52 protein-coding genes (2 of these 52 only partly in view) are annotated in these 56,361 nt (G+C 61.0%); 25 read left to right on the forward strand and 27 right to left on the reverse strand.

The window, feature by feature from the left end; all coding sequences use genetic code 11:
- The 6 genes from ABNT42_RS15060 to ABNT42_RS15085 form a co-directional block, all read right to left on the reverse strand.
- Positions 1 to 706, reverse strand: partial view of a metal ABC transporter permease gene (locus tag ABNT42_RS15060; RefSeq protein ID WP_348698283.1) — the 5' portion only. It extends 77 nt beyond the left edge of the window; only the first 706 of its 783 coding nucleotides appear in the window; the start codon lies at positions 704 to 706; its stop codon lies beyond the left edge, outside the window.
- Positions 706 to 1,614, reverse strand: coding sequence for a zinc ABC transporter substrate-binding protein (locus ABNT42_RS15065; protein WP_348698285.1), 909 nt, complete (start codon positions 1,612 to 1,614; stop codon positions 706 to 708). Before ABNT42_RS15065 ends, ABNT42_RS15060 begins: the two co-directional genes overlap by 1 nt.
- A 9-nt stretch (positions 1,615 to 1,623) precedes the next feature.
- Positions 1,624 to 3,105 (reverse strand): TonB-dependent receptor, encoded by a 1,482-nt coding sequence (locus tag ABNT42_RS15070; protein ID WP_348698287.1) that lies wholly within the window; start codon positions 3,103 to 3,105, stop codon positions 1,624 to 1,626.
- A 70-nt stretch (positions 3,106 to 3,175) separates the two neighbouring features.
- Positions 3,176 to 3,535, reverse strand: a complete 360-nt coding sequence (locus tag ABNT42_RS15075) for a hypothetical protein (protein ID WP_348698288.1) — start codon at positions 3,533 to 3,535, stop codon at positions 3,176 to 3,178.
- A gap of 80 nt (positions 3,536 to 3,615) precedes the next feature.
- On the reverse strand, positions 3,616 to 4,245 hold the full coding sequence (locus tag ABNT42_RS15080; RefSeq protein WP_348698290.1) for a 3'-5' exonuclease: 630 nt from the start codon (positions 4,243 to 4,245) through the stop codon (positions 3,616 to 3,618).
- 8 nt (positions 4,246 to 4,253) lie between these two features.
- Complete coding sequence (locus ABNT42_RS15085; RefSeq protein WP_348698291.1) at positions 4,254 to 5,504, reverse strand: Hsp70 family protein; 1,251 nt, start codon at positions 5,502 to 5,504, stop codon at positions 4,254 to 4,256.
- 221 nt (positions 5,505 to 5,725) lie between these two features.
- Between ABNT42_RS15085 and ABNT42_RS15090 the strand changes: the two genes are divergently transcribed.
- The 5 genes from ABNT42_RS15090 (at position 5,726) to ABNT42_RS15110 (ending at position 13,018) form a co-directional block, all read left to right on the forward strand.
- Positions 5,726 to 6,847, forward strand: a complete 1,122-nt coding sequence (locus ABNT42_RS15090) for a LacI family DNA-binding transcriptional regulator (protein ID WP_348698293.1) — start codon at positions 5,726 to 5,728, stop codon at positions 6,845 to 6,847.
- Positions 6,848 to 6,850: 3 nt separating this feature from the next.
- Positions 6,851 to 9,022, forward strand: coding sequence for an ATP-dependent helicase (locus ABNT42_RS15095; protein WP_348698294.1), 2,172 nt, complete (start codon positions 6,851 to 6,853; stop codon positions 9,020 to 9,022).
- 129 nt (positions 9,023 to 9,151) lie between these two features.
- Positions 9,152 to 9,685, forward strand: a complete 534-nt coding sequence (gene pal / locus ABNT42_RS15100; RefSeq protein WP_348698296.1) for a peptidoglycan-associated lipoprotein Pal — start codon at positions 9,152 to 9,154, stop codon at positions 9,683 to 9,685.
- 622 nt (positions 9,686 to 10,307) lie between these two features.
- Positions 10,308 to 10,661 (forward strand): DUF2946 family protein, encoded by a 354-nt coding sequence (locus tag ABNT42_RS15105; protein ID WP_348698299.1) that lies wholly within the window; start codon positions 10,308 to 10,310, stop codon positions 10,659 to 10,661.
- Positions 10,662 to 10,729: 68 nt separating this feature from the next.
- Positions 10,730 to 13,018 (forward strand): TonB-dependent receptor, encoded by a 2,289-nt coding sequence (locus ABNT42_RS15110; protein ID WP_348698301.1) that lies wholly within the window; start codon positions 10,730 to 10,732, stop codon positions 13,016 to 13,018.
- Positions 13,019 to 13,068: 50 nt separating this feature from the next.
- Here the strand turns inward: ABNT42_RS15110 and ABNT42_RS15115 are convergent, their stop codons facing one another.
- Positions 13,069 to 15,027: an EAL domain-containing protein gene (locus ABNT42_RS15115; protein ID WP_348698303.1), complete on the reverse strand. Its 1,959-nt coding sequence runs from the start codon at positions 15,025 to 15,027 to the stop codon at positions 13,069 to 13,071.
- Between the two features lie 297 nt (positions 15,028 to 15,324).
- On the opposite strand from ABNT42_RS15115, the gene ABNT42_RS15120 reads away from it, so the two are divergent.
- From ABNT42_RS15120 to ABNT42_RS15135, 4 genes are all read left to right on the forward strand, one after another.
- Complete coding sequence (locus ABNT42_RS15120) at positions 15,325 to 16,059, forward strand: helix-turn-helix domain-containing protein (protein ID WP_348698305.1); 735 nt, start codon at positions 15,325 to 15,327, stop codon at positions 16,057 to 16,059.
- On the forward strand, positions 16,056 to 16,721 hold the full coding sequence (locus tag ABNT42_RS15125; protein WP_348698306.1) for a Crp/Fnr family transcriptional regulator: 666 nt from the start codon (positions 16,056 to 16,058) through the stop codon (positions 16,719 to 16,721). Before ABNT42_RS15120 ends, ABNT42_RS15125 begins: the two co-directional genes overlap by 4 nt.
- Before the next feature lie 75 nt (positions 16,722 to 16,796).
- A complete protein-coding gene (locus ABNT42_RS15130; RefSeq protein WP_348698308.1) occupies positions 16,797 to 17,135 on the forward strand; it encodes a PilZ domain-containing protein in 339 nt (112 codons plus the stop codon).
- Between the two features lie 124 nt (positions 17,136 to 17,259).
- Complete coding sequence (locus ABNT42_RS15135) at positions 17,260 to 19,497, forward strand: outer membrane beta-barrel family protein (RefSeq protein WP_348698310.1); 2,238 nt, start codon at positions 17,260 to 17,262, stop codon at positions 19,495 to 19,497.
- 60 nt (positions 19,498 to 19,557) lie between these two features.
- Here ABNT42_RS15135 and ABNT42_RS15140 read toward each other — a convergent pair whose 3' ends face one another.
- The 3 genes from ABNT42_RS15140 to ABNT42_RS15150 all read right to left on the reverse strand — a co-directional run bounded on the left by ABNT42_RS15140 (position 19,558) and on the right by ABNT42_RS15150 (position 22,443).
- Positions 19,558 to 20,658: a branched-chain amino acid ABC transporter substrate-binding protein gene (locus tag ABNT42_RS15140; RefSeq protein WP_348698862.1), complete on the reverse strand. Its 1,101-nt coding sequence runs from the start codon at positions 20,656 to 20,658 to the stop codon at positions 19,558 to 19,560.
- Positions 20,659 to 20,789: 131 nt separating this feature from the next.
- Positions 20,790 to 21,167: a hemerythrin family protein gene (locus tag ABNT42_RS15145; protein WP_348698312.1), complete on the reverse strand. Its 378-nt coding sequence runs from the start codon at positions 21,165 to 21,167 to the stop codon at positions 20,790 to 20,792.
- 76 nt (positions 21,168 to 21,243) lie between these two features.
- Positions 21,244 to 22,443, reverse strand: coding sequence for an NnrS family protein (locus tag ABNT42_RS15150; protein ID WP_348698314.1), 1,200 nt, complete (start codon positions 22,441 to 22,443; stop codon positions 21,244 to 21,246).
- 203 nt (positions 22,444 to 22,646) lie between these two features.
- Here ABNT42_RS15150 and ABNT42_RS15155 point away from each other — a divergent pair, with 203 nt between their 5' ends.
- The gene (locus ABNT42_RS15155) at positions 22,647 to 22,922 is read left to right on the forward strand and encodes a heavy-metal-associated domain-containing protein (protein WP_348698316.1); all 276 of its coding nucleotides are present in this window, start codon (positions 22,647 to 22,649) and stop codon (positions 22,920 to 22,922) included.
- A gap of 95 nt (positions 22,923 to 23,017) precedes the next feature.
- Here the strand turns inward: ABNT42_RS15155 and ABNT42_RS15160 are convergent, their stop codons facing one another.
- From ABNT42_RS15160 to ABNT42_RS15195, 8 genes are all read right to left on the reverse strand, one after another.
- Positions 23,018 to 23,683 carry a response regulator gene (locus tag ABNT42_RS15160; RefSeq protein WP_348698319.1) on the reverse strand — a complete coding sequence of 222 codons (666 nt, stop codon included), beginning with the start codon at positions 23,681 to 23,683 and terminating at the stop codon, positions 23,018 to 23,020.
- A gap of 42 nt (positions 23,684 to 23,725) precedes the next feature.
- Entirely contained in the window at positions 23,726 to 25,666 is a 1,941-nt protein-coding gene (locus ABNT42_RS15165; RefSeq protein ID WP_348698320.1) for a type IV pili methyl-accepting chemotaxis transducer N-terminal domain-containing protein, read from the reverse strand.
- Between the two features lie 91 nt (positions 25,667 to 25,757).
- The gene (gene moaA / locus ABNT42_RS15170) at positions 25,758 to 26,783 is read right to left on the reverse strand and encodes a GTP 3',8-cyclase MoaA (RefSeq protein WP_348698321.1); all 1,026 of its coding nucleotides are present in this window, start codon (positions 26,781 to 26,783) and stop codon (positions 25,758 to 25,760) included.
- 146 nt (positions 26,784 to 26,929) lie between these two features.
- Positions 26,930 to 27,676 (reverse strand): peptidylprolyl isomerase, encoded by a 747-nt coding sequence (locus ABNT42_RS15175; protein ID WP_348698323.1) that lies wholly within the window; start codon positions 27,674 to 27,676, stop codon positions 26,930 to 26,932.
- Between the two features lie 9 nt (positions 27,677 to 27,685).
- Positions 27,686 to 28,369 carry a respiratory nitrate reductase subunit gamma gene (narI, locus tag ABNT42_RS15180; protein WP_348698325.1) on the reverse strand — a complete coding sequence of 228 codons (684 nt, stop codon included), beginning with the start codon at positions 28,367 to 28,369 and terminating at the stop codon, positions 27,686 to 27,688.
- Between the two features lie 11 nt (positions 28,370 to 28,380).
- Complete coding sequence (gene narJ / locus ABNT42_RS15185; protein WP_348698326.1) at positions 28,381 to 29,046, reverse strand: nitrate reductase molybdenum cofactor assembly chaperone; 666 nt, start codon at positions 29,044 to 29,046, stop codon at positions 28,381 to 28,383.
- Positions 29,039 to 30,595 (reverse strand): nitrate reductase subunit beta, encoded by a 1,557-nt coding sequence (gene narH, locus ABNT42_RS15190; protein ID WP_348698328.1) that lies wholly within the window; start codon positions 30,593 to 30,595, stop codon positions 29,039 to 29,041. The genes narJ and narH overlap by 8 nt, the downstream gene beginning before the upstream one ends.
- Before the next feature lie 19 nt (positions 30,596 to 30,614).
- Positions 30,615 to 34,316 carry a nitrate reductase subunit alpha gene (locus tag ABNT42_RS15195; protein WP_348698329.1) on the reverse strand — a complete coding sequence of 1,234 codons (3,702 nt, stop codon included), beginning with the start codon at positions 34,314 to 34,316 and terminating at the stop codon, positions 30,615 to 30,617.
- Between the two features lie 262 nt (positions 34,317 to 34,578).
- Here ABNT42_RS15195 and ABNT42_RS15200 point away from each other — a divergent pair, with 262 nt between their 5' ends.
- From ABNT42_RS15200 to ABNT42_RS15210, 3 genes are all read left to right on the forward strand, one after another.
- The gene (locus ABNT42_RS15200; protein ID WP_348698330.1) at positions 34,579 to 34,965 is read left to right on the forward strand and encodes a hypothetical protein; all 387 of its coding nucleotides are present in this window, start codon (positions 34,579 to 34,581) and stop codon (positions 34,963 to 34,965) included.
- Positions 34,966 to 35,017: 52 nt separating this feature from the next.
- Positions 35,018 to 35,248 carry a DUF3079 domain-containing protein gene (locus tag ABNT42_RS15205; protein ID WP_348698333.1) on the forward strand — a complete coding sequence of 77 codons (231 nt, stop codon included), beginning with the start codon at positions 35,018 to 35,020 and terminating at the stop codon, positions 35,246 to 35,248.
- An 86-nt stretch (positions 35,249 to 35,334) separates the two neighbouring features.
- Positions 35,335 to 35,814 carry a hypothetical protein gene (locus tag ABNT42_RS15210; RefSeq protein WP_348698336.1) on the forward strand — a complete coding sequence of 160 codons (480 nt, stop codon included), beginning with the start codon at positions 35,335 to 35,337 and terminating at the stop codon, positions 35,812 to 35,814.
- Between the two features lie 651 nt (positions 35,815 to 36,465).
- On the opposite strand, the gene ABNT42_RS15215 is transcribed toward ABNT42_RS15210, so the two are convergent.
- From ABNT42_RS15215 to ABNT42_RS15240, 6 genes are all read right to left on the reverse strand, one after another.
- Positions 36,466 to 37,125 carry a carbonic anhydrase gene (locus ABNT42_RS15215; protein ID WP_348698338.1) on the reverse strand — a complete coding sequence of 220 codons (660 nt, stop codon included), beginning with the start codon at positions 37,123 to 37,125 and terminating at the stop codon, positions 36,466 to 36,468.
- Between the two features lie 14 nt (positions 37,126 to 37,139).
- Positions 37,140 to 37,817, reverse strand: coding sequence for a Crp/Fnr family transcriptional regulator (locus ABNT42_RS15220; protein WP_348698340.1), 678 nt, complete (start codon positions 37,815 to 37,817; stop codon positions 37,140 to 37,142).
- Positions 37,818 to 37,828: 11 nt separating this feature from the next.
- The gene (gene hemN / locus ABNT42_RS15225; protein WP_348698342.1) at positions 37,829 to 39,256 is read right to left on the reverse strand and encodes an oxygen-independent coproporphyrinogen III oxidase; all 1,428 of its coding nucleotides are present in this window, start codon (positions 39,254 to 39,256) and stop codon (positions 37,829 to 37,831) included.
- Between the two features lie 12 nt (positions 39,257 to 39,268).
- A complete protein-coding gene (locus tag ABNT42_RS15230; RefSeq protein ID WP_348698345.1) occupies positions 39,269 to 40,654 on the reverse strand; it encodes a NarK family nitrate/nitrite MFS transporter in 1,386 nt (461 codons plus the stop codon).
- Positions 40,655 to 40,684: 30 nt separating this feature from the next.
- Entirely contained in the window at positions 40,685 to 41,932 is a 1,248-nt protein-coding gene (locus ABNT42_RS15235) for a nitrate/nitrite transporter (protein ID WP_348698347.1), read from the reverse strand.
- Positions 41,933 to 42,034: 102 nt separating this feature from the next.
- A complete protein-coding gene (locus tag ABNT42_RS15240) occupies positions 42,035 to 42,499 on the reverse strand; it encodes an Rrf2 family transcriptional regulator (protein ID WP_348698349.1) in 465 nt (154 codons plus the stop codon).
- Positions 42,500 to 42,698: 199 nt separating this feature from the next.
- Here ABNT42_RS15240 and ABNT42_RS15245 point away from each other — a divergent pair, with 199 nt between their 5' ends.
- From ABNT42_RS15245 to ABNT42_RS15280, 8 genes are all read left to right on the forward strand, one after another.
- Positions 42,699 to 44,972, forward strand: coding sequence for a nitric-oxide reductase large subunit (locus tag ABNT42_RS15245; RefSeq protein ID WP_348698351.1), 2,274 nt, complete (start codon positions 42,699 to 42,701; stop codon positions 44,970 to 44,972).
- Positions 44,973 to 45,057: 85 nt separating this feature from the next.
- Complete coding sequence (locus ABNT42_RS15250; RefSeq protein ID WP_348698354.1) at positions 45,058 to 45,324, forward strand: DUF2249 domain-containing protein; 267 nt, start codon at positions 45,058 to 45,060, stop codon at positions 45,322 to 45,324.
- A 120-nt stretch (positions 45,325 to 45,444) separates the two neighbouring features.
- Entirely contained in the window at positions 45,445 to 46,884 is a 1,440-nt protein-coding gene (nirK, locus tag ABNT42_RS15255) for a copper-containing nitrite reductase (protein WP_348698356.1), read from the forward strand.
- A gap of 2 nt (positions 46,885 to 46,886) precedes the next feature.
- Positions 46,887 to 47,696, forward strand: coding sequence for a formylglycine-generating enzyme family protein (locus ABNT42_RS15260; protein WP_348698357.1), 810 nt, complete (start codon positions 46,887 to 46,889; stop codon positions 47,694 to 47,696).
- 11 nt (positions 47,697 to 47,707) lie between these two features.
- Positions 47,708 to 48,364, forward strand: a complete 657-nt coding sequence (locus ABNT42_RS15265; RefSeq protein WP_348698359.1) for an SCO family protein — start codon at positions 47,708 to 47,710, stop codon at positions 48,362 to 48,364.
- A 103-nt stretch (positions 48,365 to 48,467) separates the two neighbouring features.
- Positions 48,468 to 50,480, forward strand: a complete 2,013-nt coding sequence (locus ABNT42_RS15270; RefSeq protein WP_348698361.1) for a ribonucleoside triphosphate reductase — start codon at positions 48,468 to 48,470, stop codon at positions 50,478 to 50,480.
- 31 nt (positions 50,481 to 50,511) lie between these two features.
- Entirely contained in the window at positions 50,512 to 50,697 is a 186-nt protein-coding gene (gene nrdD / locus ABNT42_RS15275) for an anaerobic ribonucleoside-triphosphate reductase (RefSeq protein ID WP_348698362.1), read from the forward strand.
- A gap of 1 nt (position 50,698) precedes the next feature.
- Positions 50,699 to 51,412: an anaerobic ribonucleoside-triphosphate reductase activating protein gene (locus tag ABNT42_RS15280; RefSeq protein ID WP_348698363.1), complete on the forward strand. Its 714-nt coding sequence runs from the start codon at positions 50,699 to 50,701 to the stop codon at positions 51,410 to 51,412.
- Here the strand turns inward: ABNT42_RS15280 and ABNT42_RS15285 are convergent.
- The 3 genes from ABNT42_RS15285 to ABNT42_RS15295 are packed head-to-tail and all read right to left on the reverse strand — an operon-like array spanning position 51,390 to position 53,857.
- Entirely contained in the window at positions 51,390 to 51,905 is a 516-nt protein-coding gene (locus ABNT42_RS15285) for an SCP2 sterol-binding domain-containing protein (RefSeq protein WP_348698365.1), read from the reverse strand. The two genes, ABNT42_RS15280 and ABNT42_RS15285, sit on opposite strands and share 23 nt — an antisense overlap.
- Positions 51,902 to 52,804 carry a U32 family peptidase gene (locus ABNT42_RS15290; protein WP_348698367.1) on the reverse strand — a complete coding sequence of 301 codons (903 nt, stop codon included), beginning with the start codon at positions 52,802 to 52,804 and terminating at the stop codon, positions 51,902 to 51,904. Before ABNT42_RS15290 ends, ABNT42_RS15285 begins: the two co-directional genes overlap by 4 nt.
- Before the next feature lie 15 nt (positions 52,805 to 52,819).
- Positions 52,820 to 53,857: a peptidase U32 family protein gene (locus ABNT42_RS15295; protein WP_348698369.1), complete on the reverse strand. Its 1,038-nt coding sequence runs from the start codon at positions 53,855 to 53,857 to the stop codon at positions 52,820 to 52,822.
- 158 nt (positions 53,858 to 54,015) lie between these two features.
- On the opposite strand from ABNT42_RS15295, the gene ABNT42_RS15300 reads away from it, so the two are divergent.
- The 4 genes from ABNT42_RS15300 to ABNT42_RS15315 all read left to right on the forward strand — a co-directional run.
- Positions 54,016 to 54,498 (forward strand): hemerythrin domain-containing protein, encoded by a 483-nt coding sequence (locus ABNT42_RS15300; protein ID WP_348698371.1) that lies wholly within the window; start codon positions 54,016 to 54,018, stop codon positions 54,496 to 54,498.
- Positions 54,495 to 54,737, forward strand: coding sequence for a DUF2249 domain-containing protein (locus tag ABNT42_RS15305; RefSeq protein ID WP_348698373.1), 243 nt, complete (start codon positions 54,495 to 54,497; stop codon positions 54,735 to 54,737). The genes ABNT42_RS15300 and ABNT42_RS15305 overlap by 4 nt, the downstream gene beginning before the upstream one ends.
- Positions 54,734 to 56,065, forward strand: a complete 1,332-nt coding sequence (locus ABNT42_RS15310) for a permease (RefSeq protein WP_348698374.1) — start codon at positions 54,734 to 54,736, stop codon at positions 56,063 to 56,065. Before ABNT42_RS15305 ends, ABNT42_RS15310 begins: the two co-directional genes overlap by 4 nt.
- A 114-nt stretch (positions 56,066 to 56,179) precedes the next feature.
- Positions 56,180 to 56,361 carry the 5' portion of a hypothetical protein gene (locus ABNT42_RS15315; protein WP_348698375.1) on the forward strand. 88 nt of this gene lie beyond the right edge of the window, so 182 of the gene's 270 nt are visible here — the first part of the coding sequence; its start codon is at positions 56,180 to 56,182; the stop codon falls past the right edge of the window.

The following is a 56,361-nucleotide window of genomic DNA, read 5'->3' on the forward strand; positions in this document are numbered from 1 at the left end:
ACCAGACGATCAGCGCGCCGGACGGCAGATCGTACAGGGTCGATAGCAGCAGCCCGCTGGCATAGCCGGCTGCACCGATCAGGTAGGCCAGCCACAGGCGGCGGGCAGGCGCATAGTGGCGCACCGCCAGCGCCGGCACGATCAGGCTGGTGAACACCAGATACACCCCCACCAGTTGCACCGATGCCGTCACCGCCAGCGCGAACACCAGATAGAAGCCCAGCCGGCTCAGACGTTCGCCCATGTGGTACAGCAGTGTACAGATCAGCAGCGTACCGGCTGCCGGCAGCAGCAGCTGCTCATAGCGCACCCACAGAATCTGGCCCGCCAGCAGATCCTGCAGATGTTCGCCGCCATGGGGATTGTGCGCCACCAGCAAGATGCCCGCGCTGGCGGCCAGTATGAACATCACCCCGATCTGGGCTTCCTGTACATCCGGCCAGCGCCGCTCGGTCCACGTCAGCAGCACGGCGCCCAGCACGGCGGCCGTTGCCGCTGCCGCCTGCACGGCCCAGCTATGGGGATCGAGCTCGGCGACACCGGCAATGATCACTCCCAGCGCCGCGATCTGGGCGATGGCCAGATCGATGAACACGATGCCCCGGCGCAGTACCTGCGCCCCCAGCGGCACATGCGTCAGCAGCACCAGCAAACCGGCCAGCAAGGCCGGCACGATAATCATCAGGTCGAGCGCATCGCTATCCATTATTTATTCGCTTCCAGCAGACGTTGCACCGTGCTGTCGAACAGCCCGAACAGGTCCCTGCTGCGGTCGTCACCGCCTACCGAGAATGGCAGTACTACCACCGGTATGCGCGCATGTTCGCTCAGCCACTGGGAAGCCCGGCCATCCTGATAGCCGGCGCGCAGCACCATGCGGGCCGGCACACGCTGCAACTGGGCCAGCAGGCCGGAAAGATGGGCCGCACTGGGCTCGACACCCGGCTTAGGCTCCAGCGTTCCCACCTGATGCATGCCCAGCCAGTTCATCAGATATTCCATGTTCTTGTGGTGTTCCACCACGGCCACACCCTTCAGGCTGGCCGCCTGCTTTTCCCACTTCTGCACGGCACTCTCCCAGCGCTGCGCGAAATCTTTCTGGCGCGCCTGATAGTAGGCCGCATTGGCCGGATCCAGTTCGGCCAGCCGCTTGCTCAGTGCCACCCCCACCAGTGCGATATTGTGGGGATTCTGCTGAATGTGCGGGTTGCCGGCCGCATGCACATCGCCATCGCTACGGTCTACCCGCGTCGGCACATCGAGACGTGGCACCAGCGTGCCCGCTTCGAAATTGCCGGGCTGCCCCGGCGCTATCTTGCTGTTACCGGACTGCTGTACCAGCACGGGCAGCCAGCCCGCTTCCAGTTCCAGCCCGGTACACACCAGCAACTGGGCGTTGCGGGTGCGGGCAATCAGACTAGGCCGGGCTTCCACCCGGTGCGGATCCTGCAACGCCGTGGTGGCGCTGCTGACTTTGACTTTATCGCCGCCCAGTTCATTCGTCAGGGCTTCCCATTCCGGCTCGCAAGCCAGTACATTCAGTGCTGCGTGGGCCGGCGCCATAACGGCCAGCGCCAGCAGAGCCAGCAGAGCAGCTTTATTCAATCGTTGCATGTTCACTCCTTAGAACGCGTGGGCCGCATGGGTGCCCAGACTCATGATGTATTGAAGGTAGATCTGCGTATCATTGACCCCAGCGCGGCTCTGTTCGCGTGCCAGTTGCAGGCGCAGACGGGAGAACTCCGACGGGCTGTAATCGAGCATCAGACTGCTGCGACGGGGCCGGAAGCTCTGCAGTATCGGCAGCGCGGCGTTATCGGCCAGGGTGTAGCGCAGGCTACCACTGTCCAGGCTGTCATAACGCAGGCCGGCACGCCAGTTCGGCATGAACTGGTAGACACTTTGCAGATACCAGCCCGACTGCACGCTGCGGTAGTCGGTGCTGGCAGCGTCCGGCGTGGCACTGGCGTAATCGAGCACCCCGTCCTCGCTACGGCGGAAATACTCACCCTGCAGTTTGAAATTGGTACTGACGGCGTTGCCTTGCGGCGCCCATTTAAAGATGGCGTCAGCCACCCATAGACGGGCGCGGCCGCTGAAGCTGTGCTCCAGTTCAGCGTCGCTAAAGCTGCGCTGGCTGGCCCCCGTGCGCAGATAGGACAGGCCGGCCCGATAGCTGGCCGATGCGCCCAGATCGTCACCGAGGTGGGCAAATACGGCGTAGGCGCCGGCACCGTTACGGTTGCGCGCATTGCCGGGGAAAGCGTCGCCATTCCCCGCTTCTACACCCAGTTGCACATATTGATCGAGCGGTGCCAGCCAAGTCGCCTGTACCCCGTCAGTCTTGTACTGGCCGCCAAGGAAGGCCTGATAGGCCAGCGGCGCGCCGATAAAGTCCCAGGTGTGGGCGTGCTGGCCGTTCAGATAGCCCAGACCGGACAGCATGCGGCCCGCCTTCAGATTCAGGCCGTTTTCCAGGGCGCGCGTGCGCACATAGGCTTCTTCCACGCTGGCCTCGTTCTCGCCACTCAGGGCAAAGGTCAGCTGCCCGGCAAAGTGGGGATCGATATTGGCCGACAGCGTAAGCTCCGATTCACCCAGATTGAAGCTGCGCTGGCCCGGTCCTGCTTCACCGCCAGCGGGTATGAAGCCCTGCAGCGCATACTGCTGCGGATCGGCACTTAGGTTTTGCCAGGTTCCACCCAAAATCATAGAGATGTTCGGGTTATACAGATTCGATGGCGTCGCCGCCGCCGGTGCCGAAGCCGCAATGGCAGCTGCAGGCGCTGCGACGGGAGTAGCGGCCGGGGCCGCCAGCGCGCTTGGCGGCGCGCTTTGCGGTACAGATTCCGCAGCCACTGCAGGCGCCAGCGCAGCCCGCGTCTGAGCGGCCGCTTCGGCAACCTGCAAACGCGCTTCCAGCGCCTGCAGACGGTTTTCGTAAGCCTGTTTCATCGCACTGATTTCGGCGCGCATCGCTGCCAGTTCGGCAGTGCCAGGGTGGACGGCAGCGCTAGCCTGGGCAGGCGCAGGAGTGGCGGCGTGCGCGTACGGCGCCGCCAGGGCAGCGCTCATCGCGGCCGCCAGCATACGGGTATGTTTCATGTTCAGTCCTGTGTAAGTCGATACAACGAATCCGCCGGACAGCTAGGCTACCAGCGGATGTGACGGTATTTCAGCAGGACAGAACGGGGGGTGCGCGCGAATGGTAGGCTGTGCAAGGCGACAGCGGCAGCAGCGCCAGCGGCGCAACCGCCGCGACGACGGCAACGCCGTCGAGCAGGGGGAAGGAATAGCTATGCGTATCGACCGCCCCTGTGATCTGGGCAACGGCCAGACACTGGGCGCAGCTATGGTCAAAGCCAAGCTTGGTAATACCGTTCAGGTGCGGATCGGACTCGGGCACAAAGGCCGGCGCGGCCGTGGCCGGATCTGGCGTCTGGCTGGCGGCCAGCCCCGTCAGCGCAGTGGCATGCGTGAGCGCGTGCGCGTACCCCATCTGCTGGGAGAACACCAGCAGAAGCGACAACAGCATACGGAAAAGTAAGCGGCGCACTTGCACAAAAGACAATATTAATGACAACAACCAGCGTATTGTAATGCCACTCTTGCTAATTAGCGCAGTTTTTGTCCACTCCGGGCAGAAAGAAACTGCGGCACCTTGGCGGCAGACAGCCCGTTCACGGCCACCAGCAACTCTGGCGCCACCGTCTCCCAGCCATACTGGCGGGCCAGATCGCAGCCTATGCGCAGCAGCACTTGCGCCGCCACTTCGGCATCGGCCTCGGCACGGTGGGCGGCGCTGGCAAAGCGGATCTCCAGCTGGCGCGCCAGATCGCCCAGCCGGTAGCTGGCCATGCCCGGATACACGCGGCGCGCCAGTTTCAGCGAACACAATACAGCCGGATAGGCCGGCACCAGCCCCAGACTGGCCGCTTCGGCCTGCAGGAATTTGTCATCGAACGATGCATTGTGAGCCGCCAGCGTATCGTTGCCGATGAACTCCAGCAATTGCGGCAGTACCTGCTGCACCGGTGGTGCAGCATCCACCATGGCCTGGGTGATGCCGGTGAGCCCCGTAATAAAAGCCGGGATGCGTACCCCGCAATTGACCAGCGAAACAAAGCGCTCTACCACGCGGCCTTCACGCAGGCGCAAAGCCGCCACTTCGGTGATACGGTCGCCGTTGGCCGGCGACAGCCCCGTGGTTTCGAAGTCCAGCATCACCAAGGATGGTCCCAGCATCGTTGCTCCTAACCGAATTTACGGGCGGCATCGAGCGCCAGACCGGCGCCGATGCTGCCAAACAGATCGCCTTCGACGCGGCGCGCCGTCGGCACCAGCGCGGCGATGCGCTCGCGCAGCAGACGCACCCCGCTCGAGCCACCCGTGAAGAATACGGTATCGACCGCGCTGGCGGCCACGCCGGCATCACGCAGCAGCGTCTGCACGGTGCTCTCCACCGAACTGACCAGCTGCTCCGAGGCGGCATCGAACTGGGCGCGGGTGATCTCCAGCGCGACCGGCGGGGACAGGCGATCCAGTTCCAGCAGCGCGCTGGTGGCATCGGACAGGGCGATCTTGCCCTGCTCGACCTGCATCGCCAGCCAGTGACCGGCGCGGTCTTCGATCAGGTTCTGCAAGCGCCCCAGCTTGGCCGGCTCGGCGGCATCGCGCAACAGGTCGGCCAGTTGCAGCGAGGCCTTCTTGGTATAGGCCTGATTAATCGTATGCCATGTCGCCAGATTGAAGTAATAGCTGGATGGCACTTCACTATTGCTGCGCAGCCGGCTACCGTAGCCCAGCAGCGGCATCACACTGGCCAGTGACAGATATTTATCGAAATCGGTACCGCCGATGTGCACCCCGCCGTTGGCCAGAATATCGTCGCGCCGCTCCACCCGCGTGGCCCGCTCGGGCGACAGGCGCAGCAGCGAGAAGTCCGAGGTACCGCCGCCGATGTCGGCAATCAGCACCAGCTCTTCGCGGCTGATCTGCGATTCATAATCGAAGGCGGCGGCGATAGGCTCGAACTGGAAAGCCACCTCTTTGTAGCCGACCGAACGGGCAATCTGCTCCAGCGTATCCTGCGCCAGCTGGTCGTTGGCGGCACTATCGTCGATGAAATGCACGGGACGGCCAAACACGGCCGAACTGAATTCGCGCCCGGCAGCCTGCTCGGCACGGTGTTTGAGCTCGCCAATAAACTGGGCCAGCAAAGTACGGAATGGCAGCGCGCGCCCCGCCACTTCTGTCTGGCCTTCCATCAGCGTGGTACCCAGCAGACTCTTCATGGAGCGCATCAGCCGCCCTTCGTAGCCGGCCAGATAATCGGCCAGCGCCGCGCGGCCATAGCGCACCACCTCATCGTCGGCATTGAAAAATACCACCGACGGCAGCGTCACCTTGCCATCTTCCAGCCCCAGCATCACGGGCTGACCCGGCTGAACCCAGCCGACGGTCGAATTGGAGGTGCCAAAATCGACACCGCATGCAATGGCCATGTGCACCCTTGAACAAAATAGAGGGGCGTAATGTTAGCAGAACTGGCGCCTGCACTTGCAAAAATCTGCTCCTGCGGGGCAAATTCCCTGCACTGCCACAAGGTCAGCACTATTTCTCAATGGAAAGCGATTATTGTTGCCCTTCGGTAATTTATTGGTTATGCTGACCAGTATTGCCGCTTAAGAGCAAACCATCAGTACCAATACCCCAGCAGGAGACAATGAGCCCGCCCAAGCGCACGATAGAAGCCAGTGCCGCCGCCCAGATAGCCGAACTGGCGGCACAGTCACGCCGCGTCACTTCGTATGATGTGGCGCTGGTGGCTGGTGTGTCGCAATCGGCCGTGTCGCGCTGCTTCAAGCCTGGCGCCAGTGTTTCCAAAGCCACGTTTGCGCGGGTAATGAAGGCGGCCGCCCTGCTCGACTATGTACCCAACGCGGCCGCACGCAGCCTGATTACGCGCCGCACCAATATGGTCGCGGTGCTGATTACCAACCGTGCCAATCTGTACTATCCGGAATTGCTGGCCGAACTGAGCCAGCAGCTCACGCCCCATGGCAAACGGGTACTGCTGTTCCCGCTGGCCGGTGAATCGGAAGCGGCGCGGGTACTGGGCGATCTATGGCAGTTCCAGGTCGATGGGGTGATCGCTGCGGCCCATCTGCCCGCTACCGCCGTGGCCGAATTCCGCCGCCACCGCGTACCGCTGGTAGTGTTCAACCGCCTGCTGGACGATCACAGCGTACATACCGTCAGTTGCGACCATCGCGCTGCGGGGCGCATGCTGGCGGCCCGACTGGCCGCCGCCGGCCACCGCAAGTTCGGCATCATCACCGGCAGCACGGATTCGGTCGTGGCCGTCAGCCGGCTGCTGGGCGTCGCCGAACAACTGGCCGAACTGGGACTGCCGCCACCGCAAGTGGTGACGGGCGAATTCGACTATCACAGCGGTGCCGCCGGCCTGAAGACCCTGATCGCCCGCCATGGCGGCACCCCTGACGCCATCATCTGTGCCAACGACGTGATGGCCATCGGCTGTCTCGATTGCGCCCGCCACGAGCTGGGCATCGATGTGCCGGGCCAGCTCTCCGTGGCCGGACTGGATGCCGTCGAGCCGTCCAACTGGCTCAGCTACAACCTCACCACGCTGCGCCAGCCCATGGCGCAGATGGCAGCAGCGGCCGCCCAGCAGGTCTGCCGGCTGATCGAGCGGCCCGAACTGGGCGCGGCACGTCAGTTATTCGATGCCCAGTTCATCGAAGGTGCCACGGCACGCCTGCAGCCGCGCGCGAGCGGCATTAACCAGCCTTTCAGCTTGCCCCAGCCGCTGGCTATAATGTAGCGGATGAACGCCGCCCAACCTCCCCGCACACCCCGCTTTATCCCCCGTGGCCTGCGCCCCACCGCCGAACAGCTGGAAATCCAGCTGGCCCAGCATAAGACCGTGCTGGTCGATGCCAATGCCGGCGCCGCCAAGACCACCACGCTGGCGCTGCGCATAGGCGAGGCACTGGCACGCAATCTGCCACCGGAACAGATACTGGCACTGACCTTTACCGTCGAAGCGCGCGAAGTGCTGGCCACGCGTCTGGGCCAGCTGGGCGTGGCGCCGGCACTGGTACAGCGCCTGCATCTGCTGACGTTCGAGGACTTCGCGCGCTGGCAGCTCGATGCCATCGATACTGACGGCGTACGCAACTGCGACGATGTGCGCCAGCTGAAGGACTATGCACTGCAAGCCATGGACCGCGTCGGCGAGCGCTATGCGGGCCAACTGGACCAGCTGGATCTGCAGACCCACAGCATAGCGCTGGCCCACTTCCTCGAAGTGCAGTGCCAGCTGAAAGCCAGCATGGCACTGCAGCGCGATCTCGAATTCATGGATCTCGACGAGATCGCCACCCTGCTGGACGTGCCCGTTACCGATTATCTGACCACGCTGGAATACGAAACCATCCGTCTCGATGGCGGTGCCGGCGCCGTGTTTCGGGGCCCGCTGGACGCCAGCTACGATCTGGCCTGCAATCTCGATGGCGGCGCCCGTCTGGGCGACAGCCTGCCCGACTACCGGCTGGTCCTGTGCGACGAGCTGCACGACCTCAATGAAGCAGCCTTCCGCATCCTCGAAACCCTGATCAGCCGCCCCACCTGCTTCTTCGTCGGCGCCGGCGACCGCGATCAGGTTATCTATGCCCGTCAGGGCGCACACGACAGCTATCTGCGCGAACGCTTCAGCCAGCGTTTTCCCCGTTTGCAGCGCCTGCCCCTGACCTACAGTTTCCGCCACGGCTCCCATCTGGCCCATGCCATGGCGCGCTTCAAACAGAAACCGGTGGAATCGGCACTGGCGCTGCATACAGAGATCCGTCAAGCCCATTACCGTGACAGCGATGATTGCGCCCAGCTGGTGGTGGCAGCGGTCAAACAGTGGCTGGACGAAGGTCATAATCCCGACCAGTGCGCCATCCTGCTGCGCGAACGGCATCAGTCGATCGCGCTGGAAAACGCCCTGATCGACGCCCACATCGCCTACCGCACGCCAGCCATGGCAGGCTATCTGCAACGCGACGAAATGCTGTTCCTGCGTGGCCTGCTGGCCATAGGCCTGAACGATTTCGCCGCCGTGCAGTCCCCCGCCCTGCGCGCTGCCGTGGTCGATGCCCTGGTGGCCTTCAGCGAAATGCAGTTCCCGCCCAGCCAGCTGGAACACTTCAAGAGCCAGATCGTGCGCGAGCCCAGCCTCTTGGGCGAACTGTATCTGCTGGAAGCACCGCAGCGCGATGGCATGCCCACCAGTTACCGCAATGTCGCCGCCAGCACCACCCGCCGCGCCGTGATCGATGCGCTGGCGTGGCTGTCCACGCAGGAGCGCACCCAGCCTGCGTTCGATGTGCTGCGCGAACTGTGCGAACGGGTGCAACTGGTACGTACGGCGCGCCGCATCTTTGTGCGCCCGTATGCGGCTGAAGTGGTGCAGCGTTCCGTCGACGCTCTGCTGCACATGGCGCAGCGTTCGGGTTTAAATCTGGGCGAATTCTGGCTGGCGCTGCATCAGCGCGAAACGGCCAGCCACCCGCGCCGCACCGCCAGAGCCGTGCTGATCGAATGCGCTGCTCAGGCCAAAGGCAAGGAATTCGGCCATGTGATCCTGCCCTATCTGCAGGCCGACGAATTCCCCCACCCGCAGCAGCCGCGCGCCGATGAAGAAAACCTGTTTTACGTGGCCGCCACCCGCACCCGCGAGCGCCTGACCCTGCTTTCGCCCAAGGCAGCGGAACTGCGCAGTAGTTTTATAGCAAAAATGCAACTATCCGACAGCGCCGTGACGGCCGATGCTGCACTGCTACGCCAGCCCGCTGCCGCTGCGCCGGCTGGCGGACGGATTTACCTCACCGCCAGCTTCCACGAGAAGGATCAGGTCAAGGCCCTGGGAGCCCAGTTCGACATGGCGCGGCGGGCCTGGTATGTGGAAAATGGGCGTGATCTGCGCCCTTTTGCCAGCTGGATAAAAAAATAATGCATAAAATCATGCACCGCGCCAATTTTTCTGAGGGAAACCCTTATATAATGCCGGATGCGGCTGGTGTAAGAGCCTCACACCCCATGCATGTCTAAGAAAACAGTAACCAAAATCAGGAGTATTTCCATGAAAGCACAACAAAAAATCTTGCTGGCTACCTGCGCGCTGGCTGTTCTGAGCGCTTGCAGCACCCCTGCACCTGTAGTGGCACCAGCACCTGCACCAGCTCCAGTAGCTGCTCCAGCACCTGCTCCAGCTCCAGCACCAGTAGCTGCTCCAGTACCAGTTTCCGTGCCAGCTTACCTGGATCCTAACAGCTCGATCTACAAAAACCGTAGCGTGTACTTCGACTTCGACAAGTACAACGTCAAGTCGGAATTCGAAGCTCTGGTTGCTGACCATGGCAAATTCCTGTCGGCCAACCCTAACGTCGCCATCAAAATCGAAGGTAACACCGACGAACGCGGCGGCGCCGAGTACAACCTGGCCCTGGGCCAGAAACGTGCACAAGCTGTTGTGACCGCACTGAAAGTGTACGGCGTTAAAGACGGCCAGATGGAAGCCATCAGCTACGGCAAAGAAAAACCAAAAGCAACCGGTAAAGACGAGGCTTCGTACTCGCAGAACCGTCGTGCTGACATCGTGTACCCAAGCAAGTAATTCTCACTGCTTAGCATGAGTCTGTAACGCCCGGCCAGTCTCTGGCCGGGCGTTTTGTTTTTGTGACGCCGGAAAAGGCAATAAATTATTGCCTAAGTGAAGAGGCGCACATTCAGCCGCAGCCGACCACGGCACAATCACACCATCCAGCCGCCCGTCCTGCTACCTGCCATGGTTCTCCCGCACTCCCCTCCTGCCACCCCGCCTGCCCCGCCTGCCCCCATGGCCGCGCATGTTTCGCCTATGCGCTACGCCCACTATGCGCTGCTGCGCCAGCAAAGAGCGGTACAGCGGGTGCTGCGGGCGGCTAACGGGGAAGAACGGGCCGCTGCTGTCCGCTGGGCGCGCGCATGGCAGCGGCTGGTACAGCAGCTACTAGCGACAGCCAGGGCCTCGCCACCGGCCATGGCCTTGGCCGGCCCGCCAGCACGGCCAACACGGCCAACACGGCCAACACGGCCAACACGGCCAGCATACCGCACAACGCCCGGTCACCAACTGCACTAGCACTGCCGGACTGTCTGCCGACGGGCGCAATAAAGTGGCGTCTAAAATTTAACAAATATCATGGTTTTCCGGATTGGGCTGTCGGCAATCAGCAGGCGCTGGTTATAATTGCTGCATGTTAATTAATGCACATCGCCGAACGCTGTACCTGTGGATTGCCTTACTGGCCATTCTGTTCGGTAATGTCGCCCCCACCGTCAGCCGCGTCATCAATCCGCTGGCGCAGTTTGCCGCCGGCAACATCTGTCTCACGGACAAAGATGGCGAGCGGCCCGCCGGCGATCCGGCCATGCAGGCCTGCGCCTACTGCCTGCCCCATGCCACCAGCGAGGCCACACTGCCGCTGGCCCCTTACAGTCTGGCCGTGATCAGCGGCCACGACCGCTACGACACGCCCGACCTTGCCCCGCCACACTTGCGCCAGTTCGCGCTGCGCAGCAATGCCCGCGCCCCACCCGTTCCTGCCTGATCCGCTGTAAGCATCAGTCCCCTACCGCAGCATAGCGTAGGACTGTCCACACACCCATCAGGAAGAATATGAATACCATCCGCACCCCTCTGGCGCTGGCGCTGCTGGCCGCCTTCAGTCAGCTCGTCATGACTCAACTCGCCATCGCGCAGGACGCACCGTTACGCCAGATCGGCACCGTCATCATCGAAGGCAGCCGCCCGACTTCGCTGCCGACCCAGATACCCACCACCTTCGAAGGCATCAGCCACGCCGACATCGAGCGCTGCATCAATGCCACCGATGCCGAAGATGCGCTGAAATACATGCCCAGCCTGCTGGTGCGCAAACGCTATATCGGCGACTACAATCATGCCGTGCTGTCCACCCGCGCATCCGGCACGGGCAACAGCGCCCGCTCCATGGTGTATGGTGACGGTATCCTGCTGTCCAACTATCTGGGCAATGGCGCCACTTTCGCGCCGCGCTGGGGCATGGTTTCGCCCGAACTGATCGAGCGGGTGGATGTGCTGTACGGTCCGTTTTCCGCGGCTTACGGCGGCAACTCGGTCGGTGCCGTGGTCGACTACGTGACGCGCATGCCTACCCAGCTGGAAGTGCATGCCAAACTGACGGCAACCCATCAGCCATTCAAGCTGTACAGCACAGACGGCGCCTATCAGGGCAAGCTGGGCAGCATTACCGTGGGCAACCGTGCCGGCAACTGGGCCTGGCTGGTCGATTTCAGCCATACCGATAGCGATGGCCAGCCGCTGACCTTCCCCAACAAGGCCATCAGCAATACAGTAGCCGGCAAGAACGCCAGCGTAGTGACGGGCGCCATTGCCAGCACCGACCGTGCCGGCAAGCCATGGCTGCTGCTGGGCACCGCCACCCAGTACCATACCCTGCAGGACCAGTTCAAAGCCAAACTGGCCTATGATTTCAGCCCCACCCTGCGCGCCAGCTACACCTTCGGCCTGTGGCATAACGACTCCAAAGGCCGGCCCGACAGCTATCTGCGCGACAGCAATGGCCAGCCCGTCTACAGCGGCAGTGTCAGCATCGATGGCCGTGCCTACACGCTGGCCAATACCGATTTCAATCTGTCCAACGAAGCGCTGCAGCACATCATGCACGGCCTGTCGCTGAAGTCGCACGGCAAAGGCGAATTCACCTGGGAACTGGCCGCCAGCCTGTATGACTACGACAAGGACCGCCTGCGTGCGCCTACCGCCATGGCCTATCCGGCCGCGCTGAATGGCGGCGCGGGCCGCATGGTCAGTCAGGATGGCACGGGCTGGAATACCCTCAATGCGCGCGGTACATGGCGCCCCGATCACTTCCACGTGGTGGACTTCGGCTACCAGCGCGAAGCCTACAAGCTGGCCAGCATCGAGAACGCGACCGCCGACTGGCTGAACGGCGCAGCCGGCGCGCGCAACTCCGCCTTCAGCGGCCAGACCGAAACCAATAGCCTGTATGCGCAGGATAGCTGGAAGTTCGCCAGCGGCTGGAAAACCGTGCTGGGTATGCGCTATGAACACTGGACGGCGCACGACGGCGCCACCTCCAACGCCAGCAAGACGGCCTACCACGGCGAACGCAGCGAAAACTATCTGTCGCCCAAATTCGCCCTGGCCTATCAGGCTACGCAGGACTGGGTGATCAAGGCTTCGCTGGGGCGCGCCGTGCGCATGCCCACCGTGTCCGAACTGTATCAGGGCGGCGTCAATGCAGCCGGCCAGCTGACCAATAATGATCCCACCCTGAAGGCCGAAAAATCCTACACGGGCGAGCTGACGGCCGACCGCAAGCTGGAAGATGGCTGGCTGCGCCTGACGGCGTTTGGCGAGCGCACCCGTGATTCGCTGTACTCGCAGATCAACGTGCTATCCGGCTCCAGCGTCAGCACCATCCAGAATGTGGACCGCATCCACACCAAAGGGCTGGAACTGTCCTACACGCAGGATAACGTCTGGCGTCAGGGCCTGAATCTGAACGGCAGCCTGACCTGGACCGATTCGCGCATCGTCAGCAACGACAAATTCCCGGCCAGCGTAGGCAAATGGCAGCCGCGTATTCCGGAATGGCGCGCCACCGGCGTGATCAGCTACGACTTCAGCGACAAGCTCTCCGTCAGCTATGCCGCGCGCTATAGCGGCCGGCAGTATTCGACCTTGGATAACAGCGATCCGAACGGCTATGCCTACATGGGTGCCAGCCAGTACTTCACCACCGACCTGCGTGCACGCTACCGCATCGACCAGCGCTGGAGTGCCGCCGTGGGCGTGGATAATCTGAACAACTACCAGTACTGGAACTTCCACCCTTACCCGCAGCGCACCTTCATTGCCGAACTGCGCTTCGATCTGTAAAACGCAAAAGGGCAGGTAGAACACCTGCCCTTTTGCCGCGATAGAGCGAACTAGGCGTGCCGTTCCAGCGACGGATCGGCATGCTGGCGGCGTATCGCATGGGCCGCATGGACCCAGGCGCGGAACTGCGGCTCGGGCACGGCGCGGCTGAATAAAAAGCCCTGATAGCGCATACAGCCCATCTCTTCCAGCTTATCGCGCTGGGCTTCGTACTCCACCCCTTCCGCAATCACATCGAGCTGCAGGCTGGCCGCCATGGCTATGATGGTCTGGACGATGGCCTGATCGCTGGAATCGCTGACCAGATCGCGCACGAAGGACTGGTCGATCTTCAGCTGGTTGAGCGGCAGCCGCTTCAGATACTGCAGCGAGGAGTAGCCGGTGCCGAAATCATCAAGCGAGAAGCGCACGCCCACATCGCGCAGACGGCGCATGCTGACGATGGTTTCTTCTACCATTTCCAGCAGCAGGCCTTCCGTCAGCTCCAGCTTCAGCCGGCACGGCAGAATGCCGTAGTGGGCTACCATGCGCAGCACCTCGTCGCAGAAGTCGGCCTGGCGGAACTGCGATGCGCTGACATTGATCGACAGGATCAGCGGCTCCATCTCGGGATCGGACTGCCACGCGCGCAGTTGCTTGCAGGCCGTCTCCAGCACCCAGTGGCCGATCGGCAGGATCAGCCCCGTCTCTTCAGCCAGTGCAATGAAATCTCCCGGCGGCACCAGACTACCATCCTCCAGCCGCCAGCGCAGCAAACCTTCGGCTGCACGCGCCATACCGCATTCGTCCACCTGCACCTGATAGTGCAGTTCGAACTGCTGGCGCTCGATGGCCTGACGCAGATCGCCTTCCAGCCGCGCGCGGGCGCTGATGCGTTCCTGCATCTGGCGATCAAAGAAGCGCATGCCGTTACGGCCGGCCTGTTTGGCCTGATACATGGCGATATCAGCCTGCATCAGCAGATCATCGGGCAGCGGCGATTCGCCGCAGTGGAACAGCGTGGCGCCGATACTGGGGGTGCTGCGGCAGCGGTGGGTACCCAGCAGATACGGCCGGTTCAGCGAGGCGAGGATTTTCGAACCCAGTGCCTCCGTCTCGCTGGCCGCCGCACGGGGATCGCTACTGAGCCCCTCCACCAGCACGACGAATTCGTCGCCGCCCAGCCGCGCTACTGTATCGCCTTTGCGCAGGCAGCACAGCAGCCGCTCGGCCACCTGCTGCAACAGCTGGTCGCCGACGTTATGGCCCATGGTGTCGTTGAGCGTCTTGAAGTTATCCAGATCGATGAACATCAGCGCGCCGTAGCGGTCATGGCGGGTGCTGCTGGCCACCACCTGACGCAAGCGGTCCAGCAGCAGGCGCCGGTTAGGTAGCTGGGTGAGCGGATCATAGAAGGCCAGACTGCGGATTTCATCATTGGCCGCCTTGCTCAGCGTGATATCCGTCAGCGCAGCCACGTAGTTGCTGATCTTGCCGTGCTGATCGCGCACCGCCGTGATGGTCAGATGTTCGGGATAGATTTCGCCATCCTTGCGGCGGTTCCAGATCTCGCCCTCCCAGCAGCCCTCGCGGGCTATCTGTTGCCACATATGCTGATAGAACTCGGCGCTATGGCGGCCGGAACTCAGTATGCTGGGCGTCTTGCCGACAATTTCGGCAGCGCTATAGCCGGTAATCTGGGTGAACGCCTGATTGACGTGCAGGATGTGTCCATCGGCATCGCTCACCATCATGCCCTGCGCCGCTTCGAAAGCGGTGGCAGCCACCCGCAGCGCAGCTTCGGCCTTGCGCTGCGAAGTGATATCACGGTGGATGGCCAGCGCCGCATTGCCATCGAGCGGCAGCACGGAAACGCTGAAGTGGGCGCCACCATCGGCGCTGCCGTACTCGGTATGGTAGGCCGGCAACTGCCCCGACAGCACGGCTTCGACGCCGGCGCGGTGTGCCTGTTCGGCCGGGTGACGTCCCGCATGCACGGCATTACGCCACGCTGCGTTTGCGTCCAGCATCACGCCGCCCCGGCCGAGCAATGCTATTTGTTCAGGTAATGCATCGAGTGTCGCTCCGGAGAAAACTTCACACAGTTCGTTCTCGGCTTTTGCAACAGTGGCCCGTGCTTGCGCCACGTTAGTCATGGAAATCCTTTTTGGTACTTGATATCAGTGAACGAAGAGTACCGATTTACGACAAAAAAATAATTGATGTAGATCAACCATAGCAAATCTTTTCATTTTTGATCTGCATCAAGGAAAACCCTGACCTGCTTCAATACCATCTCTTCATCGTACCAATAGTAGAAGAGCGACATGGCAAACTCCATCGAACAGAACAACTGCAGCGTCTGCAGCCAACGTACCCAGTGTGTCGGCGCCGCCGCCGGCAGCCAGACCACCAGCCACCGCATCCGCATCGAACGGCACACCAGCCTGTACGAAGCCGGCTCGGCCGTGGGGGATCAGATCTACCACATCCGCTCCGGCAGCTTCAAAGTCGTGCGCGGACCTTCGGCACCGGATGCCGAATCGCACGTGATCGGCTTTGCGCTGGCACCGGACTTTATCGGCCTCGATGCCCTCGACCAGCTCGAGTATTCGAATAGCGTAGTCGCGCTGGAAGACAGCGTGGTCTGCAGCATCAGCTGGAACCGTCATGCCTTCGAAGGCCGCCGCCGCCCCGTCATGCGGGCCCACCTGCATGCCCTGCTGGCGCGTGAAATGCGCCGCGAGCAGCGCGCCGCGCTGATGCTGCGCAATACACAAGCCGAACAGCGTATGGCCGATCTGCTGCTGACCCTGTCCGAGCGTCAGGCGACTTATGGTTACCAGCCGGAAGAATTCCGCCTGCCGATGTCGCGCTGCGATATCGCCAGCTATCTGGGCGTGACAGCCGAATGCGTCAGCCGCTTGCTGCTGCAGTTCAAACAGCGCGCCCTGTTCGAGCTGTGCCGGCGCGACGTCAAACTGCTGGACATGAGCGCCCTGCGCACCATGGCTTTCGGCCACGAGCCGCAGCCTGAACAAGCTATGCTGGCGGCAGCATGATGGACCTCGAACTGGCCCAATGTCAGCTGGGTACTCCGCTGGCCCTTGCGCGCGGCGAGCATCTGTTCCAGATGCATGACGCTGCAAATGGCGAGCTGTACTATGTGCGCAGCGGCCATATCAAGCTGTATCAGCAATGTCCGGACGGGGTCGAACGGATTATCGATTTCGTCCAGCCGGGTGACTGGCTGGGCGTCGATACCATAGGCGAGCCGGAACGCCACGCCTCGGCGCTGGCACTGACCGACTGCGAACTCGATCTGGTGCCCTACCGCCAGCTGGCCGAGCTGATGGACCGCGAACCGTATAGCTGCGATCTGTTCAGCGCCATGCTGAGCCGCGAAATCGAACGCCAGCAGATCGCTGCAGCCACCCTGCGCAGCGCCGGCGCCTGCCAGCGTATTGTGCTGTTCCTGCTCCAGCGGGCCGGCAAGGCGCCAGCCGATCCGGCCGAGGAAAACCACGCTGCACTGCCCATGTCGCGGCAGGAAATCAGCGACTATCTGGGACTAACGCCGGCCACGGTGAGCCGTACCCTGAGCCTGCTCAAGCGTAACGGCTGGATTTCGCTGGGCCAGCGCGGTTTTGTGGTGCAGTCGCGCCCGGCACTGGAACAGCTAGCCGCCGGTATGCCGCTGACGGAAGTGCCGGCCATGGCCTAAGTTGTAAGCTTTGCGCAGTTTCTCGTCGGCACGCCGGGGTTCTGGCATACTGTGGTTTTTAACCCGGCCCAGCCTATGGATCCCCGACGAGAACACGTCAAGCGCCTGCTGCAAGTGGATGCCCATCTGTCCGATATGGATGGGCAGCACAACACTGTTACGCAAATTATTGACATCTCGCGCCATGGGGTATCGTTTCTGAGCGATCACCCCATGCCGATCGGGGAAAATTATGTGCTGCATTTCAGCTTCCCTGCCTGCAGCATTGTCAACCATGTGGCACTCACCGTGCTGCATAGCGCCCATGTGGGCACCCATGGGCGCTATCGCAACGACGCCTATTTCCTCTCCATGCCGGCCGATTGCGCGCTCAAGATTGCCGACTATCTGACTTCGCCACCGGAAGAAGAGTAAGCCAGTGTTGCGCAAGTAAAGTATTGTAAATAACAATTATTCTTGTTTGGAGCAGCGTTATCATTGCTGCACTGACAGCCTGCTGCTGTGCTGTCGCAACCTAGCTCTAGTTAGCCCTCGCTCCATGCAAAAAATTCTACTGAGTGCCTGTCTGGCCAGCCCGCTGGCTGCACTGGCCCAATCCAGCGCCACGCCGGCGCCCGTGCCCGCCCGCCCTGTGGCCGGCAAAACTGCTGATACCCCGGCCGTGATCCAGTCTGTCAATGTGGCCGGCGAGCGCCCCACCAACCGCATCGACCGCCAAGTCTACGATGTGAAATCCGACATCAGTACCAGCAATAGCTCGGCAGCCGACGCGCTCAACAACGTGCCCTCGGTCGCCGTCGATCCGGACGGCACCGTCACCCTGCGCGGCAGCACCAATGTGCAGATACTGGTGGACGGCAAACCTTCGGCCATGCTGCAAGGCGAAAACCGTGGCGCCACGCTAAATGCCATGCAGGCCGACGATATCGAATCCGTGGAAGTCCTCAACAATCCCGGCGCCCAGTTCGGCAACGAAGGCGGCGGTGGCCCGATCCTGAATCTGGTGATGCGGCGCAACCGCAAGGCCGGTGGCTTTGCCAATCTGAATGCCAATGCCGGCGTGCAAGGCCGCTACAACAGCGCCTTCTCCGGCAGCTACAACGAAGGGCCATGGGGCATACAGGGCGGCGCGCATATCCGCCACGATGGCCGCAATTCCACCGCCGACGTCAGCCGCGAGCGGCTCGATAGCAATGGTAACTGGGTGCACAGCAGCCAGCAATCGAACAGCGCGGGCTTGAACGATATGTCGGGCGTGAACACCACCATCAACTACAACCTCAACGCCACCGACACGCTGGCCGCCAGTGCCAACTACAACGCCCGTAGCAATGACCAGCATGGCGTCGATCACTATCTCAACGGCGCGACTGCGCTCCAGCCGCTGACCGATTATGTGCGCACCACCCAGCGCACGGGCGAAGCGCGCAACTTCGGCTGGGGTAGCCGCTACGACCACAAGGGCGAACTGCCGAACGAGTTGCTGAAGCTCGATCTGCGCGTGTCGGCCTCGGAAAACGAGAGCGACAATCAGTACGCCAACACCTACGCCAGTGCTAACCTGCCCAACACCCGCGCTAGCCAGCACAGCAACAATAGCGTGCGCATCGTCGATTTCACGGGCGACTACGAGCGTCCGCTGTGGGGCGGCAGCGCCAAAGCCGGCTTCAAGGTCGCCAGCAATACCAGCGACGCGGAAACCGAATACACCGACATCAATCCCGCCACCTCGGTGGTGACGCTGAATCCGGCGCGCAGCAACCGCTACCAGCTGGAAGAAACTGTGACGGCGCTGTACGGCTCCTACCAGCTGCGCCTGAACGATGACTGGGGCCTGCAGGCCGGCCTGCGCGCCGAGCATACGGCACTGGACATCCACCAGTACACCAGCAATATCGAGGCGACGAATAACTACCTGAACTTCATGCCCAGCCTGTTCGCCACCTACCGGCTGAGCGAGGCATCCACCCTGCGCTTTGCCTATGCGCGGCGGATCCGCCGGCCTAACGCCAACGACCTCAACCCCTACGTGGTGTACCGCGACGAGTTCAATATTTCGTCCGGCAATCCGCTCCTCAAGCCAACCAAGACCGATTCCTTCGAAGTGGGCTATGAAACCCGGCTGTTCGGACTGGAAACCAATCTGCGCAGCTACTACCGGCGCGATACGGATGCCATCGTTGATTACCGCACGCTGCTGGCCAATAACGTACTGCTGACTACGCGCCGCAATGGCGAAGGCAGTCATTCCAGCGGACTGGAATTCACTGTCAGCGGCAAACTGACACCTGAGCTGACCCTCAATACCAGCGGCAACCTGATGCGCATGCAGCAGAGCTCGCTGGACGATCAGGGCCTGCTGAACACCCGCACGGCCAATTCGCTCAGTGGCCGCGTGCGGCTGAACTATGCCGCTAGCGCAGCGACGCAAGTGCAGATGGCCTTGCAGATGCAGGGCAAGATGCTGTCCGGTCAGGGCTACCGCTCGCCCAATTCCACCTTCAATATGAGTGTGCGGCAGATGCTGACGCCACGCCTGAGCATGCTGGCCACGGTGACCGATCTGTTCAACACCAACAAGATGGAAACCGTGGTCGATAGCGCCACGCTGCGTGAAACCAGCACGCGCCGCTTTGACGGGCGCGTGTTCTATCTGGGACTATCCTACCGCTTTGGCGGCCCGAATAAGGACGCCGAATCGCACGAGCCCCGTATGGGCCCGCCACCGGGTGGCCCCGGTGGCCCCGGCTTTGGCGGCCCGCCCCCGCAGGGCTAACTTTGAGGACGAACGCGGGCTTACTTGGGCTCAGTTGAGCTTACCTGAGCTAACTTGGGCTTACTTGACCACGGCGAGCTTGACGCGCTTGCCGTTACGGAAAGTGAAGATGGTCAGTACGCCATCTTTCACATCGCCCCGCTCATCGAAGGTGATATTGCCGGTCACACCTTTGTGGGTGCTCTTGGCCAGCACGGGCAGATACTTGGCCGGATCCGGCGATCCGGCTTTCTGCATGGCTTCCACCATCGTCATCAAAGCATCATAGGCATACGGCGCATAAGTCTGCACTTCGATGCCGAACTTCTTGCGATAAGCCACGCGGAAATCGGCCAGCCCTTTTTCCTGCGCTGGTTCCACGCCACCCGCTTCGGCACAGATCACCTGATCGTCGGCCAGTGCTTCGCCGGCCAGACGCGGCACACCGTCCGAACACATGCCGTCGCCGCCCATGAATCGCAATGGCATGCCCAGCTGCTTCATCTGGCGCAGCATGGGGCCGGACACGGCATCCATGCCGCCGAAGAAAATCATATCGGGCTTGCTGGCTTTCACCGCCGTCAGAATCGCATTGAAATCGGTGGCCTTGTCGGTGGTGAACTGGGTGTTCACGATACTGCTACCAGTGGCCGCGCCATGGCGCTTGACGTTCTTGATGAACTCATCGGCCAGCCCTTTACCATAGGCGGTCCGGTCATCGATCACGGCGATGCGCTGCGCCTTCATGTTCTGCATGGCATAGCGCGCCAGTGCGGCGCCTAGCTGCTCGTCGTTAGCGACGTTGCGGAAGGTGGTGTTGTAGCGCTGACGGGTATACTGGATCGCGCTAGCCGAAGGGGAAATCTGCGGAATGCCCGCATCGTGATAGATGCGCGAAGCGGGAATGGTGGTGCCGGACGTCTCATGCCCGATCACGCCCTGCACTTTGGCATCGACCAGCTTCTGTGCCACGGTGGTGCCCTGCTTGGGATCGGCGGCATCATCTTCCGCCTGCAGCACGATGCGGTACTTCTTGCCGCCAATGACGACGCCCTTGGCATTGAGTTCGTCCACGGCCATGCGTGCACCGTTTTCGTTATCCTTGCCCAGATGGGCGATACCGCCCGAAGTCGCTGCTACATGGCCGATCTTGATGATGTCTTCCGCTTGTGCGGTGGCCATGGCGGCGCAGCCCAGCGCGATAGCCTGGACCAGTTTTTTTGTTATTACTGACATAATGCCCTCATGAGTGAAGGCACAAGAATACCATCCGGCAGGCAATTTTGCAGAACTGCCGGAGGCCAACCCTAAGACTAGACAGCACCCGCCTGCAAAGCCCGCGCCAGCGCCGTATCGGCAGTGGCCAGATGGGCGTGGAACCACGGCAGCACCAGCTTTACCGCTTCCTTGCCGGCGGCAATATCCGTTTCATCGAGCTGGTGCAGACTGGCCAGCACACGCGCGTGCTGTTCGCGATGCTGCTTGATGGCCGGATAATTGATGGTTTCCATCAGCGCCTCTTCATGCCGGAAATCTTCTTCCAGACATTCGATCAGCTGCTGCAGCCCTTCCAGAAAATCAGCATCGGATGCGTCCATCAGCGCATCGATCTGTTCGGCCAGCGCCTGATGCGCCTCATCGAACAGCGGGATGCCCAATGCCATATCCGGCTTCCAACCACGTTCTTCCATGTTACATTCCTCCTCGCACGGCACTATGCCCGCAAGCTTCTGTACATTCTATGACGCAGATCAAAATCCCCACGGATTAACCGGGTTTTCCATCAAGACGCGGTGTCGTCAGGTACGGTAGATACACCACCACATAGCTGGCAAAGCCCAGCGTCCAGCACGATGCTGCCAGCAGCATCACCAGCCCCTGTTCGGTTTCCCAGCCCAGTGCCGTGGCCACGCGCAGGAAGGCGCTCGCCTGTATCAGCACGAAGATCAGCGTCTCGGCCCGCCCTGCCACCAGCGGCCGTCCCGTATGGCCCAGCGTGGTACGCGTCATCATGCCCAGTATCAGGCCCGCCATCGAACCTACCGTCAGCGCATGGAAGCCGGTACTGGCACTGACCAGTTGCCAGCGTGCCAGTGCCAGCAGCACCAGTCCGGCGGCTATCCATGCGTAGGACAGATGCATGATCCACAGTAGCGGACGGGTCAGCGTCGCCATCGCATCCCAGCGCCACAGGCGCAGCAGGATCAGCGCAGCGGCCAGCAGTGCCAGCGGGCCGAACAGCCATGCCGGGAAAGACAACAGCCAGCCGCAGGCCGACAGCACCAGCAGCCCCAGCGAAACTTTATCCAGCCGCGGCTGCACCAGCGGTGCCGAACCGGGCGCGCCGTTACGGGTGAACATGGGAATGATGCGGGTGCCGATGGCGGCCTCGATCACCACGATCAGGAAGATGGCAGCATGGATGGGCGCGGCCGCAGGCAGCCCCTGCCAGCCCAGCGCGATGGCATGGAATACGCCATTGCTGATGGCCAGCAGACCCAGTATGCCGACGAGGAAATAATTGCGCCGGTTATTCGCCTTGCGCATCACTTGCAGCAGCGGCCACGCCGCGGTCGGTATGAAGGGCCAGTCCAGCGCAGCAGCCAGTGCGGGCGGTGCCAGCAGCATGCCCAGCCGTCCGGCCAGCCACAGCGCCACCAGCGCAGCCAGATGGCCACGCACGGGAGTCCAGAAGCCCGTCCAGTTATATGCCGCCGTGTAGAGGAAACCGACCACCACGGCCAGTCCCATGCCATACACCATCTCGTGCATATGCCAGGCAAAGCCGACGTGCAGGCGCAAGCTGGCCAGTTGGGGTATCCAGCCGTAGTACTGCGCCATCCACAGGGGAATGGCCAGCGCGGCAAAAAAAGCAGCGCACAGATAGAAGGGGCGGAAGCCGAGGCGCCAGACCGGATGGCCGGTGTGACGTGCGGCAGGTGGTTCGTCGATGGAGAGCAGACTCATAATGATCAAGTTTTCAGTTTCGGATACGGCTGGCATTGTCGGACTTAATCCGCCAAAACGGTAGCGGGCGCCCCAAGTTCGATAATCCAGATCAAGAAATCACGATTCTTCCCCGTTTTACGGCGCCAGCACGTAGCCAGCACGGCCGCTTTCGCTTAGGCTAATGCCGCAATCAAAAACTTTATGACACAGAAGGACGAATCATGCAAAACACGGTAATCAATATCGATCAGATGGAAGACGAAGGCAGTGCCGATACCATTACGCAAATTCTGCTCAAACTGAGCGGCGTAGAAGAAGTCCGCGTATCCCTGCGCGACTGCCTCGCCAGCGTCCAGTTCGATGAAAACCGCACCTCGCCGCTGCGCATGACGGCCAGCCTGGAAGCTGCCGGCTACCCCAGCTATGTATCGGCTGGCGCTGCCGCTCCGCAAAACCCACGCGCTGGCGGTTGCTGCGGCGGCTGCTGCGGCGGCTAAACGAGCCCCGCACGCAGGCGCACTGGCCGCCTGCCATCTTCCCGACGGGGCGCCAAGGCGCTCCGTTGTTATTTCTAGCCTCGCATCAGACGAGCTCAGCCGCCGCTCTGGCGGCGATGCTCGACAGCGTACACGGCGGCCTGCACCCGGCTGCTGAGTTTGAGTTTCTTCAGCACGTTCTGTACATGGATCTTGACGGTGGATTCGGCCAGCTCCAGCGTGCGTGCGATGCTCTTGTTGCTGCCGCCACGGGCCAGACAATCGAGGATTTCGCGCTCGCGCGGGGTCAGCTTGTCCAGCTCGGAAGCGGCGGCCGGTGCAGCACCGCCTTGCAGCTGGGCTACCAGCTTGGCCGTCATGGCTTCCGCCACCACGGTTTCACCGGCGGCGGCGCGGCGGATCGCACGGGTCAGATATTCGGTATCGATATTCTTCAGCAGATAACCGCTGGCACCGGCACGCAGGGCCGTGCTCAGGTCTTCCGCATCTTCCGACACGGTCAGCATCACCACCGCGCTATCGGGACAGTCCTGCAGCAGCAGCTGCAGCGTTTCCAGCCCCGACATGCCGGGCATATTCAGATCCAGTAGTATCACCTGCGGTTTCAGCTGCTGCGCCCGCTTGATGCCTTCCACACCATCGGCCGCCTCGCCCACTACGGCAAAGTCGGCATGGCGCTGCAGCAGCGAACGTATGCCACTGCGGAACAGGGTGTGATCATCGACCAGTAGCACGCTGATGGGGGTGTCCGGTGTATCCATGCAAAAACCTCTCTCGTTAAATCTCGTCTAAGACGCCAGCCATCAGGCCGCACGCCGCTGCGCTCTGGCCAGATGCAGCGTGACCTGGGTGCCCTGCCCCGGCTGCGACTGCACGTTCAGGTCAGCCGCTATACGGGCCGCCCGCTCGCGCATGATGTGTATGCCCACATGGGAATCGCCCAGCGTTTCCAGTGCGGCCGGCTCGAAGCCGTGGCCGTTGTCACGGATGCTGAGCACGAAGTCGTCGTGGTCTTCCAGCCGCACCCAGACCCGGCTGGCGCCCGCATGCTTGCGCACGTTGGACAGCGCTTCCTGCACGATGAACAGCAATTGCAGTTGCTGTTCGCTGGGGAATGGCGGGCCTTCAGTTTCCGCCACGATATCGACCACGATGCCGCTCTGGCGCCGGAATTTATCTACCACCGCTTCCAGCGAGCTCAACAGATTACCTTCCTGCAGACGGGTGCGGAAATTGTGCAGCAGCTCGCGCACATCCTGATAACTCTCGTCCACCCCCGCGCGCAGTGCGGGGACGATGCTTTCCACTTCTTCCCAGTGGCGTTGCTGCATAGACTGTTCCAGCATCTGCACTTGCAGATTCAGGAAGTTCAAGCCCTGCGCAATACTGTCATGCAGGCCCTGCGCCACCAGATTGCGTTCTTCCGACACGGCCAGCTGGCGCGAGCGGCCTTCCAGCCGCTGGTTTTCGATCGCCGTGCCGAGTAGCTGGCCCAGCGTTTCCAGCAAGGCTGTCTGGGCCGGACTGAACACGGTGGCTTTGCGGAAGTGCAGATTGAAAAAGCCCAGATGCTGCTGCTGGGCGTACAGGTGGAAGATGGAGACGGTGGCAAAGCCTTCCTTGTGGCATTCCAGCTGGTGCCCGCCATCCATCTTGCGCAGATCGTGGATCACTGCCACTTTCTTGACTACGGCATCGCCGCACAGACAGTCGCCCACTTTCAGGCAACGCTCGGTTTCCACCAGCCGCTCGGAAATACCCTGCGAAACCAGCATGTGCAGATTGCCCTGTATCGGGTCGAGGATGCGCACAGTGCCGCCATCGGCACCGAAATACCCGCTGATCCGCTGCAGGAAGCCACGGCACATGGCTTCGGCCGGCTGCGGCTGCTGCAGGAAGGCGGCACTGTCATACAGCAGTGCCAGTTCGCGGTTCTGCTGTTCCAGCGCCTGCGTCTTTATGCTGACCATCTGCTCCAGATTGCCATACACCAGTTGCAGGCGGTCGGCCATCTGGTTAAAGCCGCTGGCCAGCATGCCGAATTCGTCCTTGCGGTCGACCGGCAGACGCACGCCGAAATCCTTCTCGCGCATGCGTTCCAGACCGCCCTGCAGGCGGGTCACGGGGGCCACAATCATATCGAACAGCAGGTAGATGATGCTGACCGTGCCCACCAGTGCCAGCCCCAGCAGTGTCAGCTGGGAAGCGCGCAGCCAGAAGGTACGGTTTTCGCTGTCGCGTTCGATCCGCTGCACCAGCTCGTCCACCCGCGCCACAAAGCGCTCGCTGCGCTGCTGCAAGGCACGCATGCTGGCAGGCGTCGAAGCGGGCTGGCCCAGCCATTCATGGGCTTGCGGTGCCAGTTCCGTGCGCCACTGCTGCAACACGCCATTAAACATATCACGGATCGAGGCGGTAGGCGGCAGGAACAGCGGCCGCTGGGGATCACCACGCTGCAGCAGATGCAGTTTCTCTTCCATGCTCTGCAGTTGAAACAGCAAGTGGTCGCGCGTACGGGGATCGGCGCCCACATCATCGACCTGACCGGCCAGCATGGCCATCCGGTAGCTATCCATGCGCAAGCTACCTGCCACGTTGATGGCCGCAGCGCTGCCTTCCAGCTGCCATGACAGCAGCAGCGTCGAGCCTATCACCAGCAGGGCGACGGCGAGAAAACTCAGCAGCAGGCCGACGATACGGGTCGACAGCTTGTGCCAGTTGGCGAACAGAGTGGGCAGCACCATCAGCTGGCCTGTCCGGATAGAATTGGTGAATAGCGCATGGCGACTCCGGTGATGCAATACGTCATTCAGTATACACGGTGAGGCATTTTTTCTAGCCGCCCGTCTGCGACATGAAACGGATAATTTTCTCCGGCTGGCGACCGAAGTCATGCTGCTCCGGTTTCAGCTCGATGGCAGCACGGATCGCCGCTTCCAGCTCGGCATCGCTGGCACCGCCGCGCAGCAGCGGGCGCAGCGGATACTGCTGCTCCTGTCCCAGACACAGGTAGAGCGTGCCATCAACCGACAGCCGCACCCGGTTGCAGGTGGCGCAGAAGTGCTGCGACATGGGAGTGATATAGCCGATCGCCGCACTGCCATCGGCGGTACTCCAGTAGCGCGCCGGCCCGCCGCCGATTTCCAGCGCCTGCGGACGCAGGTCGAAGCGGCGCGCCAGCCGCTCCTGCACGGGGCCCAGATTCAGATAGGCCGTGTTGCGCCCTGTCTCGCCCATGGGCATTACTTCGATCAGGCGCAGTACGAAATGCTGCTCGATGCAGAAGGCCGCCACAGCATCGATCTCGGCATCGTTGACACCACGCATGGCCACCATATTGATTTTGATGGGCGCCAGCCCGGCCGCCTTGGCCGCCTGCAAGCCGGCCAGCACGGAGGGCAGACAGTCGCGCCCCGTAATGCCTTTCATGCATTCGCGGTCCAGCGTATCGAGGCTGACATTTACGCGGCTGACGCCGGCAGCTACCAGCTCATCGGCATAGCGGGCCAGCCGCGTGCCATTGGTAGACAGCGACAGATCGCGCAGACCGGGCAAGACCGACAGCCGGCCCGCCAGTTGCGTCACGCCGCGCCGCGTCAGCGGTTCACCACCCGTCAGGCGCACGCGCGAGGTGCCGAGGCGGGCGAAAGCAGCCACCACCCGCTCGATCTCGTCAAAACTGAGCCAGTCCGGCGGGTCTTCATAACCTTTGAAGTCGCTCGGCATGCAGTAAGTACAGCGCAGATCGCAGCGGTCGGTGACGGACACGCGCAGATAATCGATGCTGCGGCCGAAGCGGTCGCTCAGGCGCGGGGGCTGCAGGCCAGTGCCTGCGGCGGCGGGGAAAAGTTCGCCTGACATCGGCGCACTCCTGTCTGATTGGGATGCTTCATTTTAACGTCGCAGGCGCGCGCTGAAACTGCCCATGATGACGTAGCCGGCCTAGTCCTTTCAGACTAGGCCGGCCACGGTTTACTACAACAGCGACGGGAGATCGTTACTTGAAATTACTGTACCAGCGGCGATTGGGCCCCTTCCAGCGTAATGCCTTCGATACCGGCACGGCCAACCAGAATATGCAGATACTGGTGCAGCGCGCGCTGCCACGCTTGCCGCTGCAGTTCGTCGCCAATCTGGGCCCGCACGGTGGCAAACGGAATCACCGCGCCAGCCACGCGCCGCTTCACCTGCACAATGTGCAGACCGAAGCGGGTTTCCAATAGCCGGCCGGCCAGTTCACCTTCCTGCAGTCGGAACAGCAGTTCCTCAAACTCGGGCACACAGGCACCCCGCCCCAACTGGCCCAGATTGCCGCCGATGGCGCCGGACGGACAATTGGAATACTGTCCGGCCAGTTCCTCGAAACGCTCGGGCCTTACTTGCAGCTCGGCCAGTATCAGCTCAGCAGTCTGGCGCAGCATGTCGAGCGGTGCCGAAGGCGTGACCTGAAACAGGATGTGGCGTGCTTCCACCAGATCACCGCTGCGGAAACGCTCCGGCTGGCTCATGTAGTAGCGCAAGCAGGCGTCCTCATCGGCCAGCGGCACTTTGACTTCCTGTGCAAACAGGGCTTCGATGCGGTCATCCTCATCGTCCGCCGTGATGCCCAGCGCCGCCGCTTCCTGCAGCAGCACGCGGCGCAATATCACTTCATGCACGGCCGACTGCACAGGATTGCTAGCTTGCTGGTGGTGCACCAGTTCCGCTTCGATCTCGCGATCGTCAACATCCACACCATTGACTGAGATACCCATGATGACTCCTTAGCGTGGACGTACCAGCTGATAGGCGCGGCCCAGATAGGTCACGGCACCGAAACCGCTCCACACGTGCACCAGACGGGTGAACGGGAAGATCACGAATAGCGACATGCCCATGAACAGGTGCAGCTTGAAGATCAGCGGCGCAGTCAGGATCAGGTCGGCAGCATCGCCACGGAAGGTCACCACGTGCTGGGCCCAGCCCATCAGCAGAACCATCATGTGGCCGTCCATGTGACCGGCCGAGACGAAGATCGACGACAGACCCAGCAACAGCGTTGCCAGCAGCCACAGCAGAACCAGCTTGTCTTTCCACGTGCTACGGGCAGCCACACGCTCGTTGCTCAGGCGACGGCCCAGCAACATCAGCAGGCCGATCAGGCACAGCGAGCCCATGGTGCCACCGGCCACCATTGCCACCAGCTGCTTGGTGCCGTGTTCCACGCCCAGCGCATCCCACACCCAGACGGGCGTGAGCAGACCGGCAGCGTGGCCGAAGAACAGGCCCAGCACGCCGATGTGGAACAGCGGGCTGCCCAGCCGCAGCATGCCCGTGTGGAACACCTGACTCGATTCCGACTTCCACGTGTACTGCTCGCGGTCGAAGCGGATCAGACTACCGAGCAGGAAGATCGCCAGCGCGATATACGGATAGATACCGAATAAAAATTGATGCAGATAGTTCATGGCACTCTCCTTCAGTGACGCTGCGGCGCTGCCGCCTTGGGATAGAAATTGACGGGATGCGTACCGTCCATGCGCGGTTTCAGCAGGGGCTCGATACCGTCGGCACCGGGGCCGAAAGTTTCCAGTGCTTCGTCCATGTCGCGCACCGGCGGTTCGCTCAGCTCTTCCGCCACCACATTGGTCAGCGTCTGCAGCAGTTCGAACACACAGGCGTACGGGCTGCCATTGGCGCGCAGCTTGCGGCCGATGTAGGCCAGCACGTGGATCGCGTCGCCCAGCAGGCGCTCGGCTTCCGCTTCATCCTGCAGCGACAGGAATTCGAGGAACAGCGGCACGTAGTCGGGCAGATCGTCACCCACCATCTGCAGGCCATGACGGCTGTATTCAGCCAGCAGGTCCACCATGGCCTGACCGCGGTCACGCGATTCGCCATGAATATGCTCGAACAGGTGCAGCGAATGCGACGGGTTGCGGTCGAACGTCATCACATACTGCTGCTGCAGGTCGATCAGTGCCGTCTCGCCCAGATGGGTGAACAGCGGCGCCAGCGCGCCCTGCCAGTTACGCGGAATCAGTGCTTGCAGCGCCTCGCGCTCCTGCAACAGTTCCGCTTCCGGATACTGCAGCAGGATGGAGAGCAGCTGGAAGCCTTGCGTGGAGGCTTGAGCTTCAGACATCGAGGTTCTCCTTTTTCTTACGCGATTTCGGCATCATCATGAAGATTTCCGAGCCATGCTTGCGTTTGCCGAACAGGCTGGCATCGCTGACACCATCCGAGCAACCGTTGCCGAAGCTGAAGCCGCAGCTACCCTTCTCGTTGAAGCTGTCCTCGGCCATTTCCTTGTGGCTGCTTGGAATCACGAAACGGTCTTCGTAGTTCGCAATCGCCATGATGTGGTACATATCTTCCACCATGGCTGGCTCCAGACCCACCTGTTTCAGCACCTCCAGATCCGGCGTCGGCGCTACATGCTTGCTGCGCATATAGGCACGCATGGCCAGCATGCGGTCGAGTGCCGTCAGCACAGGGCGCTGGTCGCCTGCCGTCAGCAGGTTGGCCAGATACTGCACGGGAATACGCAGGCTGGCGGTATCCGGCAGAATGCCGTTCTTGCCCAGACGGCCAGATTCGGCCGCAGCCTGAATCGGCGACAGTGGCGGGATATACCACACCATCGGCAGCGTACGGTATTCAGGGTGCAGCGGGAAGGCTACTTTCCACTCCACTGCCATCTTGTACACAGGCGAACGCTTGGCCGATTCCAGCCACGAATCAGGAATGCCCTGACGGCGCGCTTCGGCGATCACTTCCGGATCGTGCGGGTTGAGGAACAGACCCAGTTGCGACGGATACAGGTCGCGCGGATCGGCCACGGAAGCCGCTGCTTCGATCTTGTCGGCGTCGTACAGCAGCACGCCGAGGTAGCGGATACGGCCCACGCAGGTTTCCGAGCACACGGTAGGCTGGCCCGCTTCGATACGCGGGTAGCAGAACGTGCACTTCTCGGCCTTGCCGGACGACCAGTTGTAATAGATCTTCTTGTACGGGCAGCCGGAGATGCACATACGCCAGCCGCGGCACTTGTCCTGATCGATCAGCACGATGCCGTCGTCTTCGCGCTTGTACACGGAACCGGACGGGCAAGAAGCCACGCAGGTCGGGTTCAGGCAGTGCTCGCACAGACGTGGCAAGTACATCATGAAGGTGTTTTCGAAAGTACCGTACATCTCCTTCTGCATGCCTTCGAACAGCGCATCCTGGCTACGCTGGGCGAATTCGCCCCCCAGATCGTCTTCCCAGTTCGGGCCCCATTCGATCTTGTCCATCTTCTTGCCGGTAATGACGGAGATAGGACGGGCAGTCGGTGGGGTTTCCGACAGCGGCGCATTCTGCAGGCGTTCGTAGTCGTAGGTGAACGGCTCGTAGTACTCGTCGATCTGTGGCAGGTTCGGATTGGCGAAGATCTGCGACAGAATCTTCAGGCGGCTACCCTGACGCGGCTCGATCTTGCCCGCGTCGGTACGGCGCCAGCCGCCATTCCACTTGTTCTGGTTTTCCCACTGTTTAGGATAACCCACGCCCGGTTTGGTTTCGACGTTGTTAAACCATGCATATTCCACACCGTCACGGCTGGTCCACACGTTTTTGCAGGTTACTGAACAGGTATGGCATCCAATGCACTTGTCCAGATTCAGCACCATGCCGATTTGTGCTCTGATTTTCATGTATCGCTCCGTCTCTTTCTCAGCCGTGGGCCTTTTCATTCAACGGGCCTTCCAGCCAGTCGACTTTGTTCATCTTACGTACCAGCACGAATTCATCGCGGTTGGAACCCACCGTGCCGTAGTAGTTGAAGCCCCACGACAGCTGCGCATAACCACCGATCATGTGAGTAGGCTTGGTCACAGCACGGGTTACCGAGTTGTGGATACCGCCACGTTTGCCCGACATTTCAGCGCCCGGCACGTTGACGATTTTTTCCTGTGCGTGGTACATCAGCGTCATGCCTTCCGGTACGCGCTGGCTGACAATCGCCCGCGCCGTCAGCGTGCCGTTGACGTTGAACACTTCGATCCAGTCGTTGTCGACGATGCCGGCTGCTTGCGCGTCCACTTCCGACAGCCACACGTGCGGACCGCCACGGGACAGCGTCAGCATGCGCAGGTTGTCCGAGTAGGTCGAGTGGATGCCCCACTTCTGGTGCGGCGTGATCCAGTTCAGCGCAATCTCTTTGTTACCGTTCGGCTGCGCACCCAGCATGGACGCCGTGGTCTTGGTGTTGATCGCTGGCTTGTACACGCACAGACCTTCGCCAAAATCACGCATCCAGCGGTGATCCTGGTAGAACTGCTGACGGCCCGTCAGGGTGCGCCAAGGGATCAGTTCATGCACGTTGGTATAGCAGGCGTTGTAGCTGACTTCTTCCGATTCCAGACCGGACCAGGTTGGCGACGAAATAATCTTGCGTGGCTGGGCCTGCACATCGCGGAAGCGGATGCTATCGTGCTCGCGTGGCAGCGCCAGATGGGTGTGGTCGCGGCCCGTGATCTTGGACAGCGCATCCCATGCTTTCACAGCCACGTGGCCATTGGTTTCCGGTGCCAGCGACAGAATCATCTCGGCCGCATCGATGGCGGTATCCAGACGTGGCTGGCCTTTGCCCACCGTGTCAGCCTGCACCGTGCGGTTAATGCCGCGCAGGATTTCCACTTCGTGGCCGGTCTTCCAGCTGATGCCTTTACCACCGTTGCCGAGTTTTTCCAGCAATGGGCCGATCGAGGTGAACTTCTGGTGGATCTTGGTGTAATCGCGTTCCACCACGGTGAAGTTAGGCATGGTTTTGCCCGGAATCGGCTCGCACTCGCCGGCGCGCCAGTCTTTCGGATCGAAAGGCTGACCCAGTTCGCCCGGGGTATCGTGCATCAGCGGGGTCAGTACCAGATCCTGCTGGGTGCCGAGGTAAGGACCGCCGATTTCTTCGAACTTCTTGGCCAGACCTTTGTAGATTTCCCAGTCCGACTTCGATTGCCACAGCGGCTGCACAGCTTCCGACAGCGGGTGGATGAACGGGTGCATGTCCGAGGTGTTCAGGTCATCCTTCTCGTACCACGTCGCGGTCGGCAGCACGATATCGCCATACAGGCAGGTGGTGGACATACGGAAGTCCAGCACCACCAGCAGATCGAGCTTGCCTTCGGCAGCAGGACGCACTTTGACGTCGCGCGGCTTGATGCAGTGCTCTTCATCGCTCATCAGCGCATTCTGGGTACCCAGCAAATACTTCAGGAAGTACTCGTGGCCCTTGCCCGAGCTGCCCAGAATATTCGAGCGCCACACAAACATATTGCGCGGGAAGTTGGCCGGATTGTCCGGATCATCGCAGGAGAATTCCAGCTGCTTGTTCTTGATCTGGCTGACCGCATAAGCTACTGGTGCGACGCCGGCCGCTTCAGCAGCACGCGTGACTTCCAGCGGGTTGGTCTGCAGCTGTGGTGCCGATGGCAGCCAGCCCAGACGTTCGGCCTTGGCGTTGTAGTCCAGCAGCGACATAGGAGCGACGTCGTCACCTGCCGTTGGCGAGGCGATTTCTTCCGTGTGCAGCTTTTCGTGGCGCCACTGGCTGGTGTGGTTGTAGAAGAACGAAGTACCGTTCATCTGGCGCATAGGACGGTTCCAGTCCTGTGCGAAGGCCAGCGGGGTCCATCCCGTTTGCGGACGCAGTTTTTCCTGACCCACGTAGTGGGCCCAGCCGCCGCCCGATTGACCCACGCAACCGCACATCATCAGCATGTTGATGATGCCGCGATAGGTCATGTCCATGTGGTACCAGTGGTTCAGCGCCGCACCGACGATGACCATGCTCTTGCCGCGAGTCTGGTCGGCGTTCTCGGCGAACTGGCGTGCCACGGTGATCACGTCTTCGGCTTTCACGCCGGTGTGCTTGACCTGCCATGCCGGGGTGTAAGGTACGTCTTCTTCATAGCTGGTGGCCACATTGCCGCCACCCAGACCACGGTCGATACCGTAGTTGGCCATGGTCAGATCGAATACGGTCGCCACCAGAGCGGTGCTGCCGTCAGCCAGCGTCAGACGCTTGACGGGGACGTTGCGCATCAGCAGATCGCTGGCGTCCTTGCCGCCGAAGTAGGCGAAGCCCACAGGCACCACTTCATCGGCGCAGTTGATCAGCGACAGTTGCGGATCGACGGGAGCACCGCTGGTGCCCTGCTTCATTTCCAGATTCCACTTGCCCGTTTCGCCCCAGCGGAAGCCGATGGAACCGGCTGGCGCGACGATCTGGCCGCTGGCTTCGTCGATGACCAGGGTCTTCCAGTCCGGATTGTTGGTTTCGTCGAGGTTGTTGGCCAGGTGCGAAGCGCGCAGGAAGTATTCCGGTGCCAGCGTGCCGTTCTGCTCTTTCAGCAGCACCAGCATAGGGAAGTCGGTGTACTGCTTGGCGTACTCTTTGAAGTAGGCCGATTGGCCGGCCGTGTGGTATTCCTTCAGGATCACGTGGCCCATGGCCATGGCCAGTGCCGCATCGGTACCCTGCTTAGGTGCCAGCCAGATATCGCCGAACTTGGCCATTTCGCCGAAGTCGGACGACACGGCCACCGTCTTGGTACCTTTGTAGCGCACTTCGGTGTAGAAGTGGGCGTCCGGGGTACGCGTCATCGGCACGTTGGAGCCCCACACCATCAGGTAGGTGGAGTTGTACCAGTCGGCCGATTCCGGCACGTCGGTCTGTTCGCCCCAGATCTGCGGGCTCGATGGTGGCAGATCGCAATACCAGTCGTAGAAGCTCAGTGCCACGCCGCCGATCAGCGACAGGTAGCGGGTACCGGCTGCGTAGCTGACCATCGACATCGCAGGAATCGGCGAGAAGCCGACGATACGGTCAGGGCCGTACTTCTTGATGGTCAGTGCATTGGCAGCAGCGATGATCTCGTTGGCTTCGTCCCAGTTGGCGCGCACAAAGCCGCCCAGACCGCGCACCGATTTGTAGCGCGCTGCGCGCTCGGGATTCTGGCTCACGTATTCCCATGCCGCGATCGGGTCCATGGTCTTACGGGCTTCGCGCCACATTTCCATCAGACGGCCACGGATCATCGGGTATTTGACGCGCTGGGCCGAATACACATACCACGAATAGCTGGCGCCGCGTGGGCAGCCGCGTGGCTCGTGGTTAGGCAGATCGGGACGGGTGCGCGGATAATCGGTCTGCTGGGTTTCCCAGGTAATCAGGCCGTTCTTGACATACACCTTCCAGCTGCACGAACCCGTGCAGTTGACGCCGTGCGTGGAGCGCACGATCTTGTCGTGCTGCCAGCGCTGACGATAGGCGTTTTCCCAGGTGCGATCTTCCTGCACGACGGCGCCGTGACCGCCCGAGAATGTCGACGTAGTTTTGCTGAAGAATTTCAGGCGATCCAGAAAATGACTCATGCTGCCTCCTCACTGACACCCGGCACTGTGCCGGGTATGCGGTCCCATGCAACATGCACGGACTCGACTATGTTGCAAGTCTAAGCAGCGGCCCTACTGGTGTGAATCGGCAAGAAGGTGATCTGGCAGGGTGAGAAGGACTAGACCTTCTAGTCCTTAGTGACTAGACGCATTCATCCCTTACGGCAATATTCAGCGGCACTATTGCAGGGTATGGTGTCGTTGTACAACCATAGCTCCACCCAGCACACCGAGGAATCCCATGCAAATCAATAGTTTCGAAGACCTGATCGTGGCTGCTGCCATGCAGGCCCAGCCGCAGCGCCTGCTGATCGCTTTCGCCATTGCCGAAGCCGAGCCTGATCCTGCGCCGGGTACAGCCGGCCGCACCACACTGGTGCCCGTGATGTGCGTGGACAAACAGGTGGGCGAGCTGGATACCTATGCCAATCTGGTAGCAGAAGCCCAGACCATGGGCCAGCCATGGGACGTGATGCTGATTTCCACGCTGTCGGGCCAGAATGGCGTACTGCCCGATCCGCAGCGCACCGATGCAGCGTTCAACCAGATGCTCGGTCACATCCAGCAAGGTCAGATGGAACGCATGCTGGCCTTCGACCGCAGCGGCGACCTGCTGCGCTACCACTAAGCCTTTCAGCATGGCGGCGGCAGCATAATGCCGCCAGTGCCCCCTTCCCCACATGGCCAAACGCTTCCCCATCCACCCCGCCAAGCCCGAGCTGATTTGCTGGGGCTGCGACAAATACTGCCCGGCCGATAACATGGCGTGCGGCAACGGTTCCGACCGCACCCAGCATCCGGTAGAACTGTTCGGCCCGGACTGGCACAGCTTCGGACTAAACCAAAACAACGGAGAACTTGATTCCAGCAGTACAGGTGGTGAGGGTACGACGGAAAAGACAGACGACTGAAAGCAGCGTTCGATTCAGTTACATACAGTTGCCGATTTCTGCCAAAGGTCTAGACTCCCTACCAAGTAATCTAGGGGGAAAGCGCAATGGCCAAGACAGCGACTCTGCTGCAGCACAAGTCCGCAGCAACCGACCTAGCTGACGTAACGGCCGGCGCCGAGGAACATGAAGCCGCACATCAGTTCATAGAACAGCTAGCTGAACAAGCATTAGATCGGCGTGCCCTACTAGAGAAACTAGGACTGATTATCCCCGTTGAGGAACTGGCAAGCAGGTCCGGCCTTTCTCCCGAAAAAATCTGGGCTGCATGTGCAAAGGGACGACTCTTTACTCTTGAGACGCGCGATGGCCGCAAACTATTTCCCTCATTCTTCGCTAATCCTGCACTGCCGGGTGAAGAACTCGAAGCGATTTCCACGCAATTAACCAACGTTTCTGACTCGGGAAAATGGCAATTCTTCACCACACCAAAACTCTCACTTCGTGGCCAAACACCCCTGGAGGCAATTGCGCTGGGTGAATTTGAAAGGGTGAGAATAAGCGCAGCCGGTTTTGCGGGGCGATAATGCCGCAAGCCGCGCTGCCCTTGCCGCCACCTCGTCTGGCAGCCGACGGCACTCTCCGCATGGTCCGGCTAAAAAACCAGCGTCTTATTCGTATCTCCAGAATCAGCAACAATGAGCCGTATTTTGGAGCAAGTGGCGCCAACCGCTTTGATGCCCCAGGGTGCGAAGTGGGAGCGCCGGAGTTTCGCACTTGCTACTTCGGACTTAGTTTGGAAGTAGCCGTCGCCGAGACAATATTACATGACCAAATTCCCGTAGAGGGACAGTTCATACTCAGTTACGCAGAGATAAGTCGACACTATGTTCACCTATTTTCAGGCGAACGTTTAATGCTATTGGAACTCAGCGGTGCAACTCTGAAGCGACTTGCAGGCCATGCCGAGTTAGCAGGTAGCGCCTCCACCCTAGTAACGCAGCAATGGTCACTCGCGGTTTTCAAAAATCCACGAACTTTCGACGGATTCATCTACATGTCGCGCCATCTGAACACGCAACGCGCAGTAGTACTCTTCGACAGGGCCCACTCAAAGTTACAACCATGCGGCACGCCGATCCCATTACCCGAGGCGCGAGGCGCGAGGCTTCACTGCCGCCCTCGCAAAATTCTGCATCATAGCGAACTAGACTCTAGTTGCCATAGTGAGCGATCTTTCAGGCGGCATCCTGTCGCTCGGGCAGCGAACCGACCAGTGGCAGAAACGCGTGCTGGCGCGCCGAATAGGCCATCAATGCGCCCTTCTCCAGATCGAAATACCAGCCGTGCAGCTTGAGCAGACCCTGCTCGACGCGACGCTTGAGCCATGGGTAGGTCATCAAATTGTCGAGCGATAGCAGGATGCTGGCCAGTTCGCACGCGTGGTGCTGCTCGGCGCTGCTGCGGTGCGCCAGATCGCGCCGAACGCGCTCAGCTACAGGCTCCGCAACACGCATCCACTGATTGACGAAGTCGGTTTCGCGCTCGACTTTGCGCGGTGACATCACGGCACGGATGCCGCCACAGCGCGCATGGCCGAGAATGATGATGCGCTCGACTTCCAGCTCGCACACGGCAAACTCGATAGCCGAACTGACACCGGCCGACGCCGTCGGTGTGCAGGCCGGCACCAGATTGGCGATATTCCGTACCACGAACAGGTCGCCCGGGTCGCTGCCCGTTAGCAGCATGGGGTCGACGCGCGAATCGCAGCAGCCGATCAGCAGTGTGCTAGGCTTCTGGCCCTGCCGCAAGCTGTCGAACAATTCCTGACTATCCTGAAAATACTGTTGCTGGAATCGGCTGAAGCCATTGATGAATTTTTCGATATCTTCCATTTGAGCCTCCGCTTTTATTCCGCACAGCGGCGCAGACCGGCACGATCAAGCAAGCTGATCTGGCGGCCTTTGAAGGTGATCAGTTGTTGCGAGCACAGGTCGGCAAGGATGCGCGAGAAATGTTCGGGAGTCAGGTTCAGGCGCGAAGCCAGCACGCCTTTGGACGCCGCCAGCGTGAACTGGTCGCCCCCCTCGGGGAACTCGCGCAGCAGATAAGCTGCCACACGCTGGGTACCCGAGCGCAGCGAATACGATTCCATATCGCACATCAGACTGTGCATGCGCTGACTCAGGCCGGCCAGCATCTTGTGGGCAAAGCTCGAATCGTTATCGATTTCGCGGAAGATGGTGGGCTTGGCGACGTGCAGCAGCAAGGTATCTTCCGTGGCCTGCGCCGAAACGATGTAGGGACTACCCATGAACATCAGCGCTTCGCCGAAGCTGTGGCCGGGGCCAATCAGCTCGATGACTTTTTCCGCGCCGCCGGCCGAGGTGAACGACAGTTTGATCTGGCCAAATACCACCTGATGGAAGCCGATGCAGGGATCGCCCCGTTCAAACACCATCTGGCCTTTTTCCAGCCGCACTTCGGTCGTACCCAGTGCAATACGGTCTAGTTCCTCGGCGCGCATGGAAGCAAACAGTGGAACACGCGATAGGAAGGTCTGTACCTTGATCTTACTTTTATCCATATTTGTAGTGCTTAGATAGTACGCGAATAGCGCAGCACCTGCGGCCCTTCTACTTTGGGCAGGTGCAGATACTGGTCGAACGCCATGCAGATATTGCGGATCAGCAGACGGCCGCGCATCTTCACGCGTACGCCACGGCTGCCCACGCACAGCAGGCCCAGTTCTTCCAGCGGTTTCAGGCGTTCCAGTTCGGCCGCGAAATATTCGGGGCCGCTTACGCCGTCCGGTAGTGGCAGATCATCGTAATCGAGGATGAAGTTGCACATCAGCCGGTTAATGGTGGTGCGCCGGATTACATCGTCTGCGTTCAGGGTAATGCCGCGCGCAATCGGCAGCGCACCGGCATCGATGCGCTCGTAATACGCGCTCAGGGTCTTCTCGTTCTGGCTATAGCTATTGCCCACGGCGCTGATGGCCGACACACCCAGCGCCACCATCGGTGCATCGGCATGTGTGGAATAGCCCTGGAAGTTGCGCTGCAGCTTGCCCACTTCGCGGCTGCGCGCGAGATCGTCTTCGGGCAGTGCAAAGTGATCCATGCCGATATACACATAGCCGGCACCGGTCAGCTTCTCGATACACAGGCCCAGCATGGCTAGACGGGTTTCGCCGTCCGGCAGGTCGGCCTCGTTGATCAGCTTCTGCGCCTTGAACAGATTCGGCATGTGGGCATAGTTGTACACCGCCACCCGATCGGGACGGGCTGCAATGATGCGGTCCAGCGTAGGGCCGAAGCTGGCCACGCTCTGCAGCGGCAGACCATAGATCAGATCGACACTGACGGAACGGAAGCCATACGTGCGCGCGGCGTCCAGTACGGCCAGCGTCTGCTCGGGCGACTGCACGCGGTTGACGGCTTTCTGCACTTCCGCGTCAAAATCCTGCACGCCCAGACTCAGGCGGTTGAAGCCCTGCCGGCGCAGTACGCCGATGCGTTCCGGCGAAACCGTACGGGGATCGACTTCGATCGAAAATTCGCCTTCTGCGTCGCTGACAAATGCGAAATCAGCGCGCAGACGCGCCAGCAGTTCGTCCATCTGCGCATCGGTCAGATAGGTCGGCGTACCGCCGCCGAAATGCAGCTGGGAGACGGCGCGGCCACGCCCCAGCAGTTCCACCTGCATGGCAATCTCGCGGTACAGATAGCCCAGATATTCGGCCGCCTTGCCGGTTTCCTGCGTGATGATCTTGTTGCAGCCGCAGTAGTAGCACAGCGACGCACAGAACGGAATATGCACATACAGCGACAGCGGTGCTGCCGCGCCCTCTGCACTCAGGCTGCCAATCGCAGCCTGATAGGCAGGGACTCCATAGCCGCCGTGGAAGCGGTCCGCCGTGGGATACGAGGTGTAGCGCGGACCATTCAGGGTCAGCTTGCGGATCAGCGCTGCATCAAACAATTCCGTACGCGGCACATCGGTGGCGCTATGGTCAGACATATTCAACTCCGTTTAGCAAGGCATGGCCGCATTCTTACGGGCATAGCACCACCACGTGATTGCAATGCAGCTCATGTAGAAAGCGATGAAGCACCACAGCGCAGCATCAGGACCGCCCGTCAGCGCAATCGAGGTACCGTAGCTCTTCGGAATGAAGAAAGCACCGTAGGCAGCAACAGCGGAGGTGAAGCCCAGCACTGCAGCACCTTCCTTATTGGCGTCAACGATCGCTTGCTGCTGTTCGGCTTGCGATTTGCCAGCCGCTGCGCGCTGACGCTCGGTCATGAAGATTACAGGAATCATGCGGAAGGTGGAAGCATTGCCCACACCGGTGCCGGCGAACAGCGCCATGAACATCCAGAAGAAGCCGGTGAAGTTACCTGCCACGCCGCCATGCGGCAGGAAGCTGATCACGCCATACACGGCAGCGATCATGCCGACGAAAGTCCATACCGTCACTTTGGCGCCGCCCAGCTTGTCGGCGATCACGCCGCCCACCACACGGGCCAGTGCACCGACCAAAGGACCAAGGAAGGCATATTGCAGCGGGTTCACATCGGGGAACTGGGTCTTGATCAGCAGCGGGAAGCCGGCCGAGTAACCGATGAAGGAACCGAAGGTACCCGTGTACAGCCAGCACATCAGCCAGTTGTGTTTGCGCTTGAAGATCACTGCCTGATCGGCAAACGAAGCTTTGGCCGAAGCCAGATCGTTCATGCCGAACCATGCCAGCAAGGCGCTGACGGTGATGAAAGGCACCCAGATGAAGCCAGCATTCTGCAGCCACATGGTGCTGCTCTTGCCCGCTTTGACAGCGGTCTGGGCATCGCCACCGAGCGTGCCGAACACGCCCACGGTGATCACCAGTGGCACCACGAACTGCACTGCCGATACACCCAGATTACCGAGACCGGCGTTCATGCCCAGTGCATAGCCTTTCTGGGCTTTCGGGAAGAAGAAACTGATGTTGGCCATCGAGGAAGCGAAGTTACCCCCACCGAAGCCGCACAGCAGCGCCAGTATCAGCATGGTGGGATAGCCGGTAGTCACATCCTGCACGGCGAAGCCGATGCCCAGTGCCGGAATCAGCAGCGATGCGGTGGAAATGGTGGTCCATTTGCGGCCGCCGAAGATCGGCACCATGAACGAGTAGAAGATCCGCAGCGTCGCGCCGGACAGGCCCGGCAGAGCCGTCAGCCAGAACAGCTGGTTGGTGCTGTACTGGAAGCCGATGGCGGGCAGGTTCACCACCACCACGCTCCACACCATCCACACGGCGAAGGCCAGTGCCAGCGCAGGGATCGAGATCCACAGATTGCGGTTAGCCGTGTCGCGGCCACCGCTGGCCCAGAACGTGGAGCTTTCTGGCTCCCACGTATTGATCATATATTTGCTCATGAATTTCTCCTAAAAAGAGCTTTGCTCACATCAGGCCTTGGCCTGCGCCTTGATGGCAGCAGCGGCCACTTCGGGACGGAACGAGTAATGCATCCACACCAGCGAGACACAGACGGTGCCGTACAGCAGCATGAAGGCGCTGGAACGTACACCCGTCAGGTCCAGCAGCGCGCCAAACAGAATCGGCAGAATGAAGCCGCCCAGGCCACCGGCCAGACCCACGACGCCCGACACGGCGCCGATGTTGTCGCTGAAATCGTCAGCGATGAATTTGAAGACGGACGCTTTGCCGACGGCCATGGCAGTACCGACAATGAACAGCAGCACGGTGAACATGGTGGGCGACAGCGCCAGATCCAGCTTCAGGTCGCCATGGGTGGTCGTGATGATCATCGAGGTCTGTGGGTAGGACAGCAGGAAGAAGCAGACCCAGCAAACCCACATTACCCACCACGTGACTTTGTAAGCACCGTAGCGGTCAGAAATCCAGCCACCGACGGCGCGCAGTACACCGCCGGGCAGGGAGAAGCAGGCAGCCAGCAAGGCAGCCAGCTTCAGGTCGAAGCCGTATTCACCCACATAGTATTTGGTCATCCACAGTGCCAGCCCGACGTAGCCGCCGAACACCACCGAGTAGTACTGGCAGTAGCGCCATACACGACGGTCGGCCAGCACTTTCATCTGGGCGCCAAACGAGATCGCCGAATTCGATTTATGGCTAGGATCGGTCGCAGTGAACATCCAGAACACGATGGCCGTGACCAGCATGGCCGCCGCATACACAGTAGGCAGTGCCTGCCAGCCCCATGCCGCGATGATGGCTGGTGCAACGAACTTGGTGACGGCAGAACCGGAGTTACCGGCGCCGAAGATGCCCATCGCCAGACCACGGCGCTCGCTAGGGAACCAGCGCGCCACATACGGTGTACCAACCGAGAACGAGCCGCCGGCCAGACCGATGAACAGGCCCAGTACGAGGAACTGCCAGAATTCGGTAGCGTAGCTGATCAGGAAGATGGCCGGCACCGTGGCCAGCATCAGCAGGAAGAAGACGATGCGGCCACCGTATTTATCGCACCAGATACCCAGCGGCACCCGCACCAGCGAACCACTGAGCACGGGCATGGCCGCGAGCAGACCAAACTGCGTTTCGTTCAGGCCCAGCATTTTTTTGACGGGGATGCCCAGCACCGCAAACATCATCCAGATCGCAAAGCAGATCGTGAATGCGAAGGTGCTGGCGGCGAGTACCCCTACCGCTTTGTTATTGCTTGCCACGTTACACTCCTAACGAGTTTAGAATGCGCTCAGGGTACCCGCCACGGCACACCCCGCCAATTGGCCGGAAGGCTAGGCGACCCCGGCAATCAGGCTAGCTATCTAGTCCGAAGTAACTAGTTGAATCACCTGGTCGAAGCGGTTGCGCGGCAGGCCGGAAGCGGGCAGCTGCGGCAGCAGATCAGCCAGCGTGACGTTATCGAGTTCGGCCAGAAACGCATTGCTGGCGCGCGCCAGCACGCCCTGCAGGCCGCAGGCCAGCGCATACGGACAGTCATGCTGACCACCGTCGAAACAGGCAGTCATATGAAAGTGCGGTTCGCTGGCGCGCACCACCTTGCCCAGATTAATGTCGGCCGGCCGCAGCGCCAGCACGATGCCGCCATTGCGTCCGCGCACCGTACGCACCACGCCGCTCAGGCCTAATTGATGTACCACCTTATTGAGATGGTGCTTGGCCATGTCGTGCCGCCGGGCGATGTCGGCCACCGTCACCAGCCTGCCCTGCTGGCTAGCCAGATCGAGCAAGGTGCGTAGCGTGTACTCCGTAAATACCGTTAATTTCATGATGCCTCAGAACAATATGTCGCGAGGCAGCCATTATTCCTGCCCTCTTGTGCATTTGTTCATAACTTGGATCAAGAAAAACAAGGATCGAATATACATGTTTAAAACAGCGGCCTAGAATCGGCTCCATCGTTCTGGCTAGTGCCGGAGCGAGAGTTTTCCAAGCTGATACTCAACTCACGAACTAAGGAACCATGTCATGCACGCGACGCGCAAACTCTGGACCTGGCTCGGCTTGATCTGTGCTCTCTCCTTCGCCGTCCTCGGCTGGGTCGGAGCAGAAATCTATCTGGCCGCCCCACCCATACCAAAACAAATAATTAGTGCCGACGGCACCCAGCTCTTTGGCGAAGGCGAAGTTGACCGGGGCCAGCAAGCCTGGCTGTCGGCCGGCGGCCAGCAACTGGGCACCGTCTGGGGTCACGGCAGCTATGTGGCACCGGACTGGTCGGCTGACTGGCTGCACCGCGAAGCCGTAGCGCTGCGCGAACTGTGGGCCCAGCGCGACTTCACCGCGCATTTCGAAGACCTGAGCAAATCCAATCAGGCCTATCTGAATGCCAAGCTGAAGGAAGAAATGCGCCGCAACACCTACGATAAAACCCGTGGCGTGATCGTCGTATCGGCTGACCGTGCTGCTGCTATCCGCAGCGTGGCCAAGCATTACACCGGCCTGTTCGGCGACGAGGCCAGCCTCGACGCGCTGCGTACCCAGTACGCCATGAACCCTAACTCGATCACCAATCAGGATGATCTGAAAGCCCTGCCAGCCTTCGTATTCTGGTCGGCCTGGGCTGCTGCCACCGACCGTCCCGGCCAGCAAGACCTGAGCTACACCAGCAACTGGCCGCACGAGCCGCTGATCGACAACCGTCCTAGCACGGGCGCCGGTATCTGGTCGATCGCCAGTGTGATCCTGATGATCGGTGCGATCGCCGCCATGGTGATGTTCCACAGCGCCGCCAAAGAGGAAGAAGATCCTACCCCGCCTAAGGCTGATCCTCTGCTGAACCTGAAAGCCACGCCTTCCATGCTGGCGACCAAAAAATACTTCTTCGTGGTGATCGGTCTGATCCTCGCGCAAGTGGGCATGGGCGTGATTACCGCGCACTATGCTGTGGAAGGCCGCAGCTTCTTCGGCTTCCCGCTGGCCGACATCCTGCCATTCGTTGTCAGCCGCACCATCCACACCCAGTTCGCAGTGCTGTGGATCGCTACCGCATGGCTGGCTACCGGCCTGTACATCGCTCCTGCCATTTCCGGCTACGAACCACCGCTGCAGAAACTGGGCGTGAATCTGCTGTTCTACGCACTGCTGTTCATCGTGGTGGGCTCCACCGCTACCGGCTGGCTCGGTTCGCTGCAACACAAAGGTACGGACTTCTCGTTCTGGCTCGGTAATCAGGGTCTGGAATTCACCAGCATGGGCCGCATCTGGCAGATCCTGCTGTTCGTCGGCCTCTTAATCTGGGTTACCCTGCTGGGCCGCGCGCTGTGGCCTGCGCTGAAAAAACCATCGGATAGCCGTGGCCTGATCGTCATGGTATTCCTGTCGGCCATGTGCATCGGTGGCTTCTACGCCACCTCGCTGACCTGGGGCCAGCATAGCCACTACTCGATGATCGAATACTGGCGCTGGTGGCTGGTCCACCTGTGGGTGGAAGGCTTCTTCGAAGTGTTCGCAACCGCTGTGATCGCCCTGCTGTTCACCCGTCTGGGCCTGATCCGTGCTGCTACCGCCAACAGCGCCATCGTGCTGGAAACCATCGTGTTCCTGTTCGGCGGCATACTGGGCACCCTGCACCACCTGTACTTCACCGGTACGCCGACCTTCGTGATCGCCATCGGCGCCATGTTCTCGGCACTGGAAGTGGTACCGCTGTCGCTGATCGGTATCGAAGCGTGGCGCAACTACCAGCGCTCGAAAGCCGCACCCTGGGTACAGACTTACAAATGGTCGATCCTGTGCTTCATCGCTGTGGGCTTCTGGAATACCGTCGGTGCTGGCCTGCTGGGCTTCTCGATCAACACCCCGATCGCGCTGTACTACATGCAAGGTCTGAACATGACGGCGGCCCACGGCCACGCGGCGCTGTTCGGTGTGTATGGCATGCTGGGTATCGGTCTGCTGCTGTTCTGCCTGCGTGGTCTGGCTAGCCGTCTGGCCTGGTCCGATGCGCTGCTGCGTCCCATGTTCTGGTGCCTGAATATCGGTCTGGCCATGATGGTGTTCATCTCGCTGGTACCAGCCGGTATCTATCAAGCCTGGGCTAGCATCAGCACTGGCATGTGGTTCGCCCGTTCGCCTGAAATCATCCACTCCAAACTGATGGAAACGCTGGTGTGGCTGCGCGTTCCCGGTGACGTGGTGTTCGCACTGGGCACGCTGTTCCTGACCCTGTTCGCATGGCGTCTGCTGGTTGCAAAACGCGATCCAGTCGCAAGTAGCGATAAGCAAGTGAACCGCGCTTAATCCCCTCCCCGCTGCTGCAAGTGCTGCGTGTACTGACACCTGCACTTGCAGCAGCTTTCAATTCAGTATCCTGAAAGTCGCCAAAATGTCACACGATTGTTCTCTCCCCAAAGGGCCGGACGGCATCTATCCATTCGACGCGCGCGGTGTTGCCAAGCGTTTCAGGCACGCTGCCATCTTCGGCGCGATCGACGCTTTATATCCGGGCGAAATTATGCGATTCTGTAACGACCACGACCCATTGCCTTTGCTAGCGCAAATCGACCAGCGCTATCAGGGTCGCGTCAAAGTCGCTTATGTGGCACGCGAACCGGGGCAGGTGGTCATCGACTTCCTCCTCAGCGCAGCCTGAAACTTTCACTCTGATAATTTTTCATAATCCATATCATGGAAAACAAAAGCTTGCCCACTTAGCATGTATCCATGCATCCGATACACGGTTGCGGCAAGTCAACGTACAAGGGGAAATAAGATGAAAAAGAAATTCAAACTGAGCGCAGCAACTCTGGCCACCTCGGCCCTGCTGGCTCTGCTCGGTACAACCGCAGCTGTGGCCGCGGAACCTGAACTGCCTGTGATCACGCAAGAACTGGTGGCCCCACCGCAACTGCCACCACCGATCACCCGTAAGACGGCGGCCAAAGTGGTGGTCAATCTGACCGTGGAAGAAGTCGAGCGCGAAATCGCCCCCGGTACCCGCTATACCTTCTGGACTTTCGGCGGCACCGTACCGGGCAAATTCATCCGTGTACGTGAAGGCGATACCGTCGAACTGCATCTGCTCAATCTGCCAGACAACAAACTGCCGCACAATATCGATTTGCACGCCGTGACCGGCCCAGGCGGCGGCGCAGCCCAGACCCTGATCGCTCCCGGCAACGAAGCCACCTTCACCTTCAAAGCACTGCAGTCTGGCCTGTATGTGTACCACTGCGCCACGGCACCAGTGGGCATGCACGTCGCCAACGGTATGTACGGCCTGATCATGGTCGAACCCAAAGAAGGCATGGAAAAAGTCGACAAAGAGTACTACGTGATGCAGGGTGACTTCTACACCGAAGGTAACTACCGCGCACCGGGCCTGCAGAACTTCGACATGCAGAAAGCCATCGACGAGAAGCCTACCTATGTGCTGTTTAACGGCGCTGACGGCGCGCTGACGGGCGCCAATTCGCTGACCGCCAAGGCCAATGAAAAAGTCCGTATGTTCTTCGGCGTGGGTGGTCCTAACATCACTTCCAGCTTCCACATCATCGGCACCATCTTCGACAAGGTCTACTTCGAAGGCGGCACCAAGTATCAGGAAAACGTGCAGACCACCATGGTGCCTGCCGGCGGTTCGGCCATCGTCGAATTCACCCCGCGTGTACCGGGCAACCTGACGCTGGTTGACCACTCGCTGACCCGTGCATTCAACAAGGGCGCGGTCGGCCTGCTGTCGGTGGCTGGCCCAGAGAAACCAGAGATCTACAGCAAAGGCATCAAGAAACCGCTGACCGCAGCGGCGATTGCCAAAGCCGTACCAGCGGCCAAACCAGCTGCCAAAGATGCTAAAGCTGCAGCACCGGCCGTCGCCGCCGTGCCAGCCGCCCATGCCCGCGGCAAGGCAGTGTTCGATTCCAATTGCGCAGTCTGCCACCAGGCTGATGCAAAAGGTGTTGCCGGTGTCTTCCCACCGCTGGCACATTCGGACTTCTTCCAGCAGCGTCCATACGAAATGGCCCACATCGTGCTGAACGGCCGCAGTGGCACCATGGTGGTGAACGGTCAGAAATACAATGGTGTGATGCCAGCGCAGGACCTCAACGACGAGGATATCTCGGCTGTCATCAACTACATCAGCGTAGAACTGAACGAAGGTCAGGCCGTGCTGACGCCTGAGCAAGTGCGCGATATGCGCAAAAAACGCTAATCATGCAAGCGCCCGCCCTCCGGCCCTCGTGGCTGGCGGCGCTGGCACTGCTGGCCGCTACGGCGGCCAGCGTTCATGCTAGCGATACCGCCGTACCGGACTACCGAACTGTGCAAGGAGGTAGCCTGCGTACGGTACTTCCTGCCGACGGTGTAGCCGCCGACGCCAAGGTTGCGCCCTTCCAGCTGCGCAGCCGTCTGGTCACCAACGCCGATTTTGCCGCCTTTGTCCGCCAGCATCCCGAATGGCAGCGTGGCACGGCTCCCGCCCTGTTTGTCGCACCGGCCTATCTGTCCGGCTGGCGCAGTCCCACCGATTACAGCCCCATGGCCGCCGATGCGCCCGTGATCCACGTCAGCTGGTTTGCCGCGCAAGCCTATTGCGAAAGCGAAGATGCCCGTCTGCCGCGCTGGTACGAATGGGAATACAGCGCGGCGGCCGATGCCACCCGTGCCGATGCACGCGACGACGAGGCATGGCTGGCCACCATCCTGCACTGGTACGCCGACGCCGGCAAAAGCACGCCGCGCAGCGTGGCCGGCGGCCCGGCCAATTACTATGGCATCCATGACCTGCACGGCCTCGTGTGGGAATGGGTGGAAGATTACAGCGGCCTGTTCGTCAATTCCGACAGCCGCGCCAGAGGGGAACAGAAGCTGCTCGACTACTGTGGCGGTGCCGCCGCCACGCTGGCCGACCGGCGTAACTACGCCATCCTGATGCGCCTCGCCCTGCTGTCGGCGATGGAAGCCAATCAGGACGGCGCCAATCTGGGCTTCCGCTGCGCGCGCGACGCCGCCCCTGCCCGATAAGGAACACCATCATGAAACTCCCCGCCCACCGGCTGCTCGCCCTCACACTGGCCGCCACGTTCGGCATCAGCAGTGCATCGGCCCATGCTGCCGGCGCTAGCCCAGCTAGTGCTAGCCTAAGCAGTGCTAGCCAACCCAGCGCCGCGGCCGGTACCGCCCTGCCCGGCAATTCGCTGTACCAGCTCGATATCAGCCTGACCGATGCGGCAGGCCAGCGCTTCGGCCTGCGCGAGATGGCCGGCACGCCGGTCCTCGTCACCATGTTCTACGGCGACTGCAATGCCGCCTGCCCCATCATCATCGAAACCCTCAAGCGCACAGTGGAAGCACTGGGGCCGAACGCCGCCAAACTGCGCGTGCTGATGGTCAGCCTAGATCCCTTCAATGACAGCCCGGCCGGTCTCGCCCAGCTAGTAAAGAACAAGCAGCTCGATCCGCAGCGCTTCCGTCTGGCCGTAGCCAAGGACGAAAGCCAGACCCGCTTGCTCGCCGGTGCGCTCCAGATCAAGTTTCGTCAGCTCGGCGATGGCGTGATCAACCACACTACCCGTATTGCACTGCTCGATGGCAGCGGTCTGACCAAGGCGGTGAGTACCCGTCTCGATACCACGCCCGACCCCGAGTTCATCAAGCAAATCAATAGCTTATTAAAGTCGGTGAAAAATTAATCTGGATCATGGAAAGCAGAAATAGCTTTCCTGACGGTTGACCACACAATATCTAGTGTCTAATCTACCAAAACCAACTAAATATAGGGTTTAAGGGGATAGCATGGATAAGCTCACCAGTATCATCAAACGGGACGGCAGCACACAGCCGTTCAGCCTCTCCCGCATCACCGCCGCGCTGCTGCAGGCCGGCCGCGCCAGCGGTGAATTCGACCAGCCGATCGCCCAGCAGCTAGCCGACTATGCGCTGCAGCAGCTACAGGCGCTGCCAGCCGGTACAGCGCTCAGCGTCGAGCGCATACAGGATGCCGTCGAAAGCGCACTCTACGATGCAGGCTACCGCGCCACGCTGCGCTGCTACGTGGTGTACCGCGAACAGCACGCGCAACTGCGGCAAGATCGCAGTTCCATCGTCGACGTGGAATCCTCCATCAACGAATATCTGACGCGTGCCGACTGGCGCGTGAATGCCAATGCCAATCAGGGTTATTCGCTGGGTGGCCTGATCCTCAACGTGTCGGGCAAGGTGATCGCCAACTACTGGCTCAATCACGTCTACCCGCCCGCCGTAGGACAGGCCCATCGCGACGCCGATGTGCACATCCACGACCTCGACATGCTGGCCGGCTATTGCGCCGGCTGGTCGCTGCGCACGCTGCTCAACGAAGGCCTGAACGGCGTACCGGGCAAGATCGAATCGGGCCCGCCCAAACACATGCACAGCGCCATCGGCCAGATCGTCAACTTCCTCGGCACGCTGCAGAACGAATGGGCCGGCGCGCAAGCCTTCAGCTCCTTCGATACCTATATGGCGCCGTATGTGCGCAACGATGGTCTCGATTACACCCAGGTGCGCCAGTACATGCAGGAGCTGATCTTCAACCTCAACGTGCCATCGCGCTGGGGTACCCAGACGCCGTTCACCAATCTGACCTTCGACTGGGTCTGTCCGGAAGACCTGCGCGAGCAGATACCTCATATCGCGGGCAAGGAAATGCCGTTCAGCTATGGCGATCTGCAGGCCGAAATGGATATGATTAACCGCGCCTACATCGAAGTGATGATGGCCGGCGATGCCCATGGCCGCGCCTTCACCTTCCCGATTCCAACCTATAACATCACGCCCGATTTTGCGTGGGATAGCCCGAATGCGGAACTGCTGTTCGAAATGACGGCGCGCTACGGCCTGCCCTACTTCCAGAACTTCGTGAACTCGGAACTCAAGCCCAACATGATCCGCTCCATGTGCTGCCGCTTGCAACTGGATCTGCGCGAACTGCTCAAGCGGGGCAATGGTCTGTTCGGCTCGGCCGAGCAGACTGGCTCGCTGGGTGTGGTGACGATTAACTGTGCGCGTCTGGGCTATCTGTACCGGGGCGACGAAGCGGGACTGCTGGCCGCGCTGGACCGCCTGCTGGAACTGGGCCGCGACAGTCTGGAAATCAAACGCAAGGTGATTCAACGCCATATGGACAATGGCCTGTTCCCTTACACCAAGCGCTATCTGGGCACGCTGCGTAACCACTTCTCGACGCTGGGCGTGAACGGCATCAATGAAATGCTGCGCAACTTCGATCCCGTCAACCAGCAAGATATCACCAGCGAGTGGGGCCGCGCCTTTGCACTGCGCCTGCTCGACCATGTACGCGCACGCATGCTGGAATTCCAGGAACAGACCGGCCATATGTACAACCTCGAAGCCACACCGGCCGAAGGCACGACCTACCGCTTTGCCAAGGAAGACCGCAAGCGCTTCCCCGATATTCTGCAGGCTGGCACACCGGAACAGCCCTATTACACCAACTCCTCGCAACTGCCGGTCGGCTATACCGACGATCCGTTCGAAGCACTCGAACAGCAGGATGCACTGCAGCGCAAATACACGGGTGGCACCGTACTGCACCTGTATATGACGGAAGCGCTATCGAGTGCGCAGGCTTGCCGCACGCTGGTGCAGCGCGCACTGGGCCGCTTCGGCCTGCCATATATCACGGTGACGCCGACGTTCTCGATCTGCCCTACCCATGGCTACCTGAAAGGCAGCCATAAATTCTGCCCGAAATGCGATGCCGATCTGATCGCACGCAAGCAGGCCCAGCTTGCCAATCCAGCCTGACCTCATCCAACTTCTGACTCAAGGAGCAACCATGCAAACCACTAGCAACCCAGCACAAGCTACCATCGTACTCGACGACAGCGAACGCCAGCCGTGCGAAATCTGGACCCGCGTGATGGGCTATCACCGTCCGCTGTCCTCGTTCAACACGGGCAAACAGGGCGAGTTCAACGAACGTAAATACTTCGTCGAACCCTGCAACGCCAAGCAGCACTAGCATGTCCGCCAGCGCCTTCAAAGTCGGTGGCTACACGGCGTTCAGCGCCACCGACTATCCGGACCACCTGAGCGCCGTAGTATTTGTTCAGGGCTGTCCGTGGCGCTGCGGCTATTGCCACAATCCCCATCTGCAGCAGCGCACCAGCGCCAGTCCGCTGGCATGGGACAGCCTGCTGGCCACGCTGGAACGGCGCGCCGGCCTGCTCGACGCCGTGGTCTTCAGCGGCGGAGAAGCCACCATCGATCCGGCACTCGGCGACGCCATGGCGCAAGTGCGCGCACTGGGTTTCAAAGTGGGTCTGCATACGGCCTGCATCTATCCGGCCCGGCTGGGCAGCGTGCTGCCGCTGGTGGACTGGGTAGGCTTCGATGTGAAAGCGCCGTTTAGCCGCTATGCCGCGATTACCGGTATCGCCAATAGCGGCGATCCGGCGCGCGCCTGTGTCGAAGCGATACTGGCCAGCGGCGTGGCGTACGAATGCCGCAGCACCGTGCACCCGCTGCTGCTGCCCGAGGCCAGCCTGCTGGCGATGGCGCAGCAACTTGCTGAACTCGGCGTGGAGAACTATGTGCTGCAGGCATTCCGCAGCATGGGCTGCGCTGACGAACAACTGATCGCCAGCGCGCACGCCGCAGGCGACTATCCGCCCGCGGCACTGGAACAGCAGCTAGCGCCGCTGTTCAAACACTTCATCGTACGGCGCCACCATTAGGCTGAGGCAGGAATTTGAGCAGGCGCAGCACGGCCTGCTTGCCCAGTTCCGTCAGCGGCACCTCCATCGCGTCCAGCGTATTTTTTACTAGCAGGCCCAGTTCCGTATCGCCTTCCATGGTCAGGCGGCGGGCGAAGAACAGCGTGTCCGGGTCCTGCTGACGGCGCGCCAGCGCAACCATGTCGGCCACGCAGGCGCCGATTTCCAGATCCGGCACACCGGCACTACGGCGCGCAGTGAACGCCGCGCCATTCCAGCTGAAGTCGAACGCCACACCGGCATCGCTGACGCGCACGCGCAGATGGCGTCCTAGCAGGCTGTTACGTACATCGTCCGGCAACTGTGGCCGCAGCACCAGATTCAGCGCCGCCACACATAGCAGCGAACCGGGATAGGCCGGCAGACGCTGGCCTAAAGCCGTCAGAAAGGCCGGTAGCTGCGGCACCACTTCGGCCTTAGGGTTGAGATTTGCATTGATCATGCTCGGGTTCATAGTGTCTCCTCCATACGCTGTTCGAGGCCGGGCTTGCCGTACCAGTAGCCATTGCAGCCGGCGGCCGGCATATAGGCTGTCATGGCGTCGGCCACCTCGGCGGCCACCGCTTCGCCCTTGCGCACGCTGTCGAAGGCGGCGATGATCTGGTCCATATGCTGGGCTTGCGGACTCAGACGCGCAACCTGCACGCCCATCTGTTCCATCTGCGCCAGCTCGTTAATCAGGTTGTACACGAGTGCCGACTGGCTCTGGATGCCGTTGAGTACAAGAAAAGGCTGCTGCTCGCGGGTCTGCATCAGCAAGCCGTCCGGATGTTCGATACAGCTGAACTGGCAGTCGTCCTTGGGCAGATTGCGGTTGCGCGCGGTGAAGCAGCGCGCCGAGAAGGCTAGCGGCATGCGGCCATAGGCAAACACTTCGGTGGCGATGCCTTGCGGCCGCTGCTCCAGCATAGCCTGCAGACCGGAACGCCCCATTTCCAGCGGCATGACCCAGCGCGTGGCGCCCAGTTCTGCCATCAGCGCGAGCGTGGGCGGGTTGTAGATATTCAGGTGCGGACCCGCCACAAACGGGCCTTGATCGGACAGCAGTTGTACCGCGCCCATATCGCTCGCCTCGACCATGAAGCGGCCATTGGCCGTCAGGCGGCGCAGTGCCGTCACGTCGGCACTCGATTCGATCAGGGCCAGCGTGGACAGCACCACCTGCTTGCCGCGCGCCTCCAGCATGGCAGCGATCTCCAGCCAGTCGGCAGCACGCACTTCATGGCGGCGCGAGCACACGCTCTCGCCCAGATACACGATGTCCACCGGAGTGGCGGCCATCGTTTCATAAAACTCCATCACCTTGGCACGTGGCCAGTAGTACAGCAACGGCCCCAGAGCAAGTTTCAACATGTACTTTTCCTCTCTTTATTTCCAGGCGCGATGATAGGCGCCCAGCGTGTGCTGCTGACCTTCCGCCAGCTGATTCAGTTCCGCCATCCAGTTAGGTTTGACAGAGTAACGCGCCGGATTCTGCAGCGCCTGATCGATGGCTTCGCGCCACACCCGCGTGACCTGCGCCACATAGGCCGGACTGCGCTGGCGCCCTTCGATCTTGACGGCGCGTACGCCCATATCGATCAATTGCGGCAGCAGTTCCAGCGTGTTCAGGCTGGTCGGCTCCTCGACGGCGTAATAGGTCTCGTCATTGACGTCGAAGCGGCCCTTGCACAGGGTGGGATAGCTGGCGTTTTCCTGCGGTGTGTAGCGGTCGATCAGCACGCCGTTCAGGCGCGATTCCAGTCCGCGCGGGCTTTGCTGCCAGCGTACCGCCTTGGCCGGCGAGCACACGCCGTGGGTATTCGGCGATTCACCCGTCACATAGGACGACAGCGCACAACGGCCTTCCACCATCACGCACAGGCTGCCGAAGCCGAACACTTCGATCTCGACATCAGTGTTGTTGACCACATGCTCCACCTGCGCCAGCGACAGCACACGGGGCAGTACGGCACGTGCCACGCCGAAATTCTTCTTGTAGAAATTAATCGCCTCGGCATTGGTGGCCGAGCCCTGTACCGACAGGTGCAGGCGCAGATCGGGATAATTTTCCGACGCATAGCGCATCAGACCGGGGTCGGCCAGTATCACTGCATCCACCCCTGCCGTAGCGGCACGGTCGATGGCGCGCCGCCACAGGGCACTGGTTTCCGGTTGCGGGTAGGTATTCAGGGCCAGCAGCACTTTGCGGCCATGACGGTGGGCATAGTCTATGCCCTGCGCGATCGCCACATCGTCGAAGTTCAGACCGGCGAAGTTGCGTGCGTTGGTAGCATCACGAAAGCCGAGATAGACACAATCGGCACCCAGATCGATGGCAGATTTCAGCGCTGGCAGGCTGCCGGCCGGGCAGACCAGTTCGATCGGTCGCGCGCTGGAATCCGCAGAATTAGCTTGTAGACTCATAGGAAAGGACTTGCTTAATGAAGTGCAAATGTTTTTGCGACCTCGCACTGTATCCCGTAGCCAAGCCCCAAATCCTTGACTTGAATCAAGGAAAGCCAGCTTCCTGCGATGGGACAATGCAATGGTCATCCCGACGGTCTAGTAAAGCAGAATTCACCATGAGTAACCTTAGTACCATCAGCCAGTATCTCGAGCAGGATCACCAGCATTGCGATGATCTCTATATGCAGGCGGAAGAACATGTCGCCGAAACCCGTCTGGCTGAAGGCGCGGCAGCGTTCCAGCGCTTCATGCTGGCGTTCGAACTGCATCTGGCGCGCGAAGAACACCTGCTGTTCCCCGAACTGGAAAAACATCTAGGTAATCAGGGCGGCCCCACTGTCGTGATGCGTCACGAACACGAGCAGATGCGTGCTATTCTGCGCCAGATGCTGGGCGCGATCGAGCATGCCGATATCGACAGCTTCTTCGATGATGCCGACCACCTGCGCATGCTGATGCGCCAGCACAATCTCAAAGAAGAGAATGTGCTCTACCCCATGGCTGACCGGCTGCTGGGCGAACACAGCGCCAGCATGCTCGATCAGCTCGCCCGCAGCAGCATGGCAGGCCTGAACCCCGCTCTTGGAGTCGCAGCATGAACCAGCAAAGCCCTAGCGAAGTAGTGATCGATGTCAGCGGTCTCGAACCGCCGGAACCCATGGTGCGCGTGCTCGAAGCGCTCGACCTGCTGGCAGCGGATGGCCGCCTGCGCGTGCTGATCGATCGCCAGCCCGTGCCGCTGTATCAGGTACTGCAACGCAATGGTTATTCGCATCTGACCAGCGCGCGCGACGATGGCCGCTATGAAGTTTTGATCTGGATCACAGCGCCCGTATGAGCGGTGCCAGCGTGCCGCGCCGCGTGCTGTCATTCGACAGCAATCCGCCCTACTCGCTGCCGCTACGCTTTTTCCTGACGGCGCCCCTGTCCGTACTATTCGCCTGCGCCCTGCTGTTCTGGCAGGGCGATGCGGCGCTCGTCAGCCGCTGGTCACCCACCACACTCGCCATCACCCATCTGCTGGTACTGGGCTGCGTCAGCATGACCATGCTGGGCGCACTGATGCAGATGCTGCCCGTGGTAGCCGGCGTGGCGCTGCCACAGGTGCTGCGCATCGGTGCGCTGGTCCACGCGGGACTGTGCGGCGGCACGGTGCTGCTGGCCAGTGCCTTCTGCTGGCCGCAAGCCTGGCTATTTGGCGCGGCAGCCTGCCTGCTGCTCGCCGCCTTGCTACTGTTTGTGGCAGCCTGCACGGTCGGTCTGTGGCAGCAGCCTGAAAGTGGCGCTGCCGAGGTCGTGGCGGCCATCCGTCAGGCGCTGGCTGCCCTGCTGATTACCATCACACTGGGAGCACTGCTGGCCAGCGCCTTCATCTGGCCCGGCGCCATCCCGCTGCCGTTGGCGCTGCTGACGGATCTGCATGCGCTGTGGGGGCTGCTGGGCTGGGTCGGCCTGCTGGTGATGGGCATCGCCTGGCAGGTAGTGCCCATGTTCATGGTGACCGAACCTTATCCCGTGCGTGCCCGCAGCCGCATCAGCACCAGCCTGTTCCTGCTGCTATGCGCCGTCTCCATCAGCAGCACGCTGGGTGCCGCCGGTGTGGCGGTGCAGCGGCTGACGCAGCTGCTGCTCGTCGCCGGCTATGGCGGCTTTGCCGCGCTCACACTGTATCTGCTGGCACGCCGCAAGCGCCCTAGCGCCGACACCACCACGCTGTACTGGCGCTACGCCATGGCCAGCCTGCTGGTCGCGGGCCTGCTGGCGATATCGCTGCAGCTGCCTGCTGTCACTACTGTGCCGCAGTTGCCCGTGCCTGCCACCGAACTGGCCATAGGCGCACTGCTGATCACCGGCGTCGCACTCTCCACCATCAACGGCATGCTGTACAAGATCGTACCTTTTCTGACGTGGTATCACCTGCAGGATACCCGCCCGCGAGGGAACAGCATCCCCAATGTGAACCAGATCATTCCGCCCCGCCACGGCCGCTGGCAATTCTATCTGCACGGCTGTGCGGTACTGCTGCTGGTGGCGGCCTGCTATGCACCGGCCCTGCTGGCCCGTCCTGCTGCGCTGCTGCTGGCGCTGGCCAGTCTGGCCCTGTGCGCCAATCTGCTGACGGCAGTGCGGCTGTACCGCCGCCTGCAGCGTGCGGTGCAGGGCTGATCAGTCAGGCGGCAGAGGCGATATAGTCCTTATGGCCAATAGCGCGTTGCACTGCAACAGAACAGAATAGACCCCAGCGTCCGCTTTTCGGCGGTCCATCCGAGAGAGAGCACCATGACCTGCCATGCAGAGCACAGCTACCAAGGCCCTATGCTGAGCATTACCACTAACCGCGAGGGCAACCGCGTCCACCGTCTGATCGACGATACGCTGTTCCCTACCCGCCCGAAAAAAGTACAGGTGCGGCGCGATCCCATGGTGGCCGCCCTGTTCGGCGCAGCACCGGGTAGCGCCAA

The sequence above is a fragment of the Duganella fentianensis genome (genome assembly GCF_964031615.1).
Taxonomy (GTDB): domain Bacteria; phylum Pseudomonadota; class Gammaproteobacteria; order Burkholderiales; family Burkholderiaceae_D; genus Rugamonas; species Rugamonas fentianensis_A.

What these genes read in the sequence shown, in the direction of transcription:
- ABNT42_RS15065 (WP_348698285.1), bottom strand. Translation starts at nt 1,614, where the DNA reads ATGCAACGATTGAATAAAGCTGCTCTGCTGGCTCTGCTGGCGCTGGCC.
- ABNT42_RS15070 (WP_348698287.1), bottom strand. Translation starts at nt 3,105, where the DNA reads ATGAAACATACCCGTATGCTGGCGGCCGCGATGAGCGCTGCCCTGGCG.
- ABNT42_RS15075 (WP_348698288.1), bottom strand. Translation starts at nt 3,535, where the DNA reads ATGCTGTTGTCGCTTCTGCTGGTGTTCTCCCAGCAGATGGGGTACGCG.
- ABNT42_RS15080 (WP_348698290.1), bottom strand. Translation starts at nt 4,245, where the DNA reads ATGCTGGGACCATCCTTGGTGATGCTGGACTTCGAAACCACGGGGCTG.
- ABNT42_RS15085 (WP_348698291.1), bottom strand. Translation starts at nt 5,504, where the DNA reads ATGGCCATTGCATGCGGTGTCGATTTTGGCACCTCCAATTCGACCGTC.
- ABNT42_RS15090 (WP_348698293.1), top strand. Translation starts at nt 5,726, where the DNA reads ATGAGCCCGCCCAAGCGCACGATAGAAGCCAGTGCCGCCGCCCAGATA.
- ABNT42_RS15095 (WP_348698294.1), top strand. Translation starts at nt 6,851, where the DNA reads ATGAACGCCGCCCAACCTCCCCGCACACCCCGCTTTATCCCCCGTGGC.
- pal (WP_348698296.1), top strand. Translation starts at nt 9,152, where the DNA reads ATGAAAGCACAACAAAAAATCTTGCTGGCTACCTGCGCGCTGGCTGTT.
- ABNT42_RS15105 (WP_348698299.1), top strand. Translation starts at nt 10,308, where the DNA reads ATGTTAATTAATGCACATCGCCGAACGCTGTACCTGTGGATTGCCTTA.
- ABNT42_RS15110 (WP_348698301.1), top strand. Translation starts at nt 10,730, where the DNA reads ATGAATACCATCCGCACCCCTCTGGCGCTGGCGCTGCTGGCCGCCTTC.
- ABNT42_RS15115 (WP_348698303.1), bottom strand. Translation starts at nt 15,027, where the DNA reads ATGCTGGACGCAAACGCAGCGTGGCGTAATGCCGTGCATGCGGGACGT.
- ABNT42_RS15120 (WP_348698305.1), top strand. Translation starts at nt 15,325, where the DNA reads ATGGCAAACTCCATCGAACAGAACAACTGCAGCGTCTGCAGCCAACGT.
- ABNT42_RS15125 (WP_348698306.1), top strand. Translation starts at nt 16,056, where the DNA reads ATGATGGACCTCGAACTGGCCCAATGTCAGCTGGGTACTCCGCTGGCC.
- ABNT42_RS15130 (WP_348698308.1), top strand. Translation starts at nt 16,797, where the DNA reads ATGGATCCCCGACGAGAACACGTCAAGCGCCTGCTGCAAGTGGATGCC.
- ABNT42_RS15135 (WP_348698310.1), top strand. Translation starts at nt 17,260, where the DNA reads ATGCAAAAAATTCTACTGAGTGCCTGTCTGGCCAGCCCGCTGGCTGCA.
- ABNT42_RS15140 (WP_348698862.1), bottom strand. Translation starts at nt 20,658, where the DNA reads ATGGCCACCGCACAAGCGGAAGACATCATCAAGATCGGCCATGTAGCA.
- ABNT42_RS15145 (WP_348698312.1), bottom strand. Translation starts at nt 21,167, where the DNA reads ATGGAAGAACGTGGTTGGAAGCCGGATATGGCATTGGGCATCCCGCTG.
- ABNT42_RS15150 (WP_348698314.1), bottom strand. Translation starts at nt 22,443, where the DNA reads ATGAGTCTGCTCTCCATCGACGAACCACCTGCCGCACGTCACACCGGC.
- ABNT42_RS15155 (WP_348698316.1), top strand. Translation starts at nt 22,647, where the DNA reads ATGCAAAACACGGTAATCAATATCGATCAGATGGAAGACGAAGGCAGT.
- ABNT42_RS15160 (WP_348698319.1), bottom strand. Translation starts at nt 23,683, where the DNA reads ATGGATACACCGGACACCCCCATCAGCGTGCTACTGGTCGATGATCAC.
- ABNT42_RS15165 (WP_348698320.1), bottom strand. Translation starts at nt 25,666, where the DNA reads ATGGTGCTGCCCACTCTGTTCGCCAACTGGCACAAGCTGTCGACCCGT.
- moaA (WP_348698321.1), bottom strand. Translation starts at nt 26,783, where the DNA reads ATGTCAGGCGAACTTTTCCCCGCCGCCGCAGGCACTGGCCTGCAGCCC.
- ABNT42_RS15175 (WP_348698323.1), bottom strand. Translation starts at nt 27,676, where the DNA reads ATGGGTATCTCAGTCAATGGTGTGGATGTTGACGATCGCGAGATCGAA.
- narI (WP_348698325.1), bottom strand. Translation starts at nt 28,369, where the DNA reads ATGAACTATCTGCATCAATTTTTATTCGGTATCTATCCGTATATCGCG.
- narJ (WP_348698326.1), bottom strand. Translation starts at nt 29,046, where the DNA reads ATGTCTGAAGCTCAAGCCTCCACGCAAGGCTTCCAGCTGCTCTCCATC.
- narH (WP_348698328.1), bottom strand. Translation starts at nt 30,595, where the DNA reads ATGAAAATCAGAGCACAAATCGGCATGGTGCTGAATCTGGACAAGTGC.
- ABNT42_RS15195 (WP_348698329.1), bottom strand. Translation starts at nt 34,316, where the DNA reads ATGAGTCATTTTCTGGATCGCCTGAAATTCTTCAGCAAAACTACGTCG.
- ABNT42_RS15200 (WP_348698330.1), top strand. Translation starts at nt 34,579, where the DNA reads ATGCAAATCAATAGTTTCGAAGACCTGATCGTGGCTGCTGCCATGCAG.
- ABNT42_RS15205 (WP_348698333.1), top strand. Translation starts at nt 35,018, where the DNA reads ATGGCCAAACGCTTCCCCATCCACCCCGCCAAGCCCGAGCTGATTTGC.
- ABNT42_RS15210 (WP_348698336.1), top strand. Translation starts at nt 35,335, where the DNA reads ATGGCCAAGACAGCGACTCTGCTGCAGCACAAGTCCGCAGCAACCGAC.
- ABNT42_RS15215 (WP_348698338.1), bottom strand. Translation starts at nt 37,125, where the DNA reads ATGGAAGATATCGAAAAATTCATCAATGGCTTCAGCCGATTCCAGCAA.
- ABNT42_RS15220 (WP_348698340.1), bottom strand. Translation starts at nt 37,817, where the DNA reads ATGGATAAAAGTAAGATCAAGGTACAGACCTTCCTATCGCGTGTTCCA.
- hemN (WP_348698342.1), bottom strand. Translation starts at nt 39,256, where the DNA reads ATGTCTGACCATAGCGCCACCGATGTGCCGCGTACGGAATTGTTTGAT.
- ABNT42_RS15230 (WP_348698345.1), bottom strand. Translation starts at nt 40,654, where the DNA reads ATGAGCAAATATATGATCAATACGTGGGAGCCAGAAAGCTCCACGTTC.
- ABNT42_RS15240 (WP_348698349.1), bottom strand. Translation starts at nt 42,499, where the DNA reads ATGAAATTAACGGTATTTACGGAGTACACGCTACGCACCTTGCTCGAT.
- ABNT42_RS15245 (WP_348698351.1), top strand. Translation starts at nt 42,699, where the DNA reads ATGCACGCGACGCGCAAACTCTGGACCTGGCTCGGCTTGATCTGTGCT.
- ABNT42_RS15250 (WP_348698354.1), top strand. Translation starts at nt 45,058, where the DNA reads ATGTCACACGATTGTTCTCTCCCCAAAGGGCCGGACGGCATCTATCCA.
- nirK (WP_348698356.1), top strand. Translation starts at nt 45,445, where the DNA reads ATGAAAAAGAAATTCAAACTGAGCGCAGCAACTCTGGCCACCTCGGCC.
- ABNT42_RS15260 (WP_348698357.1), top strand. Translation starts at nt 46,887, where the DNA reads ATGCAAGCGCCCGCCCTCCGGCCCTCGTGGCTGGCGGCGCTGGCACTG.
- ABNT42_RS15265 (WP_348698359.1), top strand. Translation starts at nt 47,708, where the DNA reads ATGAAACTCCCCGCCCACCGGCTGCTCGCCCTCACACTGGCCGCCACG.
- ABNT42_RS15270 (WP_348698361.1), top strand. Translation starts at nt 48,468, where the DNA reads ATGGATAAGCTCACCAGTATCATCAAACGGGACGGCAGCACACAGCCG.
- nrdD (WP_348698362.1), top strand. Translation starts at nt 50,512, where the DNA reads ATGCAAACCACTAGCAACCCAGCACAAGCTACCATCGTACTCGACGAC.
- ABNT42_RS15280 (WP_348698363.1), top strand. Translation starts at nt 50,699, where the DNA reads ATGTCCGCCAGCGCCTTCAAAGTCGGTGGCTACACGGCGTTCAGCGCC.
- ABNT42_RS15285 (WP_348698365.1), bottom strand. Translation starts at nt 51,905, where the DNA reads ATGAACCCGAGCATGATCAATGCAAATCTCAACCCTAAGGCCGAAGTG.
- ABNT42_RS15290 (WP_348698367.1), bottom strand. Translation starts at nt 52,804, where the DNA reads ATGTTGAAACTTGCTCTGGGGCCGTTGCTGTACTACTGGCCACGTGCC.
- ABNT42_RS15295 (WP_348698369.1), bottom strand. Translation starts at nt 53,857, where the DNA reads ATGAGTCTACAAGCTAATTCTGCGGATTCCAGCGCGCGACCGATCGAA.
- ABNT42_RS15300 (WP_348698371.1), top strand. Translation starts at nt 54,016, where the DNA reads ATGAGTAACCTTAGTACCATCAGCCAGTATCTCGAGCAGGATCACCAG.
- ABNT42_RS15305 (WP_348698373.1), top strand. Translation starts at nt 54,495, where the DNA reads ATGAACCAGCAAAGCCCTAGCGAAGTAGTGATCGATGTCAGCGGTCTC.
- ABNT42_RS15310 (WP_348698374.1), top strand. Translation starts at nt 54,734, where the DNA reads ATGAGCGGTGCCAGCGTGCCGCGCCGCGTGCTGTCATTCGACAGCAAT.